At 41.3% G+C, this 57,671-nt stretch carries 47 protein-coding genes and 1 pseudogene (2 of these 48 only partly in view); 29 read left to right on the forward strand and 19 right to left on the reverse strand.

What is annotated here, in order from left to right; translation table 11 throughout:
• From ACE1CD_RS14925 to ACE1CD_RS14940, 4 genes are all read left to right on the forward strand, one after another.
• Positions 1-765: the end of a DUF4114 domain-containing protein gene (locus tag ACE1CD_RS14925; RefSeq protein ID WP_374825115.1), read on the forward strand. Its footprint begins 5,688 nt before the window's first position; 765 of the gene's 6,453 nt are visible here — the last part of the coding sequence; its start codon lies beyond the left edge, outside the window; its stop codon occupies positions 763-765.
• Positions 766-1,014: 249 nt separating this feature from the next.
• Complete coding sequence (locus tag ACE1CD_RS14930) at positions 1,015-1,245, forward strand: hypothetical protein (protein WP_374825117.1); 231 nt, start codon at positions 1,015-1,017, stop codon at positions 1,243-1,245.
• A 200-nt stretch (positions 1,246-1,445) separates the two neighbouring features.
• On the forward strand, positions 1,446-2,435 hold the full coding sequence (locus ACE1CD_RS14935) for a hypothetical protein (protein WP_374825119.1): 990 nt from the start codon (positions 1,446-1,448) through the stop codon (positions 2,433-2,435).
• A 178-nt stretch (positions 2,436-2,613) separates the two neighbouring features.
• Positions 2,614-2,802 carry a hypothetical protein gene (locus ACE1CD_RS14940; protein ID WP_374825121.1) on the forward strand — a complete coding sequence of 63 codons (189 nt, stop codon included), beginning with the start codon at positions 2,614-2,616 and terminating at the stop codon, positions 2,800-2,802.
• Positions 2,803-2,900: 98 nt separating this feature from the next.
• Here ACE1CD_RS14940 and ACE1CD_RS14945 read toward each other — a convergent pair whose 3' ends face one another.
• Both ACE1CD_RS14945 and ACE1CD_RS14950 read right to left on the reverse strand, forming a co-directional pair.
• Positions 2,901-3,170 carry a hypothetical protein gene (locus tag ACE1CD_RS14945; RefSeq protein ID WP_374825123.1) on the reverse strand — a complete coding sequence of 90 codons (270 nt, stop codon included), beginning with the start codon at positions 3,168-3,170 and terminating at the stop codon, positions 2,901-2,903.
• A 113-nt stretch (positions 3,171-3,283) separates the two neighbouring features.
• Positions 3,284-3,457, reverse strand: coding sequence for a hypothetical protein (locus ACE1CD_RS14950; protein WP_374825125.1), 174 nt, complete (start codon positions 3,455-3,457; stop codon positions 3,284-3,286).
• A gap of 31 nt (positions 3,458-3,488) precedes the next feature.
• On the opposite strand from ACE1CD_RS14950, the gene ACE1CD_RS14955 reads away from it, so the two are divergent.
• Both ACE1CD_RS14955 and ACE1CD_RS14960 read left to right on the forward strand, forming a co-directional pair.
• The gene (locus ACE1CD_RS14955; protein ID WP_374825127.1) at positions 3,489-4,331 is read left to right on the forward strand and encodes a PEP-CTERM sorting domain-containing protein; all 843 of its coding nucleotides are present in this window, start codon (positions 3,489-3,491) and stop codon (positions 4,329-4,331) included.
• Positions 4,332-4,470: 139 nt separating this feature from the next.
• Complete coding sequence (locus ACE1CD_RS14960; RefSeq protein WP_374825129.1) at positions 4,471-5,205, forward strand: calcium-binding protein; 735 nt, start codon at positions 4,471-4,473, stop codon at positions 5,203-5,205.
• Here ACE1CD_RS14960 and ACE1CD_RS14965 read toward each other — a convergent pair.
• Positions 5,176-5,373: a hypothetical protein gene (locus ACE1CD_RS14965; RefSeq protein WP_374825131.1), complete on the reverse strand. Its 198-nt coding sequence runs from the start codon at positions 5,371-5,373 to the stop codon at positions 5,176-5,178. The genes ACE1CD_RS14960 and ACE1CD_RS14965 overlap by 30 nt on opposite strands.
• Before the next feature lie 243 nt (positions 5,374-5,616).
• Between ACE1CD_RS14965 and ACE1CD_RS14970 the strand changes: the two genes are divergently transcribed.
• Positions 5,617-6,645, forward strand: coding sequence for a GNAT family N-acetyltransferase (locus ACE1CD_RS14970; RefSeq protein WP_374825133.1), 1,029 nt, complete (start codon positions 5,617-5,619; stop codon positions 6,643-6,645).
• Positions 6,646-6,779: 134 nt separating this feature from the next.
• Here the strand turns inward: ACE1CD_RS14970 and ACE1CD_RS14975 are convergent, their stop codons facing one another.
• The gene (locus ACE1CD_RS14975; RefSeq protein WP_374825135.1) at positions 6,780-7,529 is read right to left on the reverse strand and encodes a DUF4135 domain-containing protein; all 750 of its coding nucleotides are present in this window, start codon (positions 7,527-7,529) and stop codon (positions 6,780-6,782) included.
• A 389-nt stretch (positions 7,530-7,918) separates the two neighbouring features.
• Here ACE1CD_RS14975 and ACE1CD_RS14980 point away from each other — a divergent pair, with 389 nt between their 5' ends.
• Genes ACE1CD_RS14980 through ACE1CD_RS14995 form a run of 4 tightly spaced genes read left to right on the forward strand, consistent with a single transcriptional unit; the run spans position 7,919 to position 12,717 of the window.
• Positions 7,919-8,563 (forward strand): sigma-70 family RNA polymerase sigma factor, encoded by a 645-nt coding sequence (locus ACE1CD_RS14980; RefSeq protein WP_374795544.1) that lies wholly within the window; start codon positions 7,919-7,921, stop codon positions 8,561-8,563.
• 33 nt (positions 8,564-8,596) lie between these two features.
• Entirely contained in the window at positions 8,597-9,547 is a 951-nt protein-coding gene (locus ACE1CD_RS14985) for a DUF1822 family protein (protein WP_374795545.1), read from the forward strand.
• Positions 9,548-9,567: 20 nt separating this feature from the next.
• The gene (locus ACE1CD_RS14990) at positions 9,568-11,874 is read left to right on the forward strand and encodes a CHASE2 domain-containing protein (protein ID WP_374825137.1); all 2,307 of its coding nucleotides are present in this window, start codon (positions 9,568-9,570) and stop codon (positions 11,872-11,874) included.
• A gap of 21 nt (positions 11,875-11,895) precedes the next feature.
• Positions 11,896-12,717 carry a DUF928 domain-containing protein gene (locus ACE1CD_RS14995; protein ID WP_374825139.1) on the forward strand — a complete coding sequence of 274 codons (822 nt, stop codon included), beginning with the start codon at positions 11,896-11,898 and terminating at the stop codon, positions 12,715-12,717.
• Positions 12,718-12,882: 165 nt separating this feature from the next.
• On the opposite strand, the gene ACE1CD_RS15000 is transcribed toward ACE1CD_RS14995, so the two are convergent.
• The 4 genes from ACE1CD_RS15000 to ACE1CD_RS15015 all read right to left on the reverse strand — a co-directional run bounded on the left by ACE1CD_RS15000 (position 12,883) and on the right by ACE1CD_RS15015 (position 28,672).
• On the reverse strand, positions 12,883-15,633 hold the full coding sequence (locus tag ACE1CD_RS15000) for a CHAT domain-containing protein (RefSeq protein ID WP_374825141.1): 2,751 nt from the start codon (positions 15,631-15,633) through the stop codon (positions 12,883-12,885).
• 93 nt (positions 15,634-15,726) lie between these two features.
• On the reverse strand, positions 15,727-18,645 hold the full coding sequence (locus ACE1CD_RS15005) for a filamentous hemagglutinin N-terminal domain-containing protein (protein WP_374825143.1): 2,919 nt from the start codon (positions 18,643-18,645) through the stop codon (positions 15,727-15,729).
• Positions 18,646-18,687: 42 nt separating this feature from the next.
• Positions 18,688-26,799 carry a S8 family serine peptidase gene (locus tag ACE1CD_RS15010; RefSeq protein ID WP_374825145.1) on the reverse strand — a complete coding sequence of 2,704 codons (8,112 nt, stop codon included), beginning with the start codon at positions 26,797-26,799 and terminating at the stop codon, positions 18,688-18,690.
• 265 nt (positions 26,800-27,064) lie between these two features.
• The gene (locus ACE1CD_RS15015; RefSeq protein WP_374825147.1) at positions 27,065-28,672 is read right to left on the reverse strand and encodes an NB-ARC domain-containing protein; all 1,608 of its coding nucleotides are present in this window, start codon (positions 28,670-28,672) and stop codon (positions 27,065-27,067) included.
• A gap of 316 nt (positions 28,673-28,988) precedes the next feature.
• Here ACE1CD_RS15015 and ACE1CD_RS15020 point away from each other — a divergent pair, with 316 nt between their 5' ends.
• Complete coding sequence (locus ACE1CD_RS15020) at positions 28,989-29,219, forward strand: hypothetical protein (RefSeq protein WP_374795552.1); 231 nt, start codon at positions 28,989-28,991, stop codon at positions 29,217-29,219.
• Positions 29,220-29,239: 20 nt separating this feature from the next.
• Entirely contained in the window at positions 29,240-29,479 is a 240-nt protein-coding gene (locus ACE1CD_RS15025) for a hypothetical protein (RefSeq protein ID WP_374795553.1), read from the forward strand.
• Here the strand turns inward: ACE1CD_RS15025 and ACE1CD_RS15030 are convergent.
• The gene (locus tag ACE1CD_RS15030) at positions 29,462-29,599 is read right to left on the reverse strand and encodes a hypothetical protein (RefSeq protein ID WP_374795554.1); all 138 of its coding nucleotides are present in this window, start codon (positions 29,597-29,599) and stop codon (positions 29,462-29,464) included. The two genes, ACE1CD_RS15025 and ACE1CD_RS15030, sit on opposite strands and share 18 nt — an antisense overlap.
• On the opposite strand from ACE1CD_RS15030, the gene ACE1CD_RS15035 reads away from it, so the two are divergent.
• On the forward strand, positions 29,555-29,755 hold the full coding sequence (locus ACE1CD_RS15035) for an EF-hand domain-containing protein (RefSeq protein ID WP_374825195.1): 201 nt from the start codon (positions 29,555-29,557) through the stop codon (positions 29,753-29,755). The genes ACE1CD_RS15030 and ACE1CD_RS15035 overlap by 45 nt on opposite strands.
• 102 nt (positions 29,756-29,857) lie before the next feature.
• On the opposite strand, the pseudogene ACE1CD_RS15040 reads toward ACE1CD_RS15035, so the two are convergent.
• Positions 29,858-30,082: pseudogene (locus ACE1CD_RS15040) on the reverse strand (Mu transposase C-terminal domain-containing protein); the annotation flags it as partial.
• A gap of 192 nt (positions 30,083-30,274) precedes the next feature.
• Between ACE1CD_RS15040 and psb34 the strand changes: the two are divergent.
• Positions 30,275-30,442 carry a photosystem II assembly protein Psb34 gene (gene psb34, locus ACE1CD_RS15045; RefSeq protein WP_374795555.1) on the forward strand — a complete coding sequence of 56 codons (168 nt, stop codon included), beginning with the start codon at positions 30,275-30,277 and terminating at the stop codon, positions 30,440-30,442.
• Between the two features lie 207 nt (positions 30,443-30,649).
• Here psb34 and ACE1CD_RS15050 read toward each other — a convergent pair whose 3' ends face one another.
• A complete protein-coding gene (locus tag ACE1CD_RS15050) occupies positions 30,650-31,051 on the reverse strand; it encodes a transposase family protein (protein WP_374795556.1) in 402 nt (133 codons plus the stop codon).
• 124 nt (positions 31,052-31,175) lie between these two features.
• Between ACE1CD_RS15050 and ACE1CD_RS15055 the strand changes: the two genes are divergently transcribed.
• The 3 genes from ACE1CD_RS15055 (at position 31,176) to ACE1CD_RS15065 (ending at position 32,924) form a co-directional block, all read left to right on the forward strand.
• Positions 31,176-31,307 carry an ATP-binding domain-containing protein gene (locus tag ACE1CD_RS15055; protein WP_374795591.1) on the forward strand — a complete coding sequence of 44 codons (132 nt, stop codon included), beginning with the start codon at positions 31,176-31,178 and terminating at the stop codon, positions 31,305-31,307.
• A gap of 134 nt (positions 31,308-31,441) precedes the next feature.
• Positions 31,442-32,719: an FAD-dependent oxidoreductase gene (locus ACE1CD_RS15060; protein ID WP_374825149.1), complete on the forward strand. Its 1,278-nt coding sequence runs from the start codon at positions 31,442-31,444 to the stop codon at positions 32,717-32,719.
• Between the two features lie 55 nt (positions 32,720-32,774).
• Positions 32,775-32,924, forward strand: coding sequence for a DUF5996 family protein (locus tag ACE1CD_RS15065; protein ID WP_374795558.1), 150 nt, complete (start codon positions 32,775-32,777; stop codon positions 32,922-32,924).
• Between the two features lie 176 nt (positions 32,925-33,100).
• On the opposite strand, the gene ACE1CD_RS15070 is transcribed toward ACE1CD_RS15065, so the two are convergent.
• Both ACE1CD_RS15070 and ACE1CD_RS15075 read right to left on the reverse strand, forming a co-directional pair.
• Positions 33,101-34,069, reverse strand: a complete 969-nt coding sequence (locus ACE1CD_RS15070) for an SDR family NAD(P)-dependent oxidoreductase (RefSeq protein ID WP_374825151.1) — start codon at positions 34,067-34,069, stop codon at positions 33,101-33,103.
• A 176-nt stretch (positions 34,070-34,245) separates the two neighbouring features.
• A complete protein-coding gene (locus ACE1CD_RS15075; protein WP_374825153.1) occupies positions 34,246-35,007 on the reverse strand; it encodes an LmeA family phospholipid-binding protein in 762 nt (253 codons plus the stop codon).
• 147 nt (positions 35,008-35,154) lie between these two features.
• Between ACE1CD_RS15075 and ACE1CD_RS15080 the strand changes: the two genes are divergently transcribed.
• The 3 genes from ACE1CD_RS15080 to ACE1CD_RS15090 all read left to right on the forward strand — a co-directional run bounded on the left by ACE1CD_RS15080 (position 35,155) and on the right by ACE1CD_RS15090 (position 38,941).
• Positions 35,155-35,280 (forward strand): hypothetical protein, encoded by a 126-nt coding sequence (locus ACE1CD_RS15080; RefSeq protein ID WP_374795561.1) that lies wholly within the window; start codon positions 35,155-35,157, stop codon positions 35,278-35,280.
• Positions 35,281-35,410: 130 nt separating this feature from the next.
• On the forward strand, positions 35,411-37,510 hold the full coding sequence (locus ACE1CD_RS15085; protein ID WP_374795562.1) for a RecQ family ATP-dependent DNA helicase: 2,100 nt from the start codon (positions 35,411-35,413) through the stop codon (positions 37,508-37,510).
• A gap of 6 nt (positions 37,511-37,516) precedes the next feature.
• The gene (locus ACE1CD_RS15090; protein WP_374825155.1) at positions 37,517-38,941 is read left to right on the forward strand and encodes a DNA-processing protein DprA; all 1,425 of its coding nucleotides are present in this window, start codon (positions 37,517-37,519) and stop codon (positions 38,939-38,941) included.
• A 322-nt stretch (positions 38,942-39,263) separates the two neighbouring features.
• On the opposite strand, the gene ACE1CD_RS15095 is transcribed toward ACE1CD_RS15090, so the two are convergent.
• Both ACE1CD_RS15095 and ACE1CD_RS15100 read right to left on the reverse strand, forming a co-directional pair.
• Positions 39,264-40,553 carry a DEAD/DEAH box helicase gene (locus ACE1CD_RS15095; RefSeq protein ID WP_374825157.1) on the reverse strand — a complete coding sequence of 430 codons (1,290 nt, stop codon included), beginning with the start codon at positions 40,551-40,553 and terminating at the stop codon, positions 39,264-39,266.
• 194 nt (positions 40,554-40,747) lie between these two features.
• On the reverse strand, positions 40,748-40,999 hold the full coding sequence (locus ACE1CD_RS15100; protein ID WP_374795565.1) for an aldo/keto reductase: 252 nt from the start codon (positions 40,997-40,999) through the stop codon (positions 40,748-40,750).
• Between the two features lie 69 nt (positions 41,000-41,068).
• Between ACE1CD_RS15100 and ACE1CD_RS15105 the strand changes: the two genes are divergently transcribed.
• Both ACE1CD_RS15105 and ACE1CD_RS15110 read left to right on the forward strand, forming a co-directional pair.
• Complete coding sequence (locus ACE1CD_RS15105) at positions 41,069-41,551, forward strand: hypothetical protein (RefSeq protein WP_374825159.1); 483 nt, start codon at positions 41,069-41,071, stop codon at positions 41,549-41,551.
• Between the two features lie 133 nt (positions 41,552-41,684).
• Positions 41,685-41,885, forward strand: a complete 201-nt coding sequence (locus tag ACE1CD_RS15110; protein ID WP_374795567.1) for a hypothetical protein — start codon at positions 41,685-41,687, stop codon at positions 41,883-41,885.
• A gap of 512 nt (positions 41,886-42,397) precedes the next feature.
• On the opposite strand, the gene ACE1CD_RS15115 is transcribed toward ACE1CD_RS15110, so the two are convergent.
• Entirely contained in the window at positions 42,398-42,736 is a 339-nt protein-coding gene (locus ACE1CD_RS15115; RefSeq protein WP_374825161.1) for a hypothetical protein, read from the reverse strand.
• Positions 42,737-42,952: 216 nt separating this feature from the next.
• On the opposite strand from ACE1CD_RS15115, the gene ACE1CD_RS15120 reads away from it, so the two are divergent.
• From ACE1CD_RS15120 to blaOXA, 6 genes are all read left to right on the forward strand, one after another.
• Positions 42,953-44,257: a GUN4 domain-containing protein gene (locus tag ACE1CD_RS15120; protein ID WP_374825163.1), complete on the forward strand. Its 1,305-nt coding sequence runs from the start codon at positions 42,953-42,955 to the stop codon at positions 44,255-44,257.
• A gap of 136 nt (positions 44,258-44,393) precedes the next feature.
• Positions 44,394-46,289, forward strand: a complete 1,896-nt coding sequence (locus ACE1CD_RS15125) for an AMP-binding protein (RefSeq protein WP_374825165.1) — start codon at positions 44,394-44,396, stop codon at positions 46,287-46,289.
• Between the two features lie 20 nt (positions 46,290-46,309).
• The gene (locus tag ACE1CD_RS15130) at positions 46,310-52,210 is read left to right on the forward strand and encodes an amino acid adenylation domain-containing protein (protein WP_374825167.1); all 5,901 of its coding nucleotides are present in this window, start codon (positions 46,310-46,312) and stop codon (positions 52,208-52,210) included.
• 157 nt (positions 52,211-52,367) lie between these two features.
• Entirely contained in the window at positions 52,368-53,447 is a 1,080-nt protein-coding gene (locus ACE1CD_RS15135) for a hypothetical protein (RefSeq protein WP_374825169.1), read from the forward strand.
• A 102-nt stretch (positions 53,448-53,549) separates the two neighbouring features.
• On the forward strand, positions 53,550-54,662 hold the full coding sequence (locus ACE1CD_RS15140) for a DegT/DnrJ/EryC1/StrS family aminotransferase (protein ID WP_374825171.1): 1,113 nt from the start codon (positions 53,550-53,552) through the stop codon (positions 54,660-54,662).
• 53 nt (positions 54,663-54,715) lie between these two features.
• On the forward strand, positions 54,716-55,585 hold the full coding sequence (blaOXA, locus tag ACE1CD_RS15145; RefSeq protein ID WP_374825173.1) for a class D beta-lactamase: 870 nt from the start codon (positions 54,716-54,718) through the stop codon (positions 55,583-55,585).
• 3 nt (positions 55,586-55,588) lie between these two features.
• Here blaOXA and ACE1CD_RS15150 read toward each other — a convergent pair whose 3' ends face one another.
• The 3 genes from ACE1CD_RS15150 to ACE1CD_RS15160 all read right to left on the reverse strand — a co-directional run.
• The gene (locus ACE1CD_RS15150) at positions 55,589-55,795 is read right to left on the reverse strand and encodes an anthrone oxygenase family protein (protein ID WP_374795576.1); all 207 of its coding nucleotides are present in this window, start codon (positions 55,793-55,795) and stop codon (positions 55,589-55,591) included.
• A gap of 263 nt (positions 55,796-56,058) precedes the next feature.
• Entirely contained in the window at positions 56,059-56,889 is an 831-nt protein-coding gene (locus ACE1CD_RS15155; protein ID WP_374825175.1) for an ABC transporter permease, read from the reverse strand.
• A gap of 3 nt (positions 56,890-56,892) precedes the next feature.
• Positions 56,893-57,671: the 3' portion of an ABC transporter permease gene (locus ACE1CD_RS15160; RefSeq protein ID WP_374825177.1), read on the reverse strand. Its footprint extends 133 nt past the window's final position; the window shows 779 of its 912 coding nt (coding positions 134-912); its start codon lies beyond the right edge, outside the window — the gene reads right to left on this strand; the stop codon is at positions 56,893-56,895.

Here is a 57,671-nt window from a genome sequence, read left to right on the forward strand (position 1 = left end):
AATGTTGTCCAGAAAGTTGTCAGCTTTGTTCAAAAAGCGATTCCTATCATCAAAAAGATTGGTAGCTTTATCAGCACGATAGCCAGTAAATTCGTTTGCCTGCCGATTTTGGGCAAAATTGGTGTAGTTTTAGGCGGCATTGCACTGGTGGGTGCTGCTATAGGTGGAGCGATTTTGTGGTTCAAGAACCGGAAACAACAACAGCAGCAACAAACGGTTGTGCAAACTGTTGTGGTACAACAAGACCCCCAAAATATTTTAGATTTGGAATCGGCGTGGAAACTGCTGACTCCCGCACAGCAAAACGATATCGGACCAGCCCTGAAGAACGGTATCGATCCGAAGTATCAACCCCTGTTTGATGGGACAGACCCCGATGGCATAATTCCTTTGCTAGAGACGGTTAATGGTTTAACTACAGAACAGCAAACCCAGCTTGGGACTTTTGTCCTCAACGGAACTTTCCCTCTATATAAAACTTTCTTCGATGGCACTGACCCAGGAAATCCGTTTGTTCCTCCGGCAGTTAAAAATGCTTGGAACAGCCTAACCCCCGCCCAGCTAAATGTACTGAAGCCAGTGATGCTTAATGGCATTACCAGTCCTTATGGTCGTCCCATATTTGATGGCGACCCAAATGGCATCGGTAAAATCCTGGGAGTTTTGGGTAGCCCAACGCTGAACAACACCCAGCGCAGTCTGATGACCGGTTTCTTGTTCACTCCTGGTGGCATTCCCACTCAATACGAGAATCGGTTCATATGACTGACGACGCTGGCCCATCAAATTGCTGCTAAAGAATCAGAGATACAGCAGCTTCAATGGACGATCCAGAGCTACCAAGCACAAATCAATCAAATCAATACCCTAACGAGTCACTATGAAGGACTCAGGCAACAGTACCAAAATGAAGCCAACTACTGGAATAGCCAAATCCACACTTGGGGACTTGTTGCCTGGGAAGATCGCGGCTGGTGGAGTTGGGGATGGATTTGGTGGTGGGGATGGCGCTTGGTGTATTGGTGGACTCGAAATTGGCAACCTGTTTACGGGTGGATATACAACCCACAAGCGGAAGCCAACCGAAATGCAGCACAACAAGCGGCTGATGTAGCGGCACAAATGCGCGATGCCATAAACCAACAGGGACAACCCCAGATAGGGGCAACCCAAGGGCAAATCGCCGTAATTCAAGAGCGAATTGCCACTCTCCAGCAAGAGTTGCAGATATTAAAGCAGCAGTAAAAAGCTTGGCAAAGTCCTTAAAAATAAAATGCGATCGCTTATTGATAGCCACTTTTTTGGAAAAAACTATTCACTAGCGATCGCACTTTTCAAAAACTGGTTTTTTCTCCGAAAATCAAAGGTTACACGCCAAAAATCGGTTTTATTTCCTAGCTTTATAACACAGCATCAAAGTTCTTTCTTGTCGAAGTTAACATTCTATGAATTTTAACCAATTTGGGATTTTAAACTCTCAAAAATTTGGCAATTATTTAATTGCCCTCACCAGCAGTATAGCTGTCGTCTTTAGTAGTCTGATTAATTCAGCACAAGCCGCTGAGTCTGCCGACTTTCTATTTATAGTAGATGAATCGGGTTCCATGTCTGGTGAACACACTTGGTTAGGAGGCATGATTGGCAGTCTTGATACAGCGCTAGAAGTTAAAGGGTTGCACTCTAACCGCTATGGTTTGATCGGCTTTGGTGGAGGCTTTTATCCGGGTGCGCCTTTTGCAAGAGGACTTGATATGGATTTACTGACACCGGGAATTCAGCAATTTGGAACTGCGAGTATGTTCGCAAATTCAACCAATCAACTCAAATCATCTGGAGGTTATGAAGATGGTTATCAAGCGATTGATTACGCTCTAAAAAATTACTTATTGCGAGAGGATGCAGCCCTTAACGTAGTTTTGATTACAGATGAAGATCGAGACTACACAAGACTAGGTTCTAAAGATTTTGATTTCAACAGTATCTTGAGTGCGTTACAATCTAAAAATGCTTTGCTAAATGCTGTTGTTAATTTCGGCTTCCGAGATGGAAATGGCAAGAATGCAATCGGTGTTAATTCTCATGGAAATGCCTTTTTAGCCGATGGATTGGGTGGGTTTACAAAGAGTACCGGAGGTGCAGCAACAACGGGATTTAGAACTACAAAAACCGACTATATCGACTTAGCATGGGCAACAGGAAATTCAACCATTGGCGGCGCTGCCTGGAACTTAAATTTGCTCCGAGCCGGCGGTAATTCGGCCATATCTTTTACGAATGCGTTTGTAGCTGTTAAGGCAGAAGAAGCATCGCAGCAGAACACTACCAAGGTTCCTGAGCCTTCTACTGGTTTTGGTTTATTAGCATTTGGTACTTTTAGTAAGATGCTATTAAAACGCAAAAATCAAAAACGTTTGAATTCGGTTAGAACTAATTGAAAAAATCTCGCTCGCACTTCCTCCAGCCCTTCACCTTATTCCTCACCCTGCTCATTGGTATGCAGGTCAATTATCCGGCAAATATTTCCTCGTCGAAATTGGCAAATTAGGAATTTACTTTGATACCGTTTTCCCAGGAGATTATTCCCAATCGGAAGAACTTGAGCGAGAAGATGGTTTGGATGTAAGGAGATTTCAACTCAAAGCATTTCACCAAACAGAACCCGTCTGTATTTTTCAGTTGGACTACATCCACACGCACGAAAAGTTTTACTTCATCTATCGGCCACAATTAACCATTTTTGAAATGCAGGCGATCGATGAAATTAACTCCCATTTCACTTCCTCGAAAAACTTTTTGAATTAACTTAGAAACACGCTTTTTTGGAGAAACTGGGTTTCTGAAGGGGAAGTGCGATCGCCCTTTAAAAATTAGAACTGCATAGTATCTATCAACTCTTCAAATCACTTCACAAATGCAACTTTTTTCACATCTATGAAACAAGCCATTTCTAGGTCGATCGTAACAGCGATCACCATAACCACCCCTATCGCAATAAATTCTGCTGCTGAAGCTGCATCTATAACTCTTTCTGGCATAACCTTCACCGAAGCTACCAGCAACATTACTTTAACTGATGGTGAAATACCGAATGCAAAAAAGCGACATCTATTTATTATTTTTGAAGAAGTAATTGACAATAATGTATCTTTCAAAATAGAAGGTCTTGCCAAAAACAATCCTTATATAGGAATGACTTAAGTTTAGCGATCGCATTCCTATAATCCTTTTTTCACTGCAATTACTTCCGAGAACGATCGACCTCTTACTACTCTTCATTTTTTTGCTATTTACCGAATAGTTTAAATGGAATCATTCCGATGACTACTCTTTTCAAACAGCTAATTAGGCGATCAACTGCTGCTGCGATCGCTGCTATAACCACAACAATTTCTTTCTCTACCACTGTCTGTGCAGCATCCCTTACCCCTGACAGTCCTACTTCAAATTTAACAACCACAACCTTACCCGAATTCCTTGTAAATAACCTCTTGCAACAAACCTCTGGCTTATCCGGTTTGCCAACTTCCTCTTTGCAAATTGTAGATGCTCAATCGCATACTTGGTTTAATGGTTGTATGGAGTTAAGGAATAGAAGTGGTTGTACCAAGAATATAATTAATGGTTGGATTGTCACAGTAGAAAATAGACAAGAAAGATGGGTTTACCACACAAATTATAATTATGGTCTACTAGCAGGACATTATTGGTGGACTGTTGATAACGAGCCAAATAAATTGACTTATCACATGGAAAATAATTCTAGGCTTTTACGTGATAATCCCTTTTGGTGGGATTTTCAAAATGTATCTAATGTTTTTCAATATGACTGGTCTAAAGTTGAAAGCTTGCGTTATGCAATAACCTCAGATGCCATTTTAACTGGGGTTAGCCTTTATAAAAAGCAAAGCGAGCCAGAAAAAGAAAGTTTTTTTAGCGTATCAGTTGGAGATTCTTTGATTGGTCAAGTTAGTTCTCACAATACAAACATAAGCTTTAATGAATTACTTGATGGTGGTGTTCAGGAATTTACGATCGCCAACATCAATCCGTTAGTTGATTTGCGAGATGCGATCGCCTTTCCCCTCAACCTGGAAGTTGATTTTGGGCTGGCAGAGCACCGTTGGTGGGAGAGTCAATACAGTTTCAGGGTAGAAGTGCTGCAAAAAACCGAATCTCCATCAACATCAATTCCAGAACCTGCTTCTACATTAAGTTTGCTAACACTTGCTACTTTCGGTATCCTTTCCAAACTTAAACGCAAACAGAAATTATTTAAGAGAGTAATCACCAAAAAGACATTTGTGTTAATTTCAGCAATTTTTACAACTTGAAGAATGGGTAGATTATGCAAGCCCAAATGGACAGGAAGTCAAGAGTACGATCGCCTCCCCAAAATCCGATCGCACTTCCTCCAACTCCCCTCAAATCAATTTTTCCAACAATCATTCTAAACATCAAGGAATAACTGACATGGATACACTTTTTGGAACTCTCGGTAACGACACCCGAATTTGGAAAGGCACTACTGACGTAATGATTTACGGTCGTGCTGGCAATGATTCGCTCTTAGGTAATACTGGTAACGACATCCTCTATGGAGAATTTGGTGCTGATACTTTAAGAGGTGGCGCTGGTAGCGATTTACTGTTTGGTGGATCGGAAAACGATCGCTTGTTTGGAGATGACGGTAACGACTCCTTATATGGAGAAAGCGGCGACGATCAATTAGATGGCGGTCTTGGTAGCGATTACCTTTCAGGAGGAATAGGTAACGATAGATTACTTGGACAAGATGGTAACGATATTTTAACAGGCAATGAAGGTACTGATTCCCTCTACGGTGGTGCAGGGAATGACAGCATAAATGGTGGAGATGGTAACGATTTAATTGATGGAGGATTGGTTGGTTCCTCAGAATTTGATAGCTTAACAGGAGGAACGGGACGCGATATTTTCGTTCTCAGTAACTTGCCTACTGGAATAGGGAATGGATTTGCTTTGATTACTGATTTCTCAGTTATTGACGATCGCATTCGCCTGCGGGGAACTAAGACTCAATACTCGTTGGAACCTGTCAGCAAAGCTGGCTCAAGCGCTGTAGATGCAGGGATTTACAGGCTGTCCAATGGCGAAAGAGATTTAATCGGCGTTCTCCAAGATGTCTCACCCGGAAGCTTAACCTCTCAAAACTTCATCTACATCTAAGCAACTAGGAAGCGATCGCGCCCCACCCACCAGCTTTCCAAGAGATGCTCGATCGCTCTCCTTTCCCTCACTTCCCGCCAGTCGATCGGATTTTACATTTTGTAACCCTAGTGAGTAGCGGTTAAATTGCCTCTTTGCCGTTACTACTAAGTTTTTGAGGCACTTCACATCTATTTCGACTTATCACTTGACTTAAGCATTTAAGTGAGATAACTTAGTTGACAAGCTCAAATCGAGCCAATAGTGACAACAAAGCTGTGCTGTGAAGTGATGAGCGATCGCCGCGATCCTGTAACTCGCCAGGAAAATCTAATTTCTCACTCACTCGATCGCCTAGCAGAAATAAATTAATCGAAAATCGAAAATCGATGGCCCAACCTTTCCCCATCATTAAAACAAGGAGCAAATTTTATGGCTAATATTCTCTCGAAATTCCAAACTATGCCATACACCCATCGCCTCGCTACTCCAACAGACGCGAAAGCGATCGCACCTTTAATGTCCGCGTTCGCACAAGAAAGAGAATCCATCGATCCATCAATGACAATTAAACCCAATTATGACTTTGAACAATACGTTACTCACCAACTAGAAAAACCCCTTTCTTTCTGCTGGGTACTCGAACACAGTAACACGATCGTCGGTTGCTTATTCATCTACTTTTACGATGAAGCACCACCCGCCAGTCTTCCTGATTATCTCGTTCAACACCACCACGTTGAAAATCCCTTCCAACCCCGTCGCGTTGGTTCGGTTTTGGCAATGTACGTGCAACCGGAACACCGCCAAAGCGAAGCAATCAAACTATTAGCAAATGCCGCCATTCAACACGCGGAAGAAATGAAAGTTACCGATATCGATTTGCTAATTGCAGAAGATCAAACGGGGATGCAAGCATTATTGCAACGCACGGGATTCAAAAAAGCTGCGGTGCAATTCACTCGCCACTATCAAATTCCTACTAATACCGAATTACCGAGTTTGCATCCGCCACACCCGGAATTACCGGAAGTTAAACCAATTACGCCAAATGCGATCGCACTGCGCGACCCCAGCACTAACGAACTCGTCCGCAATCCGCACGGCGAACCTGTTTTTCTAATTCCTTTACAAAATGAAAATGGATTGTTGCTAAATAGCGATCGCTTACCAATTTACCCCACCCCAGTGCGCGACCCGCAGAAAAACGACTGGGTGTTTAATGCAGCAGGTGAGTTAGTCGTCTGTCCCGTGTTGCGCGATGAAAACGGTGAGATTGTCGAACACGAAGGAATTCCCCAGTTTTGTCCCCCAGCTTACGAAGTTCAAGCAGGTGCAATTCGCCTCAAGCGCGACGCACAGGGAAATTGCGTTTTCTGCGAAGTGGAACGGAATAAGGACGGTAAAATAGTGCGATCGCCTGATGGTATGCCAGTATTCAAACAACCGCTATTGGTGTAAATTATAGCTATAGTAAGGACTTACGCAAAAATAATGATTTAGCGTAAGTCGTCACTATTTCTATTTTATTTAGCTGCACCTGATTTAAAAAGAGATTTTTATCAGTCTTAGTGTAAGCAGTTCATAATGGCTACTTACTTAGCTAATTTGATAAATTCTACCCAACTGTAATTACAACGCTCAATATAGCAAGGGGGTTGATTACCTTTTTGAGTTAACCAGGTTAGAAATTCCGCACTCAACAAACTGGGTTGATAAATTAGCTGCAAATCATTGCTGAATTTAGCTATCATTACAGAACTACTACCTTGATATTTAAACTCTGTAGGGGTTCGCAATTCAATTAGTAAACCTGGGTCTGCCTCTGAACTGAAACTAATACAGATATCATCCCAATCAGCGCAAAGACGCTGAAGAAATTGCAGGCTAAAATTAACCCAATTATTTATATGGATGATGAATTGATCGGCAAAAAAAGGGTTTTCTTGCAAGAGAGCGATCGCCACCTCTCGGTCAAACAATGTTTTTAAGAAATTTTGAACCTTTTCTTCAACAGTTTGGCTGGCAAATGCTTCTCGCCAACGAGCTAACTGAAGTTCGATCGTTAGGGGACAGCTTGATAATCCGCTCAGGGTTTCCAGGAATTTAGGTAATAATATAGAGTCTAATTTATTCAGGACAAAAGGAATTTGTTCGTTAGATTGAATTAGATGATATATTCCTTGATGCAGGCGATCGAACGCTCGTTTTAGTTGTGAATAAAACCTATCCAAGGTTTTATTTTCAGTAAAGCTATCCATTGCCAGAGGTTGTGTAAATTGAGAAGCCTCTGTTAATCGCAATTTGCAGCCTTGCATTTGGCGAGCCATTAAATCAATATTCATCTCGAAACCTGATATGGGCGGAGGAGATAATTTTATAGATATCATGGGTTGGCTTGAAACGAATCTCTTGGAAAAATCTGAGCAGGGAAAGTAGGATTGGTTCATATTCATTTTTACTGACCCCAATTAAAAGTTAACGAAGCTTTACTCAGGTATCAAGCAAAAATTGCAAATTTTCGCAGCTTTTTAATTGTTACATAAGTTTACAAAAAATAATTTTAAATCTGCGAAAACTTACTATATAGTGCTGATAAATAGATGTCGGGTTATACACTACCTGAAAAACCAAGCTGTATGAAGTGTTACCAGATCGCCTAGCGACGCACCCATAACCGGGTAGCGCTAGCAAAGCTTGTCGCTGCTTGTGATTCCAATCGAGAGATCACCCTATGGACGACTTAAATCAAAAGCTATCTCAGCTTGTTGCCAAAGCTTGCTCTTACCCATCTGGCAGCTTACAGCGTCGGCAAACACTCAACGAAATCGTTAGATTAGTGATGAAATCGGGCAAAATTTGGAAAGATAACGTACCTTATTACAACGATGCACTACAACAAACCTGGCTATATTTTTGTCGGAATATTTGTGAAGCGAATACTGGCGAGCGATACGATCCTAATAAAAGTAGCGTAATTACTTGGTTGGATAAATATTTGAAGCACCGATTACAAGATTATCGGATTGCCGAGAGAAATGAAAACCTCAACGCGGTTCCCCAACGGATTAATGAAGAGGGACAAACGATAGATCTAATAGAAAATATACCTGCTGCTTCAGATAATCCATTAAGAATTCTAGAAAACACGATCGAATGGGTAGAATCTGACCTAGATGGCGAATTAAGCTCATTACATATTAAAGGTCGTCCTGACGTGACTTGCCAAGTTTTAATTCGCCGTCGTCTTCCTCCAGAAACACCTTGGGAAAGATTAGGAGAAGAATTTAACTTATCAGTTTCCACTTTAGCAAATTTTTATAAGCGTCAATGTATGCCGCGCTTGCGAAAATTTGGTGAATCGCAGGGATATCTATAATAAAGATGCTATCTGTACTAACTGGAAAAAGCAATGATTTACCATCCCCAAAATTTAGCAGAAAAAGCCATACCATTGCCGATCGCTGAAACAGCTAAAAACCTAGCACGGCAGTTTGCTGCTCAACAACCTACTCCAGAAAAATCAGAACAAGTTTATCTTAATACTCTGGCCATCTGTGCGGTAAATGATTACTTAGAAATGATGGAAATTCCCACAGATTTAGCTGCTAGCAATAGTTGGAATCCGATCATGCGCCTAAGTGCAAATGTAGCAGACCTCGAAGTTACAGGATATGGTAACTTAGAATGTCGTCCCATTAAACCGGGTGAAACGAAGTGCCAGATTCCCCCGGAATTTTGGGAAGAAAGTATTGGTTATGTCGTAGTCCAAATCGATCTTCAGCAACAAGAAGCTATTTTGTTAGGCTTTTCCAAAGCAGTAGAAAATGGCGAGTTATTCATCAACAAATTACAGTCCATAGATGACTTATTGGAACACTTTGAACAGCTATCTGGTAAATCGGAGGTTAATTTAAGCCAATGGTTTGAGAATATTTTTCAGATTGATTGGCAGTCTTGGCAAGGGTTTTTAGGTTCGGAAACGTTGCAATTAGCGCCTAGTTTTAGGCAAATTTCTGGGATTAGAGATTTGTCTGAAGCTGGCGTTAAAGGCATTAAATTAATCGATTTGGGAATACAGCTAGAGGATCGAAAGGTAGCTCTTTTGGTAGCTTTGGCACGCACTGGCGATCGCATGGTGGGTATTCGCGTGCAACTACATCCAGCTAACGCGGAGAACCATTTGCCGCCGAATGTGCAATTAGCTGTGCTTTCTGACGCTGGGGAAATACTGCGAGAAGTGCGATCGCGCAGTATGGATAATTTCATTCAACTGCCACATTTCACGGGTCGAGTGGGAGAAAAATTTAGCATTCAAGTAGCGCTGGAGGGTGTCAGTATGGTAGAAAATTTTATCATCTGAACGTTTAAAAAGAAAAGAACATGAGCCAGTTAGTTACTTTGAAATTGGGGTGGGGAAACTTACAGTCTGGTTTCCCTGCTGTTACTGCTTTATTGGGTTCTGAAACTAATCCCCAACAAATGCAAATTCTGGGCAGTTTACCACCTGAACCAGATTTAGTTGAACTGTACAAACGTTGGCAATTACTCTATAAAGCTTACTATGATATGTTAAGCGGGAGTTTGCGGATAAGTTTCAATGATGATGAGGCAGAAGTGGTTAATTTTTCCGAATTAGAATTTCGGGAATTATGCGATCGCTTCTTAACTCGCTTCAATACTTGGCTTCGATCTGAATCTTTTCTCAACATTCGGGAGCAATTAAGTATTCATCTAGTTGGTTCCGAAGAGATTCGGGTTTTAATTGAAACTGAAGATATTTATTTGCGACGCTTTCCTTGGAATTTTTGGAATTTTATTAAAGCTTATCCGCAAGCCGAAATAGCTTTGAGCGCTCCTGAGTTTAAGCCAGTGAAAAATAGCTTCAATAATCAAACTGAAAAAGTCAGGATTTTAGCATTATTAGGAAGTAGTAAAGGCATTGATATTCAAAAAGACAGAGAATTATTGCAAAATTTCCAGGATGCTAAAACAGAATTTCTGGTTGAACCATCAAGAAATGATATTGATAACCAACTCTGGGAGAAAGCGTGGGATATTTTCTTTTTTGCCGGACATAGTTATGGCGAGATAGGAATAGTTAGTTTAGATGAAAATAGGAACTTGAGAATTGAGAACTTGGAAAATGCTTTGCGCCGCGCAATCGCCCAAGGTTTAAAATTAGCAATTTTCAACTCTTGCGATGGGTTAGGTATCGCTAGCAAGTTGGAAAATTGGTATATTCCGCAAATTATCGTGATGCGAGAACCAGTACCAGATTTGGTAGCCCAAGAATTTCTGAAAGTTTTTTTAAAGGTTTTTGCTAGTGGAAAATCATTATATTTATCGGTGAAAGAAGCGCGGGAAAGATTGCAGGATTTAGAGGATAAATACCCTTGTGCTAGTTGGTTACCAGTGATTTGTCAAAATCCCGCTGAAGTACCGCCAACTTGGAATAAATTGCGCGGTAAGGAGAATTTGTTTAGTTGGTATAATATTAAAAGGTTGTTGGCAATAAGCGCGATCGCTACCAGTTTAGTCATGGGAGTCAGAGCGAGCGGATATCTGGAGCGATTAGAACAATTTGCTTATGACTATCAAATTCGGCTCAGGCAAGATGAAGGGTTAGACCCACGTATTACCATCATAAAAATAACTGAAGAGGATATAAAAAAACAGTCGCAATATCCCATAACCGATCTAGTTATGTTACAGTTATTAAAAACTGTAGATCGCCATCACCCCCAAGTTATCGGCTTAGACATTTATCGTGATAAGCCTGTAGATCCAGGTCACAAGGATTTAGCAAATTACCTACGAAATAATAAACGCCTAATTACCATTTGTAAAATTGGCGATCCGACAGCTAATAATCCGGCAACTCAAATCAGTATGGCTCCCCCACCTAGCAGCCCAGAACAAAATGTAACCTTTAATGATTTCTCTGTTGATAGTGATAATGTTATTCGCCGTCATCTGTTTTATTCAATCCCAAGTTCTAGCTCTGATTGCAAAGCTAATTTTTCTTTTAATGCTGAATTAGCACTACGTTATTTAGAGCAAAGACACGGAATCAAAGAAAAACGAGTTGGAAAAAATTTAAAATTAGGTAAGATAATTTTTAAACCTTTAGAAAAAGGTACGGGCTTTTATCATAACTTAGACAGTCGAGGGCATCAGGTATTACTTAATTACCGCTCCTCCCAAAATGTTGCTAGAGAAATTACATTGACGCAGGTTTTAAATAATCAGTTTGAACCAGATTGGATAAAAGATCGTATTGTCCTCATCGGCAGTGCTGCACCAGTAAGCGCTGGTGATTATTTTGCTACTCCATACGGCAGTGGACGCGACCAAAAATTACCAGGGGTAGTTATTCACGCACAAATGGTAAGTCAATTTCTTGATGTAGCTTTGGGAAAACGACCATTACTTCATTTTTGGCCGCTTTGGGGCGATGCTATTTGGATAGGTACTTGGTCTATCGTAGGAGGAATATTAGCTTTATATTTTCAGTCATCTCTATATCGAAGGCTGGCTAAAGTAACTACGATCGCCATTTTATTTGCAAGTTGCTTTGGCTTGTTAACACAAGGCATTTGTGTGCCTTTTATACCAGCGGCTCTAGTTTTAGTTATTACAAGCTGGAGTGTAGTAATTTACAATTCATTGAAAACTCAGAAATCCTAATAAATCTCGGAAATGCAAATTATGAAATTTACAAAGTTCTTTTGGCAAATTAAACTTACTAGCGCGATCGCATTGGCAATGATTTGCTTTGCAAGTAAATTAGCAAGAGTACAACCAGCAAATTTGCTGCCAATAGTGTTCAACAACCGAGAGCCTTTAGATAACAGAGGCGCACCAGGTGACACCCAAGGCGGAGGAACTCGTGATGGCCAGAAATGTCCCAATATAAATACAAGAGAACACCTTACTGCTTTAGTACCTTTCTCACCGCAGAAGCAAGGAAAGCCTTATGTCTGGGGATGGACTGTTACAGATTCTCCATCCATCTTGCTTTATGTACCAGATTCACCCATATTAATGAAAGCAGGAGTATTTACATTGTGGGATGAAACAGATCCAAATGATAGAAATCATAAGAGCATCTACGAAGGAACTTTCACTTTAATTGGTACGCCAGGAATTATCAGCCTTAACATTCCTTCCACAATAAAGCTAGAACCAAACAAGAGATATCATTGGTATGTAAAAGTTCCTCTATCTTGCGAGCGGGGAGATATAAATGATGAGGTAAGTGGGTGGATTTTTCGCACGGAATTAACGGAACCTAAAACTTTTGTTTCAGAAACGGTACGAGAAAAAGTGAGATTTTATGCAGCCAATGGAATCTGGTTCGATGCCGTTAGGCTGTTAGCACAACCTCGTCAAAATAATGCAGATAATAATCTTGATGTTGCTTGGGCTGAATTGTTGAAAGGTGCAAACTGGGAAAGCTTTGCTAATAAACCTATTGTCCCTTGCTGTACTCTAGAAGCATCCTCAGAAGGAACTGGTAATGTTCGATGAAAATACAGCAAACGAATAGGTGCAGCTCCCCGACTTTTTACAGAAGTTGGGGATTGGTATACCTCACCGATTTGAAAAGCTTGAAATTTTTAACACAGATAAACGGAGATAAGAAAGTGATATTTTAGGGAACCGATGCAAATGAAGATGATATTAATTTTTATTTTACAACCAATTTCCTAATAAAACAAAAGGTGCCCAGTAATATGGTAAATTATAAACATCGCTATTTAAAAGTTTGATTTGAGTGCGACGGAGAACTTCTGCTTTAGTCGCTTTACGATCTGTTGTTAACTGTCGGTAGAACTCACTCATAAATACTGTAGTGGATGTATCATTTACACTCCATAATGTTGCGAGAGTACTGCCTGCACCTGCACGCACTGCTACTCCAGCTAATCCTAAAGTAGCTCGTTTGTCTCCCGTTGCTGTCTCACAAGCACTGAGAACAAGTAATTCAATGTTATTAAACTGATTTTGGTTTGTAGTTCGCAGTAAGCGATCGAAATCTTTCACCTTAAAAAGTTCATTCCAGAGAAGAATGTAGGTATTATCTGGATTAGAGCTAAAATTGCCGTGCGTTGCAATGTGGATTATAGTAAAAGGTACTGATTCTATTTCTTTTTTAAGATTGTTTTGGATGAAATCATCATTTAACAGTTTACCTCTACTAGAAACTATTGACTGAATTGCATTTAATTCATCTGGCACGTTAGTGAGTGCTTTAAACGTTATTGCATTTAATTCATCTGGTGCATTAGCGACTGCTTTAAACGTTCTCTTGTCTATCACTCGTTCTTCACTCACGCCAGCTAGTAAAACATTTAACTTTTTTCGTTCCAAAGGTTTTGGTTCTAACAATTTTAAACTAGGGCTGAGAGTTATAGCATACTTTTCTACCAAATATCTTTTACCGTCATCAAGAATTGACATCGGAATATCTCGCAAAGCACCATCTAGCACGAAGACTAAAGTATTAACGCTACTATTAGCCAAATATTTTTCTTCTCCCTCTCGAATTACCCAATCGTACACCTGTTGAGATAAAAATCGAAGTTTGGCAGAACGAGTCGAGGAAGCTAATAGACCTCGTAGTTCTGCTAAAGTAGTTTCTAATTGAATTTTTGGTATTTTAGTTGAGTAGTGGTAAATGTTGTCTTTTCCCGGTAATTTCAAAATTACTTCTAAACTGTTATTTAAAATGATTGTATAAATAACCGCAGCCTGCGGATCGACTGTATCAACTTTTACCTGTTGTACTTCTGGATTTGGAAATATACATTGGAGATAGTTTTCTAATTCTGCTACTTGCAGATCGTCAACTAACTGACGGGCTTTTTCTAAATCGGGATTTTCCGATCGCAACACTAAGTCAACTGCTTCCCGATAAATAGGTTCGACATTATCCCGAAAATAAAATTGAATATCTGAGTTGATTCCAGTCAAGTCTAACGGGATACCCACCAAACCTTTCCGTACCACATTGATAGTCTCAAGTGCTTTTTCATAAGCAGCGATCGCATCCTTTAAATTTTCCCGCGCAGCATATATTCGCCCCAACTGCCACTCCCACTGATACTTAATATTTGGTGCTTGAATTTCATTGGCTAAACTTAAAGCTTGTTCGGTAAATTTCTGAGCTTCTCCATAGTTTTTTTGTTGTTCGTATAGCCAACCATAAGTACCAAGAGAGTAGGTCTTGGCTTTGGGATCTTCTAAGTTTCTAGCGTGTGCGATCGCTTGCTGCAATAAATTTTCAATTTCTGACCACGACTGATTAAATCCTGATTTTACTTTTAACAAGCCTAAATTTTTAGCTAAGTTAATTCGAGCATATACTTCTTGACGACTAGGAGGTAAATTGTTAATTCCCTGATAAATATTTGGCCATAATTTATCGGCTTCCGCTAAAGAATTTTGCCAACTATCTTTCCATGCCTCAGTTGACAATACACTTACCAAAATATTTAAATAATTTAGTTGTGCTTGTAATCGTGTTAAATCGGAAAATGATTCCGCTTCAGCTACTTTTTTATACCATTCTCCTGCCTGTTGATAAAAACCTAAAGCCGTATCTTCTTGCGGTGGCTTTTGGCAATTTTCCGGTATCGTTAAAGGCAGTTTTTGTTTGCTATTTGGCCCTTGTAAATCTTCTACTCTCTTACCAAAAGCGCGTGCTGTATTGCCCAAACTGAGATAAATATCACCAACAAGTTGAGAATTTTCCAACCGTTCAATTACCGCCAAACTATCTTGGGAAACACACCAAGAATGTTCTAAATCGCCAACCACTTGCAGGGTATTTCCTAAACTGTATAATTTAGTAGCTTTAATTAAAGGATCTAATTGCGTATTAAAAATTTCTGGCGTTTTTAGGGTTTCTTCTACTTGGTTTAATGTCTGCAATGCTCGTCGATAACGTCCTAATGCTTGCAAGGCTTGAGCTTGATTAATTTGACTACCTATAACTCCTTGCATATCGCCAATTTCTTTATAAATAGCTTCGGCTTTTTTAAGGCTATCTAAGGCATTTTCTGCTTGTCCGTTTGCTAATTCCAAACGCGCTGAAGTGGTGAGCGATCGCGCTAATATTTGTTGTCTTTGTGCAGTGGTATCTGTATTTTGATTTGCAGCTACTAAATCAAGGCTGGTAGAAATTGCTTTCTTCGCTTCATCGAAGCGATTTAATTGCTGATAAGCTAAGGATAAGTAGTTCCAAACTAAAGCCAAGTTTAATTTATCTTTTTGATAAAAATTAGCAGCATTTAGCCAATATTCTACTGCTTTGGCATACTGACCATTCTGATAGGCTTCTCTACCTTGTTGCAGCCAATCTTCTGGGGGAATTTGGGAGTTATTTGTAATTGGAGTTTGAACAGCAGGTGGTTGAGCGATCGCCATTGGAAAAAATTGCATAGCAAGGCTTGAAATCAAGCCTAATCCCATCAAAATAAATAACTTTAAAATGCGCTTATTAAAAAGTATCATAATTTATCTACACGTTCCTTTTTAGCTTCCAGAAGTTGTCCCGCAGTTATTAGCTGTTAGCCAAGAAATATCTGGTGTTGAATTAGGCGATCGGGCTACTAAAACCACCTCACCTTTATCATTAATTAGCCATCCAGAAGCTTCCACCATTGGCATAGAAGTAGCTTTTTTCTGTTGCGGAACTTGGGCAGAAATAGAACGATTTACCGCTTGTAAAGGTCGCAAATCATCCCAAAAAGCACCCCTATTTAGGGCATCGTTAGGGCTAGGCGGTACTCCACCTAAACCAGTAACAAAAAATCCAGATCTGTTTCCCCCTCCAGTTGCTCTACAACCTTGCGGAATGCCTGGAGGAGCAGTATTTTGCGGTAAACGAGCAATTCCATTCGCGGGGTCAACATCTGGCGTGTTGATTTGTACAATACCGCTAAACTGAGGCCCCAGGCTAGAACTAGCTGTAATATCATTGAATAAGGTTGGTTCATTACGGTATTGAGTACCAAAAATTCCTTGGGTATTAATCGTTACTCGACCGCCAAAATTTTCTTCTGCATTAGCTTTAATATCGCTATTTCCGCCAGGAAAAGCAACCAAATTTTCTGTATCAATGTTGATATTACCTCCAGTAGCAGTACCTGTAGCGGAAGTAGTAATTTCGCTATTGTTACCCAAGATAATGTTTTTAGCTACTAACTCAACATTGCCAAACTGTCCTGATTTAGTTTCAGCTGTAATAATTCCATTTTCCAATTGAATATTATCAGCATTAACTGTCAGGTTGCCAGCAGCCGCAGTTGCTAAAGCTTGACTGCTGCTTACAGTAGCCGTAGCGCCATTACTAATTATCAAATTTGGAGTATTAATATCTAAGTTTCCAGCATTACCAGAACCATCTCGACTGCGAACTAATAAACCGCTGGTAAACCCTCCTTGATTTCCAATTAATTGGATAAATTCCGAAGCATTTACGGTTAAAGTTCCTCCCTGTCCATCGCTACGAGTACCAGCTGATGCTTGCGCTCCATCTCGCACTATTAATTGTTTGGTTTCAATATTTAAACTTCCTCCCGTTCCTGTTGCTGGGATTAAAACCGTACCATCTTCTCCTCGTATTGGTTCAACCTGAGTAAATAAACCGCTGGGCGTAGGAAAATCCCCAGGTAATATTCCTATTAATTGGATAGATTCCGAAGCGCGAATGGTCAGATTGCCACCATTTCCTAATAACGCCGCAGTTGATATTTGTCCTCCATCTTGCACTAGAAAATTTTTGGTTTCAATAGTTAAATTACCAGCATTTCCCGTTGCTGGCACAATTTCGTCATTATCAGTTAATGTATAGTCAGTTTGACTAAATATGCCACTAATTCCCCTTACTTCGACTAACTCAGAAGCTTTTATTTGTAAATTTCCTGCATTGGCAACTCCAGAAGTAGTAGTTGATATTATTCCTCCATCGGCTAGGATTAAGCGCCCTGTTTCAATTATTATATTACCGCTATTTTTAGTACCTTGTGCTTGGGAAAACAACCCACTTGCAAAAACTCCATCAGATGTTGTTCCCATCACTTCTACGGACTCGGAAGCTCGAACGGTAAGGTTTCCACCTTGTCCATCCCCAGCAGTAGTGGTTGATATTTGCGCTCCTTTTTCGATCGCCAACTGTCTTGTTTCAATATTTAAGTCTCCCCCCTTTCCGGTTGCACCTGGGTAGACTTGGGCAAACAAACCGCTGAAAGAATTATCCTGGCTTTCAGTACCAGTTAATTTAATCGATTCTCCAGCACGAATAGAAACGTTCCCAGCATTTCCATCACCCAAGGTAGAAGCATTTATTTCTCCTCCATTTACAATTAAATTATTGGTTTGTACCGTTAAATTGCTGCCGTTTCCGTTGGCTCCTTTATTCACTAAAGCAAATAAACCGCTGCGAAAATTACCTTGGGGTTCGATATCTGTTAATTCTATAGCATCTGTAGCAAAAACAGTTAAGTTTCCTACTTGTTCGTTTCCTTCGCTGATGGTTAAGATTGTTGAGCGATCGCGTAAAGATATTTGCCGCCCTTGCACTTGAATTGAAGCCCCATTGCCGCTCGCAGCTACAGAAGCTGCATTTAATAGTTGAATGTCAACATATTGCTGACTAATTTCTTCTTGCCTAATTGCTATTTGTCCGTTACTGTTAATTAGTGATGCCTGACCATTTACTGCTGATAAAATCTCTATTTTACCATCTGTTGCTGTCAGAATACCACCATCTATAATAATGTTACCGCCAATTAATGCTAAGGTATTCCCCGCTGTTACTTTCAAACCAGATGAGCTAATATCTCTGGTTACTAATTGGGTTTCTTCATCTATTCTTAAATTATGACCTTCACCCTTTACTACAATTTCCCCTGGAGTTGCTCCTAATTGCAAGCCCATAGGAACATTTACTGTTAATATTGGTGGAGATTGAGGATTGATGGCGCTAAATTGACTACCGTCTTGGAAAATGAAACTATTAGCTGTACTAGCTATAAATGAGCCACCAATGTTTAGGGATGCGTTACGACCAAAAATGATACCGTTGGGGTTTATTAAAAATAAGTTGGCGCTGCCGTTAGCTTGAATTATGCCATCAATGTTTGATATAGAAGTACCAGTTACACGACTGAAAATATTTTGGATTGCTTGGAGGTTATTAAAGTAAGCTGTACCGTTTTCGGGAACAGAAAATTGTTGAAAACTGTGGAATAAATTGTTTCCTGCTTGAGTGCCACCTTCGATAAGGAGAGTGTTACCTTGGGGCGTGACTATGCTGTTTACTGGTAGGGTGGAATCGGGGACGATTTGTGCTGTTGCTGTAGGAGAAAAACAAATAGTGTAAAAGAGGAAGTAAAATATTTTCCTCTTTGTTTTCCATTTGCTTTTAAATAAAGTACATAACCTCATCATTCGATTCCACCCTTTTCTCAAGCAAAGATATTTTTTGGAAGGTTAGCTAAACTTAGTGATCCAGGCATCCATAGACCCAGCTTTGCTTCCCCCCAGCGAGCCATCCGTATAGCCTACAACATAGAAATTATCTGTGCTATCAGCTACTACGTTAGTAGCCACATCCGAACCGAAAGTACCTAACTGTCGAACCCACAACTGGTTCCCACGGCTGTCGTACTTAGCTACCCAGCCATCAAGACCACCCGTACCATTTCTTTGCTCTAAAATACCATAGGTGGAGCCTACCATATAAACATTGCCAGCATTATCCACTGTTACGCTACGGGGTGAGTCAGTATTGCCAGTCCCTAATTGCTTGAGCCACTGCTGGTTACCGCTATAGTCATATTTTGCTATCCAAGTATCCGTACCTCCAGCGTTATTTCCTCCTAGAGAACCTGTTGTTTCACCGACAATATAAACATTGCCAGCACTGTCAACCGCAACATCCTTAACATACTCAGGATTGGGACTACCAAACTGCTTAGCCCATTGTTGATTACCATTATTGTCATACTTGGCTACCCAAGCCTCACTATTGCCATTTCCTTGAGGATCGTAAGTGTGACCCACTATATAGACATTGCCATTATTATCAACTTTTGTAGCTACAGCAATATCAGAAATAGAAGTGCCGAACTGTTTTATCCATTGCTGGTTGCCATTATTATCATATTTAGCAACCCAAACATCTACATATCCAGCGTTATCTCCTGCTAAAGATCCAGTGGCGTCACCCACAATGTAGACATTGCCAGCACTATCTACTGCTAGATCCTTCGCGCTATCAGCGCCTGAACTACCGATCTGTTTCATCCACTGTAAGATGCCACTACTGTCATATTTGGTAATTATGGCATCGCCACTGTTTTGTCCTTTATAAGTGAAGCCTAAAATATAGGTATTACCAGCACTATCTACTACTGTACCGCTTGAAGATTCTTCACTACTAAAAGTATCTAACTGTTTTATCTGCTGGTTGCCACTGCTGTCATACTTAATTACCCAAGGAGTATAAGACCTGTTATTATTTACATCTTGATTCATGGTTAAACCTGAGATGTAAATATTACCAGCGTTATCAACTGCTGCACCGCTTGTCCTGTCATCACTGGAAGTTCCCCACTGTTTTGTCCATAAGAGTTCTGCGGGTTTATTAATAATTGCAATTCCTTGGGAAAACTCTGAGGTATTTTGATTTGAATCAGTCGCTGTTGCTGTGATAAATTGACCAGCCGGAAGTGCTGTTGGTAAGTTGACAATAAAGTTAGCATTACCACTGGTGTCAGTAGTTACATTTTTAAAGCCAACAAACTTCTCGCCTTCACCATAACCGGAAGCATCTAAAGCAGTATTCGAGAAGAATTCTATTCTGAAAGTTTTGTTAGGCGTGCTGTTGAACGTTCCTTGGATAGTTGTGTTTTTAGTATTGGAGATAGCTGAAGTCAATACTGGGAAGTTTTGCAAGTTGTTTGCACCTGTGTCAGTATCTCCCATATCATTAGGTGTTAGGCCGCGAGAACTATTGTTATCCCACAAATCGATTCCTAAACCAGTATTAGAGAATATTGCATTGGATAAAACCGCATTTTTGAGGGTGTTCTGTACTCCCATTCCAATACCTTGTGTTTGTTGTACTCCAATACCTTGATTGAAAGCAATTGTATTGCCTGCACCGTTGACTGTTCCTCCAATTATGTTATTAGATCCGCCAAAAATAGACACGCCTGCAAAATTGTTACCTAAACCTTGGCTACCAGTAACATCAGTACCGATGTAGTTACCTTGTACTAAATTACCTGTTGCAGAGACGCCACCAATATTAACTCCTGTGTAATTACTTGAAATTAAGTTACGTGCTGCTGGTGATGTTCCCCCAATGATGTTGTTAGGTGCGTTACCGATTGACACGCCAGAAGAGGAGTTACCCAAAGCTTTAGTACCTGTGATATCAGTACCAATGTAGTTGCCTAAGACCTGGTTATTAGTAGTACCAATATTCTGCAAACTAACACCCATTCCTCTGTTACCTGAAATTATATTCCGTGCCTCAGTAGTTGTTCCCCCAATAATGTTATTACTCCCACTGCTAATTATTACACCAGTATAGAAGTTGCCCAAAGCAACAGTACCAGTAACATCAGTACCGATGTAATTTCCTAGTATCTGATTTTCCGATCCAATAATACTAACGCCAGCACCATTTGCAGCTCCATTGCTAGATATGATATTACCCGCACCAACAGTTATTCCTCCAATTATGTTTTTGGATGCGTTCTCTGCGATCTGTACTCCTGCAATAGAATTGCCCAAGGATTTTGTGCCAGTAACATCAGTACCAATGTAATTACCTAATACTTCGTTTCCTGTTGAATTCAAGCTTTGAATAATTACACCGGAATTGTCATTACCTGAGATCAAATTGCGTGCTTCGGATACCCTTCCGCCAATTATGTTGTTGGAGGCATCACTCATAATCAAGATTCCAGAAAAAGAGTTACCCAGATCTTGAGTACCTGTTACGTCAGTACCAATATAGTTACCCAAAACTTGGTTCCCTGTGCCTTTACTACCCTCTATCATTATTCCATCATAGTTTCCTGATAGAATATTGCGTGCCTCAACTGTTGTTCCTCCAATAATGTTATTAGCACTCCGAATATCTATACCAGCAAAGTTACCTAAGTCTTGAGTACCTGTTATATCAGTACCGATGTAGTTACCTTCAATTAAGTTGTTACCTTTTGTTTGTAGCGCAATTCCGTAAAGTTGGAAACGATTGATTACCATTCCCCGGACAGTACTGTTACCTGCGGTAATTGTTAAACCATTGGTATTCGAGCCTGCATTACTACCATCCAATTCAATTATCGGTTTGCCAACAAATCCACCCTGAGTAGTTCCATTAATAACGACTGCATCGGTAATGGTTGGTAGTGCTGATGTCGGTCGAATTGTGAAAGCACCCGTACTGGCATTATAACCAGGATCGGTAGCAGAAATATTGAACCGAATTGTATCTTTACCTGGGTTCTTATTAGCCCAATCGATCGCACTCCGCAAGCTGCCAGAACCGCTATCGTTAGTATTGGTGACAACTGTTGGGGTTGGGTCTAAGTCATTATCTGCGATCGCTACTGTTGCGGTATTTTCGCTCCCCACATTGTAACTATTCCCAGATGCTAAAGTGAGAATTACAGTTTCATTTCCTTCATAGATTGCATCATCTTTTCCAACTGTATTAATAGAAATTGCCGCAGAATTTGCTCCAGCCGGAATAATAACGCTACCGCTAATGCTATCGTAATCTGTGCCGTTAGTCGCAGTGCCACCAATAGTGTAATTCACCGTTAAAGGATTCTTTGTACTACCAGTGCGTGTAACCAAAAATTGACCCGGATCGCTATTTTCTGTAGCATTAGCATCCACTGCGCTAACAGTTACCTTCGGCTTAGTACCGTAAACATTCAGTTTCCAAGAATCCAAATCTCCTTGAATTTGATTGCCATTTTCATCAAAAACTTTTAACGTCCATTCACCCTTAGATGATTCGCCCCAATGACGAACGGAATTGAACATCCAGGAATTTCGATCGATATTTGGTTTAAAGATTTGTCCGACATTGGAATCATTAGAAAATTGGGGTCTAGCTAAAACGGATTCTGTGCCATCAGGAGAAGTAAGCACTACTCTCAAATCTTTCCAATTTTTATGGTCTGAGTAGAGTTCTACCTCAACTTTTTCGACAGTGATATCTTCATAGAAGCTAATTTGAGAATTTACTCCTGTATCTTGATCGCCATCGGGAATATTTTCGATAACATTCTGTAGATTGGAGCTAACTTTCACTTCTCGATCTACAGGTGTCCAAGTGGCAGCAGTATTGACAGCTTTAAAAGCATCAATTGCGCCAAAACCGTATTTATCATTAACCCAAAGTTTTGCTCCATTTTGTACCCAGCCTTTGTCTGTCGGGTTATTTTTATTAGCAGTTTTAGCGAGAATATGCTGTACGTCGCGCCAGCTTAAATTTGGATTTGCTTCTAACATTAAAGCAATTACACCAGATACTAATGGTGCAGCAGCAGAAGTGCCGCCAAAACTTTTAGTATAATCTCCAGGATCGTAACCATCTGCACCGACTAAATCGGTTGTGGTAATACCTCGTCCTTCTCCAAGGCTACTGGAGTAAGCTGAAACTAATAGTGGCGTTCCTGGTTCGCTGTAGGTAGTTTGCTCACCATCCTTATTGATTGCTGCGACTGCGATCGCATAGCGAGAATTAGCATAACCATTGTAATTTACATTACCTCCATCCTGTTGATCGTTACCACCCGCAAACACATAGATATTACCAAGTTGATTTCGACCTGTTTTGACAGCTTGCTCCATTGCCATTAAATTTAATGGTGAAGTCGTAAAGGCGTTTTCTACCTTCCAACTATTGTTGTAAATGTCGATATCTTGGTTTTTGAAAGATAAAGCATCAGCTATTTGTTTATCAGTTACTTGATCTGCAATTAATCGCAGTCCAGCTAAATTTGCTTCTGGTGCTACTCCACTTCCACCAAAATTATTATCGCCGCTAGCTAATGCTATTCCTGCTACAGCAGTTCCATGCGGATTATAGGTGTTAAACTCTAGCCACCAGCGCTTAAGTTGACCGATATTTCCCCACGAATCGTCCGCTATTCTTAATTTCCAGAAACCGGATGCCCATTGTTGATTAAAATAATCTAAGCCAGGTGCATTATTTCCAGATATCTTACTTTGCGGGATAAACTTACCTGTAAATGGTGCAACTCCATCATTAATGCGGATAGTTGCTTGGTCATCTAATATGGTATTAATGAAATTGTCACCATCACCTCCCACATCATCAAATAGTCCAATTTGGTCTTCTGAACCATTTCCCCCCCAGATTCTTCGGGGTGAAGTAGAGCCTAGACCTTCATTTGGATTGTAAATAGGCTCTGTTGGACTCAATAGCGAAGCTTCTAAATCGCTGACGTAGGGATGAGTAATATTTAAACCTACATTAATGTCCTTTACTACTCCAGTTAAAGCAACATCAAGAGAGAAATCTTGCCTTGAGGTATTGTCCTTAATGGTTCGGTTTACATCTTTACTAACAGTAGCCTTATAGCTCGGTAATGGACTGTTGTCGTTTTCGTTAAAATCATAACTCAAATTTGGCAAGAAACGCTCTTTTAAATCTGGGTGCCTCTCGTAATCAAATCCATCATCGACAATTCCAATTACAACTCCCTTTCCCCGCACTTTTTGGGATGGATTTTTAGTAAGAGAAATATCCCAAGCTTTTGTAATATTAGCATCTGCACTAGGAAGGATATCACTTCGCAAATGCCATTGACTGCCATCTTTTACCAAAGGTTCTTTTTCTGGCTCAGATAACAATGTTACTTGTTTGGGAACTAAGGGATAAGCAAATTCTACGCCTGGAATTGTACCTAATCGCGGCTGTACGATATCAGGAGTATCGTTTTCGGAGAATTTCCAAATATAAGTGTTGGGAATATATCCCGTATTCCCCAGATCTTCAGCGCCAGCAAGTGCAGCTAAATCTAATGAATATCGATCTGGTGTTACCCAAACTACCCATTCTCGCGTTTTGGCTAATTCTTCTGGATCGTATTTTTCTAAATCAGCCGATCGCGCGATCGCAATCTTCACGGAATCTGATAATCCACCATCACCCGGATCTGTAATAACAGAAAAGTTTTGGATACTTCGATCGCTTTCATTTCCTGCTTTATCGCGAGCGATCGCCCACAATTGATAGCGCCCTGGTGTTAGTTTACTCAAATTATAGTTTAAATCAAACCTTGCCCATCCTTTACTATCGGTAGTAAACCGATCTACCGCGATGGTATCAACTTTTTTGCCATCAATCGTCCCTAACCAAAAGAATACTTTATCTATATCGTTAGCACCATCGCGATCTAAAACTTTTGCACCGCTAAAGCTTAATGTTTCACCATTAGTGTATAATGGCATAGTTCTGAATTGTAACAATTCAGGTTTGTTAATTAGCGGTGGCGGTGGCGGTGGCGGTGGCAGTGGCAGTGGCGGTGGCGGTGGCGGTGGCAGTGGCAGTGGCAGTGGCGGTGGCGGTGGCGGCGGTGGCGGCGGTGGTAAAATATTTTCTACAGTAAAGTTTTGAACTACCTTGTTACTCTCAGCATTTGCTTTGTCGTAAGCGATCGCTTCCAAAGTGTAATTACCAGGTGCTAACCCATTCCAAGAATAATTGAAACTAGCCCATCCATTCCCTTGACTATCAGGTGTAAATAAATTGTAATCAAACTCATTCCAATCATTACCATCTTTCTGCAATTTAAAATGCACTTTTTTTAGATCGGCAACTCCATCTTCATCAAAAACTTTCCCACCATTTATAGCGATCGAACTATCTGATTGATAAGTTGGCAATAAACTAAACTGCAAAAATTGAGGTGCTTTGTTAGGTAATGGTTCGGCTGGTTTAGTAACGATAGCAAAGCTTTGGATTGTTTCGTTACTTGCTTGGTTCAAACTATCATAAGCAATTGCTTTCAGTTGATAATTTCCTACCTCTAAACCACTCAAATTAGTATAAATAAATGTTGCCCAACGATTATCTATACTATCAGGTATAAAAGTAACTACATCGCTAATATCTTCCCAGTTAGCACCATTTTTCTGTAGTCGAAAATCTACTGTTTTAAGGTCAATACTTCCATTTTCGTCGTAAACTTTCCCCGTCAGCGTTGGTGTATCACCAAAATAAATACTTGCTGGTATAGTAAATTCCAGATTCGTTGGTGACACATTGGCAGGCTCAACCTGGAAAGTTTTAATTACTTCATTACTCTCTTGTTTTTGTTTGTCGATCGCAACCGCTTTTAATTGGTAATTTCCCGATTGCTCAGGCGTCCAAAAATAATTAAATGTAGCCCAATCTTCATCAAAAGTAAAATTGTTAGCAGTAACCTCGATTCGGTTCCAATCACTATTATCTCTCTTCAACCAAAAATTTACTTTGTCTAAATCTCCATTTTCATCCCAAACCTTAGCATCTGTCAATTTAATTGCTTCACCCACCTTGTAATTTTCCTGAGTATTAAATTGCAAATATTTAGGAGGTATGTTGATGTAATTACGTAAATATTCTCCTACTTTTGTATTGCGCCAATCCTTAGCTGGAGCGATTACTTCATCAAGCTTGATAGCAACTCCTGTTGCGCCAGTAACCCGGAAGATTATATCGTTATAATCTTTATCGGAGTTGCTATCAACTCGTTTATCCTCCATCACAAAGGTTTTGCCATCACCAATTACATCGGCAATCTGACCGACATAAAAAGCATCTGTTGGGTTAGCAGTAGCTAAAGAAAATAACGGACGTTTTGCGCCACCAATATTCGGATTGCCAAACACTTCTTGTACGCTACCATTAGGCACAAGCATAAAGCCAAATTTATCCCCAGGTTTCATTGCAAAAGTTTTTACTCCTTTATATTCGCCACTATTGTAGTTATCTCCCCAAGGAAAAGTAGGGCTAAATTTTGCACCTTCTGTAGCGTCTGTAATTACTATATGACCTTCTACAGAATTACTAATAATCCGCCGTGCTACTTCTTTAATAAAAGCTTCGGAACCAGGGATAAATGCTTCTATACCAGTTAGGCTGAATATTCCTAACTCTCCCTGATAGCTGCCACCGTCAGTTAAGTAATCAACTCCTACTTGTCCAGCTTGTCCAACAGTGAAAAACCCTGATTCCACTTCTAGCTTCGAGATCGGATCGACTTTCAGTGTATAGTTAGTATCGTCACCAGTTTGAGACAGTTGTAAAAAATAGTTACCTGTTGGCAAATTATCGAAATTGATAGTTTCAGGATTGATTGTGTTAAACGATCCGGTGTGCAGAGTTGTGCCAAAATTATCTTTAAGTTGCCAATCAACAGGATTACTAATCCCAGTAAGCGATAATTTTAGATAACGAGTATCGGTGAGTGTGAAGCTGTAGATGTCGTCAGGTTGAGTAACGCCAACCGTATCTTGATTTGTATAAGAGTTATTAAGGGAACCGATATCAAAGGTAGACATTGATGAATCCTTGGTGAGCCGCACAGAGTTTTCATCTAGATATCTGGAAAATTGGGTTGTGAATACGCACCGAATCGAAAACTTTAATTAATCTTTAAAAAAAGGGACTAAAAATGAAATTTTGATGAAGCTGTAATTATAATATCTTTACAAATTATTTCTTTTAGGGCTTAAAAGTTGACAAATTAATCAAAATGTGATATAAATACGCCTACGGCAAGCTAAACCTTCGCGATCGAAAACAGTTGCACAAGGGACGATCGAGCTAGGTCAAGTCAAACTTTATTTTGGCAATCAAATTTTGCACGTTATCAATAGCATATCCTACTTCTAAATTCGAGTTTTCTTGTAATTTGATTGAGATTTGGTTCAACTGTTCTTGCAAACTGCTTTGGTTGCGAACTACTTGCCGTAAGTTTTCAAGAATTTTCTCGATTGTTGTTTGATTTCCGCTTTCAGGTTCCTTCTTTTTTTCTAATTCAATTCCCAAGCAATAATATTTAATAATTGCCAATTTTTCCGGTTTTTCATTGGTAATTAATTCGATAATTTCTGCCGTCATTTTTTCTACCAACTGATTTTTCAGAAACTCCATTACTACTGGTGGTAGTGTAAAACCAGACGAGGTTTTCTCGATTAGCGATCGCCTTCCTAAAGATTCCAAAGCTTCAAATAACTTCAATTCGGATATGGGTATCCAAATATTAGTTTTCAAGTCGGTTAGAAAAATAGGATACCCTACAATTGCCAGCCAATTAGCAATTTCTTTTTCCAACTCTGATAACCGCTCGAATTCTTCTTGGATTAAGTCTCGCATATCTCGCAATACCAAGCTGGGGCGCTGCTTGAGAAATTGCAGCACGCTGCCACAAAATATTTCTTGAATCGTAGTAGAGACGATTTTCAAAGCAAGGGGATTACCCCGATATAGTTTAATTAGATTTCCCCATTGTGGTTCATCTTTTAGCCGCTTCGATTTTAAAATTTCGGCAGCTTCATCATCCTTCAAACCAGCCAATTGCCACGAACGAACGGGAAGGTTTTCTCCTTCTTCCAAAGCAATTTCGCGCGGTTTTTCTGTACTGGTAAGAATCAGACAACTCTGGTGCGGTTCTTCTCCTAATCGCCGCAGCAGTTCTCCATATCCTTTGTATTTCTCTTCGTAATGTCCGGCAAAATCTCCGCGACGGAGAATGGTTTCTAAGTTATCCAAGATCACCAAACAACGAGAAGTTTTGAAGTGTTCCAGTAACAGAGAAATCCGCTCGTCTAAACTTTCTGGTAAAAATGGTTTACGTTGATGAGATAAAAATTGCAGTAAGTCGGCAATAAAATCTCTTGCTGGTGCTGTATGACGTAGCGATCGCCAAATCACGCAGTCAAAATTATCCTTTAGTTGTTGCGCCAGCTTCACCGATAAGGCAGTTTTGCCAATTCCGATCATCCCCAGTAGCGCCACTACTCGGCAATGTTCCTCGACAATCCAATGCGATAGTTGCGTTAAATCTTCGCTACGACCGTAGAAAATAGAAACATCTGGCGCTTCACTCCAATCTTGACGCGATTGTGCGATCGCAGTTTCACCGATCGCAGGTTCCGTTAATACATCAAAATTAAATTGCTTTTGCTCTTTTTGGTATAAAGATACGAGGATTTGTTGCAATTTTGCTAATTTTCCCGGCCCAGCGCCAGTAATGCGAAATTTTTTGTAAACTTCGCCTAATCTTTTCCGGACAGCTTCCGGTCTAATGTCCAGTTTAGTTGCGATCGCCAAAATCGATTCGCCCTCCAAAGCTAGGGACAACGCCTCTAGTTCCGTGTCCGATACGCCTTGGGCGCTTGCTATAGCTTTCAGAAAATCTAAGGGAATCAAGGTAGTACACTCACTCTAGCCGATGATATTTTATTATATTCTTATAAGTGAGTAATTAGCTGTTTTGGAGATACTTCTCACTTCTTTTTTTGATTTAGGGCTTCTCCCAGCTAGCAGAATCTCCTCCCTAACAAATCGGGCAGTTGGCGATCCTCCATCTTTCTTTTCATCCACCGGAACCAGACTTTACATTTCAGGCTTGACAAAAATCAGGTTTCACATTTAAATTATCACTTAAGTGAATTAAAATGAGATTTGGCAACAACCTGCACCTACTTCTCAAGGTGTAGGCCAGACACTTTCATGGAGGTAGAGGGTGGTTCGGATTCGCGAAGTTGTCCAACAAGCTTTGAAGACGGGTTATCTGACCGTGGAAGCAGAAGCGCAATTGCGGCAGTTATTAGCTTCTAAATACGACTCGGAAGATTTAAACGCCTTTATGAAGTTGCAGCAAGCAGCAATGGGGGGTTATGTGAGACAAGCTTCACGGGAATTACTTTACTCTCGCCGAGAGTGCGGGGAATTTTCCAGTGTTTCCCAAGTCTAATCCTTTTGGGGCTATCGACAATGAAAAGTTTATTTATTCCTTCTGAAGTTGAAGTTTTCCCAGAACCTGTTATTGGTACGGTAGACAAGGTAATTTCACCTCATAAACCCGGACGAGTTAGGTGTTTGGGTAGTTATTGGCCTGCTCAATTATATCAAGTGAATTGCAAAGAGTCAAGGATATTGAGTGGCGTTTTGGGGCAGCGATCGCCTTTAAGACATCCTTATCCTTACTTTGGGGTTTCACTTGAACTCCCATAAGCGAATAATACTGCGATCGCTACTTGCCAACCACTTTCCATCTGGACTAAATGATAGACTTTCTATATTTTCTTTATGACCTCTAAAACTGTCTATTTCCTCCATCGTATCTCCATTCATGAGCTTTTCTTAAGCCCTGGTTTAAGTGCAATCATCTCGGCTGAAACAGGTATCAGTAGTCCCCAAGAATTGCTAGCTATGCATGGAGATAAAGACGGTAGTATCACCTTTGAAGAGTTAAAGGAAGTAGTTAAGAAAGCAAATAATTTAACCTAGCAGTCAAAAACCCAATACCCAATCCCTAAAATCCCTCTCTACCCCGCGCTTTGAGGGATTTGCAATTTCTAACTTGTTCTCTGACTTGAAGTGGTTGCTGCTTCAAGGCTTCAATAATTTCATTCTGGACAAGATTTCGGTTTCCCATCCCATCGCATGAGCGCGGGTGAGAAACACTTCTTTGTTCTCCAGTAGTTGGTAAATATAAATGGTGGTGATGTCGCGGGAATTGTATCGGATGATGGCTGATTCTCCGGCATACGCGGCTAGATGTTCTCCTTGGTAGGTCAAGTTGGCAAACTGAATGTAGCCGCTCCGGTAGACTACTCGGCGTTCGCTATTCGTGCCGTAGGCGTATCACGCCGCATCAGACACATATCTAATTCTCTTTAAACTATAGTCAAAACTTATCATGATTGCCAGAAAGACTCATATACCACAACTCACTTTTCCCTTGATATTTACTAAATTTATCGTTAGATTTATTGATAGAAGGAAACGAAAAAGAGAGGAAAAGAAATGTATCCCACTAATAACGAAGACACTTTGAACAAGAACACTGTTGAACCTACTCTTTACTATGCTGAGTACCCTTCAATTGAGCAGCAGCAGCGTTACCTGTTCCAAGCTGCTCTTTCAGCTCTGTTTGTTACCATGTTAGTTTTAATTGCTTTTGGGGTTAGCTAACAATTAACTTTGATTTCAACCAAAGTTAATTGTGCCTCTTTCTGGAAATTTTTTGGCAAAAACCTCGGCAGAACGGCTGAGGTTTTTGCTATATTTTTACTATAAAAAATGGCGATCGCCATTGGAAAAGATGACTTCGATTGTTAAATAAACTTTGATGACCAACCAAGAAGAAAACATTTTAGAAAATGTTGAGCAAATAGAAAATCAAGACCCCAACATTAGCTTTGAAAATGCTGCCTTAATTATAGGAGTGCAAATCCTACCCCAATCTGAAAGTTCTTTAGATCGTTCCGTCATCATTAGTGCGGGTATCAAAGGAGAAGCACCTCTTCTATCTAGCTGTACGCTACTAAAAGGTTTTCGACAGTTAGTGCATTTAAATTGCCGCCGATTAATTCTTAAAAATACTTCTTTTTCACCCCAAGGTAAATCTTTAATTAAAGAGAAATGATTTTGATGTAAGCGTCTGCTAACACAATTACATAGAGGACAACGATCTGTCTTGTCACGCTTTTCTACCTCTAAAATTATAGTTTCGTCAAAAAACTTCTTCTCTTTAATAATGATTCCAGGTAAATCAAGTATTTCAGTTAGTTGGTGTTCCATTTTTGTTTATGGTTAATTTTTTGAAGTATTAACTAATAGTTTAGCATAATATGTCCTGGAGAACCGAGATGTAGTATACGATTTAGCTGATTTGAATGAAATTACTTTAGCATAGGCAACGACTATCCACAAATCACAAGGTAGCGAATATCCGGTGGTGTTGATGCCTTTGTATACTCAACATTATCTGATGTTAACTCGGAATTTAAGTCTAATTAAAAAATTTCCGATGCTAATGCCAAACTTTTCTGTTTGAAGGATAATGCTCTTCGCTTATCTTGCCTTCGTCAAATTGCGCTCGGCATATATTTTTGAAGCTCGCAAAGTTATAATTTTGGTCGTAAACTAAACTGAATTCTGTTTTGTCGCTAGCAAGCCATAGGATTTGATATGAACGTTGTCATTGTGGGTGCGGGGCCTGCGGGTCTGTTCTTAGCCCATCAGCTACTTGCTCTTAGCCCAAGCTACAGAGTACAGCTGTATGAATCTAACCCAAATCCAACCGATTTAGAGCCGCTTAACAACCGAGGATTTGGTCTGGGATTAGGAGCAAGAGTACGGCAGTGGTTGAACGGTATTGCGGGGCTAGAGGAACAGTTAGCATCTCAAGGAGTAGAATTCAATCCAGGTGGACTGATCTTGATTCCGCATCGTCAACTCTGTGCATTGCTCGTGCGAACGCTCCGGCTCGATCGGAGCGAACAAACTCCTGATGGGAATCCCAGACTATCTGTTAACTTTAACGCTTCAGTTGTAGATGTCGATCTCGTCCGTCATGAGATCGAAGTAGAAAGAGAGTTTGGTAGTGAAACCGTCACCTACGATCTTCTTGTCGGCGCAGATGGAATTCACTCGCTTGTCCGTCGTGCCATGATGGTTTCACTACCAGAGGAAATCCAATTTCAACAACAGCAACGTCCACAAGTTTGGAAAGCCCTACAACTACCAGTACAGCCAGAACTCCAGCACCCACTGCGTATCCTGCGACTGCAAACGCGCAGTCGCAGATTTGGTTTTGTGTTTGGTGGCTGCTTACCGCAAAAACAGGGTGGTTTCATCGCCTTGATTTTCTGGCAACCGACAGGGAATCAAGATCGGCTTAACCCTGGTGGAATTGCAACGATAGAGGAATTAGAGCAATTATTGCAACAGATGACTCCCAAATCCATACCTGTACTCCAGCTTGACCCAGAACAGGCAGCTGCATTCCTGGCAGCCCGACCCGGACATGAATACTGGAGTCAATGTCGCTGCTATCATCATCTGGAAGGTCGAGCCGTCTTGATCGGAGATGCAGCACATGGGATGTTTAGTCTTTTGGGACAAGGCTGCACTGCGGCGATCGCCGATGCGGTTGCTCTTAGCACGTTGCTTGGGCAGTACGACAATCAATTATCGAGCGTGTTACCGCAATTTTCGGCTCAGCAAGTTAAAGAAGGCCATGCCGCGTCCGATCTGAATCTAATAACACTTGTTTTTTACCATCGCTGGTTAGGACTTTTCTACAAAGTTTTCACGTTACTATGGATCTTTGTTCTCAAACAACCAAGCATCTTTGCTCAGCTTAATCAAGTGGATGCCAGCTATGCGCGAGTACTCCGTAACAACCAATTGTGGGTATGGCTAGCTAAACAACTTTTTAAAGATAATAAAAGCAGTATAGTTTGAATTTTGAATTCAAAAAATGGTCAATATCGGTTGGTGGCATTAGTCACGCAAAACAATGGCTTTATTCCGGTCACAGTTTATTGGTAAATCCAGCCCTGTGCATTTCTTTTGGGGCAGCTTCGATCTAGCTGTGACTCGTTTCTCCGGTCGTCCTGCGCCAAGTCAAATGCTAATTGAGTATATTTCATTTTCGTTTCTTTCATAAAGGAAATAGTCAAAATAATTTCCCCTTTATTACCACGTAAGTGGTAATTTTATCGAGGCATAGCCAAATTGAAATCCTGTATTTTACTATTGCTTCACTCAGTTGTGTCATTCGATTTTAAATTTTAGATTGATTTGGTGTTTGTCCGCTTGATAAATCTAATTACTCAAACTAAATTAAACTTTTGGCGCTCCCAAAGTAGTTAATAATAACAATGACCAAGGTATATTAATATTCGGGATTAGCCATGAGTATTTTCGCAGTGCAGGTATAGCAAAGGGAATGAGAAATCTTAGCGATCGCAATGATACAGGTCGATCGCCATTTTTGTCTACTAATCTATAATGTTGAGCTAATTCAGCGACAATTTGTACTTTCCCCGTGCGACCCATGACCGTCGGATCTGCTGCCAGTGCCGCAATTACCCGTCCTGTCAGCAAAGGAGTTTCCCAATTGTACCCCTCCCTAAACACAGAACTTTGTGGGTCTGTTGCCTCATTAGACCTCATTTGAGCGGCTAAACGAGTGATATGTTCGGTGCCTACAATTCCCGGCCAAATGGAAAGTGAGGTAATATGATGTGGCTTTAATTCGATCGCCATATCTGCGGCTAGGCGATCGCAAGCAGCTTTACCCACAGTATACGGCACGCCAAAAATGTAAGACAAACCACCCCAAGAAGAAATGGTACAAATCAATCCCTGGCGATGTTGTGTCATCATTCTAGCCGCAAAAACACTAGCTACATAATGGCTACGCAATCCCACGTTATTACAAGCATCCCAAAAATTTGGTTCTGATTCCCAAAAACCTTTGCCAGAAGCATCTGTTAATACTTGTACTCCTGAATAAACATTGTTCACCAATATATCAAGTTTCCCCTGTTCATCTTGAATGCGATCGAATAATAAACGCACTTGTTCATCGTCGCTATGATCTACTTGAACGGGTATGCAAATCCCACCTGCGGCGGTAACGGCTAATTCAGTTTCTCGGAGACTACCAGAACGATCGTCAGATTCTAGAGTGCGACCTGTAATATATACAGTAGCACCAGCTTCACCCAGCCCAACGGCAATTCCTTTGCCTAGTCCTCGCGTTGCACCAGTGACTAATGCTATTTTACCTTCTAGGGGGTTGTTCATAATTTGTTACCGCTCGCACTAATAACATTTTAAAGCCCAAGCGAGAAAACGTTCAACGTAGTATAAAGCTAGTTGATTGTTCACGCCATTAAAAAATGTATCAAAAACGAAAACGAGAATAAATAAATTTTATTAATGGCGGCTTTGCCTTGTTCGGTTAGATGCGATCGATTGGTTCAATTAGACAGAAAATATTCAACATAGGCATTAGCTTGCACGATTATTTGATTTGTTTCATTGTTAAGTTGTTGAATGTGGAAAGTAGTACCGCGATTAGCAATATCATGAAAACTTAAAATATTGCTTACTTGGGCGAATATAGCATTAACATATTCGGCTGGTATTTCACTTTTTTCAATATTCTGTCGAACTAGAATAACTGCACGGCCATTTATCTCAATTTGGGGTAAAGTAATGTAAGTTTCAAAGTAATTTACTTCGGGATTAACCGATTGGAAATGAAATGCGATCGCGCCACCTTCTCTTAACTCACACTTTACCTGCTGAAGTGGAATTTCATTTGGCTGTTTTTCGCATAAAGATGCTGATTCAGCATTAATAAAAGCCGTCAATTGTTCTTGAGTAATTGTCATTTTGACTGACCCTTTTGCCGGATACAATAGTTCAATTTGGCGATGCCTAACGCTTTGAAGATTAACAGCAGAAGCACCGATATCAAACTTAAATTCTGCTACTCGTAGATGGGGTCGCAGCAGAAAGCCAAACATCTCAATAGTGAGAGCATCTAATTTACCAGCTAACAAATCCTTGAAATTGGCTTTGACCCGAACTTGTAGGCGTTCTGCATCGACCAACCTCGACAATACCATCTCAATAAACTTGTTTACTGCTTGTTCGAGAAGCTTGCTTTTTGCTTGAGTCACGGCTTTTAGTTGTGGCAACTCATTAATAATATCTTCAAAACTAAAATATTGCATTCTTTAGGAGCGTAGAAAAAGAATTAATCCGAAAATAAATAAATAAATCACTATCTGTCAAAAAAGCTACAGCCAAGAAGCTCCCAATTCAATCAATGGATGTGGTAAAATTTGACCAATGGGAAAACTGCCAGAAAAGCCATTTGAATGAACCAAGCACAACAAAAATTACTCGCTGTCGAACAGCGCATAGAAGTCCGGGTGCAAGATATTCGTACTTCTCGTGACTGGTGGCCGTGTCGCCGGGGATGCGATCGATGTTGTCGTCAGTGATGTATTTTAATAGTTATTCAACCTCAGTGCGCGATTTCTCTGGATAGTTGCCACTGCCGGAGATACACATTCTCATCAGCTATCAGCTTTAATAGAAGAGACAGGTGGCTTTCTCAAACTCGGTCTGGATATGACAACAGAGATTAGAAATCAGGCGTTATTACTTCTCCGTCAAGCTCTTAATAACCCGACAGGAGACTTTCGAGATGGACAATGGGAAGCGATTTCTGCCTTAATCCAGAATCAAGCGCGGTTACTGGTTGTGCAACGTACTGGTTGGGGGAAAAGTTTAGTCTATTTTCTGGCAACTCGATTGCTACGAGATGCTGGTGCTGGTTCAACACTCCTCATTTCACCACTCCTGGCTCTCATGCGAAACCAAATTGCCGCAGCCGAAAGCATTGGCGTTAAAGCGGCGACGATTAACTCTAGTAATACAGAAGAATGGGAACCGATAAAAGCTCAGTTGCTAGCAGGAAGAGTCGATATCCTACTGATTTCCCCTGAGCGACTGGCAAATGAGAAATTTCGAGAAACCGTTCTGTTCCCAATATCTCAAAGAATTGGATTATTTGTCGTTGATGAAGCCCATTGTATCTCTGACTGGGGACACGATTTTCGTCCCGACTATCGGCGCATTGTTCGGGTTTTGCAAGCACTTCCTCAGAACATTCCAGTGCTTGCCACAACCGCCACAGCTAACAACAGAGTGGTTAACGATATCATTGCTCAACTGGGAGCCAATCTGCGCGTATCAAGAGGCTCCCTGACCCGAAAAAGCTTGCAATTGCAAAATATCAAGCTTCCCAGCCCAGCAGCACGAATGGCATGGTTAGCCGAATACCTTCCAAACTTACCTGGTAGCGGCATTATTTACACGCTCACTGTCAGAGACGCCGAACGAGTTGCCGATTGGTTACAGACACAAGGAATTGATGCTAAAGCTTACCACAGCGAACTAACTAATGAAGAACGTTTAGCATTAGAAGACCAACTGCTCAAAAATGAAATCAAAGCATTGGTATCAACTACTGCTTTAGGAATGGGCTTTGATAAACCCGATTTAGGATTTGTCATTCATTACCAACGTCCAGGTTCTGTTGTTCATTATTATCAACAAGTGGGACGAGCAGGTAGAGCGGTAGAGCAAGCTTATGGAATTCTTCTTAGCGGTGATGAAGACGACGAAATTACCAATTATTTCATCAGAACCGCATTTCCCCCAGAAGCTCATGTTCAGGAAGTTTTAAGAGCTTTAGAACAGGTAGATGATGGCTTTTCCGTTCCTCAACTAGAGCAGCAACTCAATCTTTCTAGAGGACAAATTGAAAAGGTTTTGAAAGTCCTGTCGCTGGAGTCTCCCGCACCTGTAACTAAGCAAGGCTCCAAGTGGTATGCTACGCCAGTTCATTATCAACCAGACAATGAGAAAATCGAACAGTTGACGCAAATCCGCCGATCTGAACAAGCTCGGATGCTGGAATATATGGAAAGTCAAGAATGCTTAATGACTTTTCTAGCAATAGAATTAGATGATCCAAACCCAACTGTTTGCGGAAAATGTACTGTGTGCTTGGGTAGACCTTTATTGCCAGAGAGCTACTCCCTAGAACGGGTCAATCAAGCAATCCAGTATCTACGTCGCAGTGACCAAATCATTGAACCCCGTAAACAATGGCCCTCACAAGCACTACCAATGTATGGCTTTTCAGGGAATATTCGAGACAATTTACGAGCAGCGGAGGGAAGGGCATTGTCTCTCTGGGGTGATGCAGGTTGGGGAGAATTAGTTAAACAGGGTAAATATCGGGATAATCATTTTGATGATGATCTGGTGCAGGGTGCTTTTGAGATGATTCAACGTTGGCAACCTCAGCCTTTTCCAACTTGGGTAACTTGCGTTCCCTCATTGAATCGTCCAGAACTCGTACCAAATTTAGCCCAACGACTTGCTGATAAATTAGGTTTACCCTTTAAGCCAGTTGTTCGGAAAGTCCGCCAAAATCAACAACAAAAAGAGATGAGTAATAGTTACCAACAAGCTCATAATTTAGATGGTGTATTTGAGGTTGACACTTGGCAAGGCATGAAAGGTTCAGTTTTCTTAATTGATGATATGGTAGATTCTCGCTGGACTTTTACTGTCATTGCTGCGCTTTTACGTCGTGCTGGAAGTGGTGAGGTTTTTCCTCTGGCATTGGCACTCAATTCTTTGGAGCAAGCGGATTAGAAAATTATGGCTTACCATCTGCTGTCACCAGATACTCAAGCAATTTTATTGTTGTGTGCCAGCTTTGGGCAAAATCGGCAAATTGAACCGCAGCCCCTGACGCTTAGTGAGTATAACGCCGTAGCGGGCTGGTTGCGGGAAAATGAGATGAGTCCAAGAGATCTGCTGAATCCAACTTTCAAAAATCGGTTATCGAAAGTTTGCGTTGGCAAGCTCGACTCTGACAGGCTGGTAGCTTTACTAGAACGAGGTGTCATGCTGGGCTTGGCAGTCGAGAAGTGGACGAATCAAGGACTATGGGTGCTGGGACGAGGTGACTCTCAGTATCCCAAGCGTCTTAAACAGAGACTAAGACATTCAGCACCAGCAATTCTCTATGGGATTGGTAATATAGAACTACTCACTGAGGGAGGGTTGGCTGTTGTCGGTTCTCGTGATGTTGATGAAGAAGGACTGGGCTATACCCAGAGAGTTGCACAAGCTTGTGCTGAACAAGGAATACAGGTAGTTTCCGGTGGGGCACGTGGGGTAGATTCTTCGGCTATGCTGGCAGTTTTAGAAGTAGGTGGAACCGCTGTAGGTGTACTCGCTGATAGCTTAAGCAAGGCAGCAGTAGCTGGCAAGTATCGTGCTGGCATTAAAGAAGGGAGACTTACCCTAATTTCTGCCGTCGATCCTGGTGCTAGCTTCAACGCTGGTAATGCGATGGGTCGAAACAAGTATATCTATGCCTTAGCTGATTATGCCCTCGTCGTCAGTTCCTCAGTTGGTAAGGGTGGTACTTGGGCGGGTGCTACCGAAGCGTTGGAAAAAATAAAGGATGTCCCGGTTTTTGTGCGAATGCAGGGAACTGTACCAGAAGGTAATCGGCAACTGCTTAAAAAGGGAGCAAAGCTTTTTCCAGAAACACCTTGGAATAATTCGTTGAGGACACTTTTAGACGCAGCTACATCACAAGAAGTTGAACCAATAAAGACGGAAGTGGAAGCAGCAAATGTTGTGGCAAATGAACCTTCAGGAGTCGCAAACTCATTTGCAGATACACTTTTCCCTGTCAATCATTCATCTATATTAGAGATTGAACCAACAAAGGCTGAAGTGGAAGCGATAGAATCTGAGGCAGTAGATGTTGTAACAAATAAACGCTTAATGGTAGCAGACTCATTTGCAGGTATGCTTTTCCCTGCCAATCAGCCATCTCCAAAAGACATCTACGAAGCAGTTTTACCATTTATCCTCAATCATTTAGAGCAGCCCCAGGATGCAAAATCTCTTGCCGAATGCCTGGATGTACGAAAAGGGCAGATAGAGGATTGGTTAAATAGAGCTGTCAAAGACGGTAAGGTGAGAAAAACAAAGAAGCCAGTGGCTTATGTAGCCAATCAGGAACCCGCTTTATTATCTTTGCTGGAAAAGAACGGCGGAACTTAGTTTCAGATGCCGTTGGCACGACCAAGCAGCGATCGCACTTTCCTGACAACCCAAGGAAAACCCTACTTCGACTTTCTTTTCGACTTGGGCGGCGTTCGGTGTGCGCCAAAGTATTTTTCACGCTCGGTAGCGCAACCATACTCGCAACTGTTGCGGAATTTGGTCTTTTTGTTCTTTGGTGAGTGTATTGTAAAGGGCTAAAGCACGATCGCCTCTAAAATACACACCAATCCTATTTGAATTGTAATTCAGCGCAATAAATCCCCGACTTCTCTTGTGAAGTCGAGGATCTCACCTTCTTTAGGCGGTAATCGCAGGAGGCTTAAGCAGTGCGGAGCCGTTTTCGATCGCGATTCCCTGCTTTTGCGGACTTTTGGGTGCGGGTGGGTGTGGATGGTGCCTGGGACTTTGCGCGGTTACTGCGACGTTGATTCGATCGCTTCGGCTTCGGTTGCTCTGCCTTAGATTGGACAATTGATGTTGGCTCGTACCCTGGAACCACAGATGAGGCAAGGGTTTTATTGAGCAACCGTTCGATGTCCTTCAGAAGCGGATATTCATCTTCACAGACCAGGGAAACGGCTCGTCCAACGTTTCCAGCGCGACCTGTGCGACCGATGCGATGCACGTAGTCTTCTGGGACGTTGGGCAGTTCAAAGTTTACCACATGGGGAAGCTGGTCGATATCTAGTCCCCGCGATGCTACGTCGGTAGCCACTAATACCCGCACTTTCCCTTGCTTAAAATCTTGCAGGGCACGGGTGCGGGCTGCCTGAGTTTTGTTGCCATGAATTGCGGTGCTTTTCAGCCCATCTTTAGCAAGCTGCTCGGCTAGACGGTTGGCTCCGTGTTTAGTGCGGGTGAACACTAGTACCTGTTTCCAATTGTGGAACCCGATCATATAAGAAAGGAGTTCTCGCTTGCGATCGCGATCGACAGGATGAACCACCTGTTCCACCTGTTCGGCGGCGGTATTGCGGGGAGCCACTTCGATCTGGATTGGAGACTTTAGCAGAGTTTTGGCAAGCTGCTGGATCTCTTTCGAGAAAGTGGCAGAAAACATCAGCGTTTGCCGCGAGGGGGGCAATTTCGCCAAAATTTTGCGGATGTCGTGGATGAAGCCCATATCTAACATCCGATCGCATTCATCCAGCACCAGTATCTCTATCTGGGATAGGTCTACGGTCTTTTGCCCAAGGTGGTCGAGCAACCGACCGGGCGTAGCGACTAGAATATCAATTCCCCGACGCAGCGAAAGAATTTGCGGCCCAATTCCGACGCCGCCATAGATCGCTGTCGATCGCAGGGACAGGTATTTGCCATAGGTTTGGACGCTATCTTTGACCTGATCTGCCAATTCGCGAGTGGGGGTGAGGATCAGGGCGCGAGGCTTGCGATGCCCGTTGTTGGGGTTGGTAGTGTCCAGGAGTTGCAGTAGAGGCAGGGTAAAGCCAGCCGTCTTGCCCGTTCCAGTTTGGGCGCTGGCGAAAACGTCTTGCCCTTTGAGGATGGCGGGAATTGCTTGCTGCTGAATGGGGGTTGGTGAGGTGTAGCCAGAGTCAGCAACAGCACGAAGCAGGTCGGTCGAAAGACCGAGGTTACGAAATGTCATGGATGCGATCGCTCCTAGTAATGCCCCTAACCCAAATCAAATACCTGGGGCCAGTCTAAGAGCAAAAAATTTATGTTTCAGTTGGATAGCTGGAATCAGCTTTTTTCCAATGCGCCAGTAACAGACCGGAATGTATTGGCAGATATTTATTATAACAGAAATTATGATTCTTTATCTAGAGTGCGAGGAAAGGGCTATTTCGACTTTCTTTTTGACTTAGGTGGTGTTCGGTGTTGCCAACGAGAAGCGATTGCTTGTGAAATCACTTCTTCTGCACCTCCTTCTCCATACATTTCTGCCGTGTCGATTAAAGACAAACCCAAATCGAGTCCATGACGCAAGGCATCAATTTCGCTTTGGCGATGTTTGACATTTTCTCCCATCTGCCAAGTACCCATACCAAGAACGGGTATTAGTTGTCCAGAGGGTAATTCAAGAGTTCGCATGGTACTTTTCATCCTTTAATCGGTTAATATGATAGGAATAAATGATAAACAATCGAGGCGAAAATTATCATGAACCTAAGAAGGATTATTTTAGTTACTGTTTGCAGTTTACCGTTTTCTTTATCTCTATCATTTGCAGTAGGAGGGATATCAAGAGCAGACCAACCGTGTCAAGCTTATTTAGATACCAGTCGAGGAATTGATGATGAGAAAAACAACTGCCCGATCACGGTGGGAAATTTTTCAATTCGAGGAACTTTTTCTAGCTCGAATTGGCAGGCTTCTTTTTGGGCGTATGAACCTGCTTATTACATTCTCCATGTGAAAAACAAGCAAAATGGTAATACGGTTAACTTAACAGGTTTCAATGTCACGGGTACGACAAGCCGACCGCAGTACCGATTTACCGATTCAGAGCGAAATGTTAACTATATTATAACTTTTCGATATTCAGATCCCAACACGCTCCGATTGGAAATCTACCAAAATAATCGAGCGATTGCCAATGAATTGCTTGTACGGGAATCAGATAAACTCATCGGCGGGCCTTGATGGAAATTTGTTCGTAATTTTTGTGGCAGTAGCGTTTAAAAATATTTGGCACTTCGTTATGCAAAACTACTCTATCTAAATTGCTTTCAGCAGAAAAAAGGTATTAGAAGACCCAGAGGTTTGGAGAAATGCCTTGGGTCGTTCCCTAACGCCTCAAGGCTTGGTGATGCCTGTAATAGCACAATATGAATCATTTCCTTGGGTGGCTGTGACAGGACGGCGGTTATTTGCACAATTAGAAACAACTTTTGACGATCGCTACTTTATGGCATCTAATGAGTTAAACCTTCTCAATACTATCCTACTTGAAGATGAAGCGGAGAAAACATTTTAGATTTTACTTCCCTCTGCTCGTTGCCAATAAACCAAAGTAAAAAGATGAAAAAACGGTCGTAAAAATTGGCTTGAATCAAGAGTTGCCCAATTTTTCTAACTGACTTTCAAATGAGCGAACCGTAAGCTTAATAACTGGAGTTTAGACATCGCACCTGCGGTGCGATAGTCTAAACTCCAGTACTAACTCTAAATCTAAATAGCGCTACTGGCTTTTAATCGGCGCTATTGGAGCTTTATTTTTGGTAAATGTGAAAAGATTCAAGCACTTAATGAAGGCAAATCCGGTTCTCCTAAGTACGGGAGAACCGGAAAAGTTCGGTTGGCGATTGGCTTTAGTTGAATCAAGGTACTACCTAGCCATTCTTCTAGGGTGTAGCTACCTATCGATCTGATGGAGCGCGATCGCTTTCCTGCCATGATGATGCCGAAAGGGTCAGCGGATTTGCCTAGTGCATCTAAAATTCTGCTGCAAGGCTATACGATGGCGAACTAGATGCTTTTAGTGAATTATTAAAGGGAATTCACGTCAAGAGATCCGTTAAGTTTCAGCACGATTATACCCACTAACACAATCAATCCGAGCGCTCGGCGGAAGTAGTTAACTCCGTCAAAGAGTTCCAACCATGCCCAAGTGAACAAAGCACCGAACGCTACTAGCTCTGAGGTTATCTGAATTTTGCCGCTTGGGAGCAGAAATTGAAGCAAGGTGGCTGCTAACCCAACTAGGAACGGTAGATTGGGTATCTGGGCAATCACAATTTTGCCTTCACTGTCTCGAAAAGTGCGATCGAACAATGTGGTCTTCTTTGCTGATGGTAACTCTTGATTCTGGGTCAATTGAGATGACATTTGCCCTGTTTGAAATACTACTGAGAATTAATGCTAAGGCTATCGCCTAGAGCAGCACCTATACCGAGCGTTAGATTAAATAGGCTCGTAGGTAGTTTTAGTAGTTGACAGATTTAGCGCGACTGCCAATTTTTCAGGTTCTTCTGGACTTAGTGCGCTAAGATATCAAGAAAATGCCACCCAAATACTTGAAAACTATTTACAGATCTGACGGTTATGAATATCCATCCTGAAAATGAGGATGCCCTCTTGGGCAATTTATTTGCTGGCGGCAATTCCCCGACCGCTAACCCTAACGGGTATAACGGGAGTCCCCTTGCCGCATTTCAGATGGATCGCCAAAGCGAAAGAATTGGGGTAATAGCATTATTTCTGTTTGCTATCGGCAATAGTACCCAGCTTTCAGGATTATCTACTCCACCAAGCGCATCTCAAGTAGCTGCTGCTAATCCAACTGGCAATGCCGCCGCGATGCGAGATGTATTTTATACCAGTAAAAGCTTTGGTTTTCGTTTTGTTCGGCCAAGCGGTTATACAATTGTACCAACCCAAAAGTTATCTGGTCAGCCTACTCCTGTAGAAGTATTAGAAATTTGGAACCAAGCAGATTATCTTAACCCTAATGATTTACCAGAATCGCCACCAATTATTAGCATCACCGTTTATAATAACTCCCAAAAGTTGCCTTTAGCGAGATGGAAAGGTCAACTAAGCCGGAATGACGATCGCCCTCTAACTGTTGCCGGACAGCAAGCGATCGCTTACACTTCAACAGGGCTCTATGAATCCGATAATGTCTTATTCAGCAGTCGAGATAATGGGTATGTATTCCGGTTGCAAGTAGGGTACATCAATAAAAACGATCGCATTCGACAAGTTTTTCAACAAGTGGTTAGCACTTTCACTTTCGATATTCTCAATCCCTCGCAACCGATTTCGCAGTGGCGCATCGATTACAGCAATTTGCAAAACTTTTTGAATCGACGTAATTGGCAAGCTGCCGATCTAGAAACTAGAGGAATTATCTTTAGATTAGCTGGGACTGAAGGCGATTTGCTATTTGATAGCAAAACCGTACTCGCTCAACTTCCTTGCGAAGATTTGCGTAATATCGATCGGCTTTGGTCAACTGCTAGCCAAAAACGCTTTGGTTACAGCGCACAACAGCGAATTTGGCAACAGATTAACCCTCGAACAAATAACTCAAAACAGCGAGTAGAAAGATTTGGTCAAGTAGTAGGATGGCGCAGAAACGCTCCTCTACCAGAAAACAATCCAGTTGGTATGGAGTTAGCAGGAACTCAGTGGCGATTAGATACCGAATTAAACTATACAGCCAATGCACCTGTAGGTCATTTTCCTTGGGTGGGAGTTTCTTCGACGCGCTTGAGTGACTACCTGAGTGAGCGTTCTTCCGGTTGTGGTAGTTGTACCATTGATGCAATGAATCTAGCATCAGATCGGTTCAATGATTATTTACCAGCTTTGTTTACCAGGCTCAAAGTCTGTCGCATTTCTTAGCGTGGCGCACTCTTAACTTTGCCGTCCCAGCGGAGTTCGTCTTAAATGTGACACGTCAGCAAACGTCTGACAAGCTGTAAAAATAAATCGAGAAGCAAAGGCTAAATATAAACCAAAATCTGAAAGTAGAGAAATAATGAATCCTGCGAAACAGCCAATTACAGTTCCCGAACTCATTCAAGCTCAGGCGCAAAATAATCCCGATCGAATCGCAATTCTGGCTCCAAAACGCGCTCCCTTAACTTATGGTGGTTTGCGCGATCGCATCCACCAAACCGCCGCCACGCTCAACACGCTGGGAATCAGCCCCAACGATCGCGTTGCTGTCGTCCTTCCCAATGGCCCAGAAATGGCGGTTGCCTTTTTAGCGATCGCCGCGACTGCTACTTGTGCGCCCCTCAATCCAGCTTATCGCGAACAGGAATTCGACTTTTATCTTTCCGATCTCAATGCCAAAGCCTTAGTCATTCAGTCTGGAGTGGGCGAACCTGCTAAAATAGTCGCTAAAGAGCGAGGAATCCCAATTATCGAACTTATCCCCCAGTTAGAAGCTCAAGCCGGTAGTTTTAGTTTAATTTCTGAAAATTTAGCCAATCCAACCGCGCAAATTCAGAATCCAGAATCTCATCATATCGCCTTAGTTTTACACACCTCTGGCACAACCTCTCGCCCCAAAATTGTGCCGTTGACGCATTCCAATCTTTGCAGTTCTGCCAGTAATATTCGCCAGACGCTGAATTTATCGCAGAGCGATCGCTGTCTCAACATCATGCCTTTATTCCATATTCATGGATTAATTGCCGCCTTGCTTTCATCCCTCAGTGCTGGTGCTAGCATCGTTTGTTCCCCTGGTTTTTATGCGCCACAATTTTTCAGTTGGGTAGCAGAATTTCAACCCACTTGGTATTCAGCTGTTCCCACTATGCACCAGTCAATTTTGGCTCAGGCTGAAGCAAATCAGGAGATTATTTCCCACAGCAAACTCCGATTTATTCGCTCCTCTTCTGCTTCCCTAGCCCCTCAAATCATGGCTCAATTAGAAACCACTTTTAATGTTCCCGTAATTGAAGCCTACGGGATGACAGAAGCCTCCCATCAAATGGCAAGCAATCCCCTCCCTCCCAAAGAACGTAAACCCGGTTCGGTTGGCTTAGCAGCAGGGCCAGAAATTGCCATTATGAACGAAGCGGGACATTTACTTTCAACAGGTGAAATCGGAGAAGTTGTTATTAAGGGAGCCAACGTCACTCAAGGTTATGAAAATAATCCGAAGGCGAATGCAGAAGCGTTTACTAATGGTTGGTTTCGGACAGGAGATTTAGGCTATTTAGATGGTGATGGATATCTCTTTTTAAAAGGTCGAATCAAAGAAATTATTAATCGAGCGGGTGAAAAAATTTCCCCTCGCGAAGTAGATGAAGTCTTACTAGAACATCCTGCTGTCGCTCAAGTCCTGACGTTTGCTGCACCCCATACCCTTTTAGGGGAAGATGTTGCTGCTGCTATCGTTTTAAAGGAAGGAATGACGACTAGCGAGTTAGAAATCAAAGAATTTGCTGCTCAAAAACTAGCAGATTTTAAAGTTCCTCGCGTTGTTTTATTTTTAGATGAAATCCCTAAAGGGCCAACGGGAAAACTGCAACGGATTGGTTTAGCTGAAAAATTAGGACTGACGGCATCGAATCCCACCGCAGATCCAGTGGAATATGCTCCACCTCAAACCCCAATCGAGATGAAATTGGCAGAAATTTGGTCGCAAGTGTTAGGATCTGAAAAAATCGGAATTTATGATAACTTTTTTCAACTAGGGGGGGATTCTATTCTGGCTGCTCAAATTGTTAATCGCGTGCGAGAAGCCTGGGGAGTGGAGTTGTCTTTTCTGATATTCTTTCAACAACCTACAATTGGGAATATGGCAATCAAAATAGCTCAAATTCAAGCTGAGTCGCTTGAAGTTGAGGAGTTAGATGATTTATTGGCTAACATTGAGAATTTATCTGAAGAAGAAAGTCAAAATTTGTTAAATAAATAAATACTATCTAGATATAAATCATGAGCGAAATCAATCAAAGAATTGCCAAATTATCTCCAGCGCAAAGAGCGCTTTTAGAGAAAAAGCTGCAAGAAAAAGCTGCCAAATCAAATCAAAAACAAAGCATTCCCCAAAGAAGCGATGGAAATCCCGCGCCCTTGTCATTTTCTCAGGAGCGAATGTGGATACTAGACCAATTTGAGCCGGGAAATCCCGCTTATAATCGTCCTAGCAATATTCATTTAGTAGGTGTACTGAATGTTCTCGCCTTGGCGCAAAGTTTGAATGAAATTGTACGTCGTCATGAAATTTTACGTACCAGCTTTCCCGTAGTAGATGGACAAGCAATTCAAGCGATCGCACCCACTCTCACCATATCATTACCCCTCGTAGACTTGAGCCATTTACCGACTTCGGAACGGGATGCAGAAGTCCAACCTTTAGCAATTCAGGCAGCGCAGCATAAATTTAACCTATCCCAATTGCCTTTAATTCAAGCTACTTTACTGCGATTAAGTGAAGAAGAACATATTTTATTGCTGACCCTACATCACATTATTTTTGATGGCTGGTCGATGGGTGTTTTGTTGAAAGAATTGGCTGCTTTTTATGATGTTTTCGTTAACGCTAAATCCTCTTCCTTACCTGTCTTACCAATTCAATATGCAGACTTTGCTAGCTGGCAAAAAGAGCGACTTCAAGGAGAAAAATTAGAGACTCAACTCGCTTATTGGAAAAAACAATTAGGAGGCGATATATCGGTTCTAAAGTTACCGACCGACCGATCGCGCTCCCATAGTCGCACGTTCCGAGGCGGTAAGGAAGTCCAAAGATTGCCCAAAAACTTGAGCGAGTCGCTGAAAGCATTGAGTCAGCAAGAAGGGGTGACGCTGTTTATGACTCTACTGGCAGCGTTTCAGACATTACTCTATGGTTATACTGGTCAAGAAGATATTACCGTAGGTACTCCGATCGCAGGACGCGATCGCACGGAAATCGAAAACTCGATCGGCTTGTTTATCAATACCCTAGTATTACGTACTTCTGTTGAGGGCAACTCGACATTTCGAGAGTTACTCAAACGAGTTCGAGAAGTTGCTTTGGCAGCAGAAACTCACCGGGAAATTCCCTTTGACAAACTTGTCGAGGAATTGAAGCCGAAGCGGAATCTCCATCAACCTCCCTTTTTTCAAGTGCTATTTCAACTCAGAAATCTACCCAAAGAATCGATTGAAGTGGCTGGGATAAAAATGGAAGATTATCCCTTAGAAACAGGGATGGTTATGGTGGATTTATCCTTAGAACTTGAAGAACAGCCTGAAGGTTTATTAGCTGTATTTAAATACGATACTGATTTATTCAAACCCGAAACTATTGCAAGTATTGGGCTGGATTTCCAGAGTTTATTAAGAGATATTGTTGCTAATCTCGATCGACCAATTGCAGAATTGACTGACCATTTATTAGCCAAGCATCAAACTCAAAATGAATCATTTAGCTGCTATTTAATCGGTCATCAATCTTTGGTGATTCCCTGCGCTCAGCATCTTTTAGAAAAAGGTCATCAAATATTCGGGATTATTTCTACTGGAGCATCGATCGACCGCTGGGCAACTGACCAAAACATTCCTCTTCTTCAGGAAAAAGATGATTTAGTTGATGTTTTAAGTCAACGACCTTTTGATTATTTATTTAGTATCTATAACTTATCAATTTTACCAGAAAAACTCTTTAAATTACCTCGGAAATATGCGCTCAACTGCCATGATTCCCTTTTACCACAATATGGCGGTATCAATGCACCATCTTGGGCAATTTTGAATCAAGAAAAAGTGCATGGTGTTACCTGGCATCAGATCGACCATCTAATAGATAGTGGCGATATCATCAAACAGGTAACAATCGAGATCGATCCAAATGAAACAGCTTTTACCCTGATCGGTAAATGTTATCAAGCCGCGTTAGAGTCTTTTGTTGAATTAATTGATGACTTACAGCACGATGCTATCACCTTAATTCCACAGAATTTAGAGAACCGCAGCTATTTCTCAATTTCTCAAAAACCCAGTCCCGGATGCTTATTGCCCTGGTATCGCCAGGGTGAAGAATTGAAAATTTGGATGCGAGCGTTAGATTTTGGAAATTATCAAAATCTTTTGGGGTTGCCGAAATTAGCGATCGCCAATACATTCATCATTATTGCTCAGTTGGAAGTGCTAGAAACTACTTCTAGTGCTGTCCCTGGAACCATTACTGCAATTGAATCGGATCGTTTAATCGTTTCTACTGGAAGTCATGATGTTGCTCTCACGCGAATGCTGACTTTAGAAGGTAAAACCCTTTCTATCCCTGAGTTGGTGACAAGATTGAGATTGCAGATAGGCGACTGCTTTGAAGAAATCGAATCAACCCAAATGCAGCATCTCAAGAAGATGGAAACTGCGATCGCTAAACATGAATCATTCTGGGTAGAAAAATTAGCCACCTTACAGCCGATCGCTTCACCCGATCGCAATTGGCTTTATGGAAATCAAGATATCTTTTCTCCGTTACCAGGAGAAGATATGGCAAGCAAAAACTGGCTCGTTTTCCCCGAAATTGACCGCTTTTTAGCAAGTCATTCAGAAGGTTGGAATTTAGAAGAATTTCTCGTCGCTGCTTTCGCCGCCTATCTCGCCCGGATCGTAGAAACAGATGATTTCGATCTGGGATGGAGATTAACAACCAGCCAGCGCCCTGATGGGGGATTAGAAAATTTCTTTGCGGTTGACGTGCCTTTTCGTCTCAAAATAAACCTCAAGCAAGGAATAGGGGAAGTCGTTAAGGCAGTGCAACAACAAATGCAATGGGTGGAACGACACCAAACTTATCCGCGTGACATCCTACTCAGATATCCCGAACTTCAAGAATTACGAAAACTGGGATTTCAGCATCAATTTCCCGTCACGATCGAACGAGTGGAAACTCTCGATTTCGCATCAGCTTTATCGACTTATGGTTTAACTTTCGTAATTCCAGAGACAGGGGAAGAATGCCGTTGGATGTATGACGCTGCCGCCTTCGATCGAGAAAGCTTTGACCGCTTTAGCAACTCGTTTACCACATTTGTTCGCCATCTGGTTATAAATAGCGATCGCTCTCTGGCTGAACTGCCTTTAATTTCAGATCGAGAATGCGATCGCCTCCTCCACCAGTGGAATTCTCCTTCATCCAATGCTTTGACAAATCTCGCCATTCATCAATTATTTGAACAACAAGTATTGCAATACCCAAATAGCATAGCCGTGCAATTTGAGAACCAGCGGCTTACCTACGCGGAGTTAAATGCACGCGCCAATCAACTCGCCCATTACTTACAACAATTGGGCATTCAACCGGAAGAACTTATCGGGATTTGTGTTGAACGATCGATCGAGATGTTAGTCGGGATATGGGGAATTCTGAAAGCAGGAGGTGCTTATGTACCTTTAGACCCTACTTATCCCACAGAACGTTTAGAATATATCATTTCTGATGCTGAAATATCTCGGTTATTAACTCAGGAAAAACTGTTAGAAAGATTCTCCGACAAGGGAGTAAATTTAGTTTGTCTGGATCGAGATTGGAATGCGATCGCCTTAGCCAGTTCAGACAATCCCAACTGCCCAGTTTCTCCCCATCATCTCGCTTATGCGATCTATACATCCGGGTCTACGGGGCAACCTAAAGGGGTAGCGATCGAACATCAATCTTTAGTGAATTTTACCCAAGCTGCGATCGCAGAATATGGCATCAGTCAAAGCGATTTCGCGCTCCAATTTGCTTCAATTAGCTTCGATGCTGCTGCTGAAGAAATTTATCCTTGTTTGCTTTCTGGCGGTACTTTAGTTTTGCGTACCGATGAGATGTTAAGTTCTATCGAAACATTTCTGAAACGATGCCAAGAATGGAAAATCACCGTGTTGGATTTGCCCACCGCTTACTGGCAGCAAATGCTGCGAGAATTGGTGGCGGCTAAATATAATCTACCCGCATCTTTGCGGCTAGTTATTATCGGTGGAGAACGAGCGCTCCCTCAATCTGTCAAGTTGTGGCAGCAGTGGGTAGGAGATTTTCCTCAATTGTTAAACACTTATGGCCCAACAGAGGCAACAGTAGTCGCTACAGTTTACCAGGTGAGTACCTCTACTCCCATTTTGCAAGAAGTTCCCATCGGACGAGCGATCGCCAACGTGCAAACCTATATTCTCGATCGCAACTTACAACCCGTTTCTATCGGAATGCCTGGAGAATTATACCTTGGCGGTGCGGGATTGGCGCGAGGCTATCTCAATCGCCCAGAATTAACCGCAGAAAAATTTATTCCCCATCCCTTCAGTCAAGAACCTAATGCCCGTTTATATAAAACAGGCGATCGCGTTCGTTACCTTAAAGATGGTAATATTGAGTTTCTCGGTCGGATTGACAATCAAGTAAAAATTCGAGGTTTTCGGATTGAATTGGGAGAGATCGAAACAATCTTGCTCCAGCATCCTGGCGTGAAAGAAGCTGTTGTTGTCGTGCAAGAGGAGCGCGATAACAAACATTTGGTTGCCTATTTTGTTGGCAATGGAAAACAACCTATCTTAACCGAACTGCGCTCTTTTCTCAAGACCAAACTTCCTGATTATATGATGCCATCAAACTTTATCAGTTTGGATGCTCTACCTTTAACGCCGAGTGGAAAAATCGATCGCCTTGCACTTCCCAAACCCGATCGAGCTCGACAAGAATCCACAGATATCATTAAAACTTCTAAAGATGAATTAGAATTGCAACTCATCCAAATTTGGAAAGAAGTCCTCAATCTAAAGTCAATCCAAACAAGCGATAACTTCTTTGACTTAGGCGGACACTCCTTACTCGCCATAAAACTTTTCAGTCAAATTAAGAATAGGTTGGGTCAAGACATTCCGGTTGCTACTCTTTTCCAAGCACAAACTATTGAAGAATTAGCTAAAATATTGCGCCAAGAAGGATGGTCAAATCGCTGGGCGACGCTTGTTCCAATTAAACCAGATGGATCGCAAGTGCCTTTCTTTTTCCACGGGGGTGCCGCCGATGCGACGACTTGGGTTAAATTCGCGCATCTTTTGCCGCGCGATCGCCCTTTTTACGGTCTGCAACATCCCATTTTAGAGGGTAAGCCATTTACTCAAAATTCTCTTGAAGAAATGGCAGCCAATTGTCTCAAAGAAATCCGCACTATCCAACCTAATGGACCTTACTTTATCGGCGGTCATTGTTTTGGAGGGGTCGTTGCTTTTGAAATAGCTCAACAGCTTCGCGCTCAAGGCGAAGAAATTGCATTATTGGCTTTAATTGATGCTTTCGCACCTAAACCATTGCCGCAAAATAATCTACTTTGGAAAACCCAAGCTGTTTTTCATAAAGTTAGTTTTCTGCTGCAAAAAACCTATTACTATCATGCCGATGATTTAAAACAGCGAAATGGGTGGGAGAAATTTAAGTATGTTACAGGTTGGTTGAAGAAAAAATTTCAACCTAAATTGCAGCAAAGGCTGAATCGAACGCAACTCCCATCAAAGAAATCTAGCTATGAAAATAATTCCCTGACTGATAATAACCTTCATTTGCAAAAATCCAACAAATCTATTAACCATGAGCTTCGCTACCAGGAAGCTGAAAAAGCAAACCGAGCGGCTAAAGCCAGATACACTCCACAAGTTTATCCGGGCGCGATTACGCTCTTCCGTGCTAAAACGCAACTCTTAGAATGGTATTTCGGCTCTAAGTTAGGATGGGAATACCTCACAGAAAAAGGAGTAGAAAGCTACGAAATACCCGGCCTTTTCGGTAACTTATTTAACCAGTCAGCATTGCCAATTTTAGTTGAAAAAGTGAAGCTTGCTTTAGAAAAAGTTCAGGAGAATCAGAAATAATAACTTACACGCAAAGTGCGGTTACATAAGGTACATTTTCATCTGCGTCTATATGCGTGCATCTGCGGTTCAATAAAAAAAACTGTACTGCACTAAGTTAAAAACCGTTGGAATTCAAAACCTGTTAAAATTAACCCTGAGAAACGGAGATTTTTGTATGAACATCATTCAAATTGTACCCAGGCTTCCTCCCCATACCGATGGAGTTGGCGATTATTCTATTCAATTAGCTAGCCAACTTTTAAAGGGTCACGGAATTGCTACACAGTTTTTTGTTTTTCAACAAGGAATCAAAATAGAACCCATTGTAGCTGGATTTCCGGCAACTGGGATACCTGCTCATACTGTAGAAGCGTTTCTATCCGTATTACCGAAAGATATTACAGGAATCATTTTACATTACAGCAATTATCCCTACTTACGTAATAAATGGGATGCTCCCTTTTGGTTGGTAAGCGCTTTAGAAAAAACCGTCAAGCAACGGAACATCAAATTGATTGTTATGTTTCATGAGTTACCATTCTTAAAATTTAAAAACCTCAATTTTTTACATCCCATTCAAAGCTTAGTTTCTCGCCGCCTTGCCAAAAGTGCCACAACGGTTATTACAGACAGCGCTCGTTTTCAAGCAATTCTTGAGCGTTGGTTACAGCATCCTGTCACCTGTATTCCTGATTTCTCAACTATTGGCGAACCCGACGATGGGGTTCCACCTTTAAGCGATCGCGCTCCTAGAATGATTGTCTTTGGTGGGAGCGATCGCGTCCGCGTTTACCAAAATCACCTAAAAGGGTTATTGTACAGTTGCCAAGCTTTAGGAATTGAAGAAATTTGCGATATTGGTAAATCTCTCAACTTACAACCCTCGGACTTTCCAAGGGTACGTTTAGTACAGATGGGTTTTCAGCCTGCTGAAGCAATTAGAGAACTCATGTTGAATTCTTTAGCAGGTTTTATAGATTATAGCCGTTTTCCAGGAGATTTGGGCAAATCAAGTGTTTTTGCGGCTTTTTGCGCTCATGGATTGGTTCCCATTTGTTCTTGCTACAATCCTTCAGAGGCTGATGGTTTAGAAATGGGCAAGCATTATTTAGTTCCCGATCGCTCTTTACAAAATTTGTCTTCAATACAGCTTCAAACTCTGGCAAATAATTCAAATATGTGGTATCTAAATCATAATATTAAACAAAATACTAAAATTTTTGCATCTTACTTAAAGTCTATTTCATGTTTATGAAGTACAGTAGATCTAAGCAAGATACCCGACTTCATAAAAAAGTCGGACATATCTGTAGCTCGGTCAAAACGTCGGATTGAATAGAACTTATTTAGTAAATTCATGAAAAAATTTATACCCTTATCAAAACCATCAATTACTTGCCTAGAAATTGAATATGTAAATCAGGCGATGAGTTCGGGTTGGGTATCTTCTCTAGGTTCTTATATCAACGAATTTGAGGCAAGTTTTGCTAAATATTGCGGGACAAAATATGCTCTAACAACTTCCAGCGGGACTACAGCCATTCATCTCGCTTTAGCAACTTATGGAATTACAGCAGGAGATGAAGTAATTGTTCCCGATTTAACCTTCATTGCCACAGCAAATGCTGTCGCTTATACAGGTGCTAAAGTTGTAACAGTTGATATAAAAGAAGATACTTTATGTATCGATACAGTTAAAATTGAAAAAGCGATAACACCAAACACCAAAGCAATAATTCCAGTGCATCTTTACGGACATCCTGCCAATACAATTGAGATAAACCGACTGGCTAAAAAATATAACTTATTAGTACTAGAGGATGCGGCTGAAGCTCATGGCGCAGAAATAGAAAGGCAAAAAACAGGCTCTTTAGGTGATTGCGGTATTTTTAGTTTTTACGGTAACAAAATTATAACTTGTGGAGAAGGAGGTATGATAACCACAAATGATGAAGCTTTCTATCATCGAGCAAAGCATTTGCGAGACCAAGCAATGAGTCCTTTAAAAAGATATTGGCATAACGAACTTGGATTTAACTATCGCATGACCAATTTACAAGCTGCTTTAGGTCTAGCTCAACTGCAAAGAATAGATGAATTAATTGAAGATAGAATTAAGATATTTGAACTATACCGAAGTTATTTAGCAGATATGCCAGGGATAAAGCTTAATTTTACTGCTGATTATGCTCGCAATGTTTATTGGCTGGTATGTTTTGAAGTCGAGGGCTATACAGAAGCAGAGCGAAACAATCTCATGAAAGCTTTAGAATTACAGGGAATAGAAACTAGACCTTATTTTTATCCAGTTTCAGAAATGCCGATGTATCAGCAAAATTCTATACCAACCCCAGTTACTCATAAAGTTTATCAACGCGGCATTAACTTACCTTCTTATTTTGGTCTTACATTTGAAGAAATTGAGTATATTTGCACCTGTTTGCGAAGCCAAGTCAACAATGGATTTTAGTACGGCTACATCTACAGTAAGAACTCAAGCGTAATCTGGTGAGGAGATGATTTATGCACTCAATCATTCGTAAATTTTGGCAACAATTCTCGAAAATTTTTTTGAGCAATTTAATAGTGATATTAACCTGCTTTGTTCTACTAATTGCCAGTGGATACAGAATCCCAGTACATTCAGCTTCATCAGATTTATACATTGCTCAAAAGATTGATTTAGGACAATCATTTCGAGATTTAGGTGTTGATGGTTCAATTGTGATTTATGACAAAAATAACGCTCGTTTTTACGAACATAATCCATCCCGGAACACAACAGCTTTTCTCCCCGCTTCTACATTTAAAATTTTCAATGCGCTGGTGTCATTAGAAACTGGTGTAATTCCAGATGACGTTGCAGTTTTAACTTGGGATGGGATTAAACGTGAAATACCAGCTTGGAATCGAGATACAAATTTGCGTCAAGCATTTAAAGATTCAACTGTTTGGTTTTACCAAGTTTTAGCTCGAAAAATTGGGTATCCGCGAATGCAACAATTTATCGATCGCGTAGGATATGGTAATCGCCAAATTGGGACAGCAGAACAGATCGATCGCTTTTGGTTAGAAGGCCCTTTGCAAATTACACCGAAACAAGAAATCGAATTTTTGCGACAACTGGAAGGTAACAATCTTCCCTTTTCGGAACGCACTCTAGAATTAGTGAAAGATATCATGATTGTAGAGCGTACACCGACATATACTCTACGCGGAAAAACAGGTTGGGCTAATAAAGTTAATCCGAATATTGGCTGGTTTGTAGGTTATTTACAGCAAAATAATAATATTTATTTCTTTGCTACAAACCTTGCCATGTCGAATGCTAATGATGCGCCTAAAAGATTAGAAATTACTCGTCGCAGTCTCAAAGTATTAGGGTTACTTTGAATTTTACAGTTTTAAAGAGCGATCGCACAAAGCAAAAGTCAGCAATACTGCTGCTACAAGTGCTGCAAGCGTCCGAACGTGATTCCAAAATGTCCAGTCAGTAAGGTATTGAGCCCATAATTTCGCAGCTTCAATACTTTCTGGTTTAACCTTTGCCAGTGCACTTAGAAACGGTTCAAGATCAGATGAAATTCTACTGGAAATTAACAATAATGCTCCCGCAATCGATGAGAAAATTCTTACAGCAATTCAAACTTTGCTGTAGTTTATCATTTTAATGCCGAGTAACTATCAGTAGATCCAAGAGCCGATTTTTGTAGTATTCTATGTCTAATTTTAGCTGGTCGGCTACATAAGCGATCGCATCAACTTTAGCTCCTATTTCTCTTCGAGCTTCAAACAGCAATTAAAAAAGCGATCGCGCCAACGTGCGATCGCTTTTCTAATCCAAACCTATTTAATGGCAGTTCTTTCTATCCTTGCTTTGGTTTACTCTGACGGTTGGAAAGATACTGAATCGCCAACAAAGCGGCTCCAATTAGCACGAAGGAAAAAATCGTGGTAATCGTACCCAAAGCATATAACGCAGGAGAAGTCACATTAGTAGTCATCCCGAAAATTTCCAAAGGAAGAGTATTTGTCTCTCCAGAAATTAGCGATGTCCGAGTAAATTCATCGTAAGAAAGGGTAAAACCAAGTAATCCAACTCCCACCACACTAGAAGCAATCAGAGGAAAAACGATCTGCCAGAAAGTAGTCATTTCACTAGCGCCTAAATCCCGTGCTGCCTCCTCGTAAGCAGGATTAAAGCGACCGAAAATACCGAGCATAATCAAAAATGCAAAAGGTAATGTCCAAGTCAAATGTCCTGCTAGTGCAGAGGAATACCACTGGTTGTCAATTCCTAACAAACCAAATAAAATTCCTATTCCCAAAGAAACTAGAATGCTAGGTACGATCAAACTAGATATAGTCAGATAAAAAATTAGATTCGACCCGGTAAAGCGACGGCGGAATGCCAATCCTGCCATAACGCTGAAGACAACTGTCAGCACCATGACAATTAATGCCAAACTGAACGATCGCCAAAACGCATCCACAAAGTTTCCTACTCGCTGTTCGCCAAAAACCGCACCAAGCCAATAAAAGCTGAATCCCCGCATTGGGAAGGTAAGCTGCCCTTCTGGGCCTTGTAAAGATAGTAGAAAAACGGCAAACATCGGCCCGTATAAAAATAATACGAACAAGCCGAAAAAGCCAGCCAAAAGATAGGAAGAAATTGGTTTCTTTTTCTGCTCAGCCATGATTTAAAGTTCCTTGCGAATATCAACTGCGCGGAGAATTGCAAATACGATCGTCAGCGTAATTATTAACAGAACTACAGCGTTAGCTGCTGCTAAGGGATACTGCAAACTATCCAACTGATTTTTAATTAAATAGCCCACAGAAGAAGATTTGCCGCCGCTCATAATTCGCATCGTGGCAAATTCACCCATTACCAAGGTGACGACAAAAATCGAACCGATCGCGATTCCCGGTGCCGCTAATGGCAGAATGATTTCTTTTTGAATTTGAAATGGCGATGCACCTGCATCTTCTGCGGCTGAAATCAGGTTGCGATCGATCCGAATCATGCTATTGAAAATTGGTGCTACCATGAATAAGGCATAAAGATGTACCATTGCCAGCACTACAGAAAAGTCAGAAAACAGGAAAATTTCAATCGGTTGTTTAGTCAGACCTAATCCCATCAACGCTTGGTTAATTAGTCCTTCCCGTCCTAAAAAAGGAATCCAAGAAATCATCCGAATCACATTGGAAGTAAGGAAGGGAACCGTACAAATTAAAAACCAAATAGTTTGCCATTTGGGATTTTTGATGTGGAACGACAAGAAATAAGCCACCGGATAGCTAATTAACAAACAAACTGCCCAGACTAAAGACGCAAACTTCAGGGTATTTAGATAAGTTGCCAAATAAACTTTGGATGTGAAAATTCCCAGATAGTTGTTGAAAGTGAATCCGGGAGACATCGCAAAGCCATTGAAATTCCAAAAGCTCACGATCGCGATCGCCGCAATGGGAA

It is taken from the genome of Aerosakkonema sp. BLCC-F183, assembly GCF_041929145.1.
Classification (GTDB): Bacteria; Cyanobacteriota; Cyanobacteriia; order Cyanobacteriales; family Aerosakkonemataceae; genus Aerosakkonema.

Coding starts and splice junctions, on each gene's coding strand:
- ACE1CD_RS14935 (WP_374825119.1), top strand. CDS start 1,446: ATGAATTTTAACCAATTTGGGATTTTAAACTCTCAAAAATTTGGCAAT.
- ACE1CD_RS14960 (WP_374825129.1), top strand. CDS start 4,471: ATGGATACACTTTTTGGAACTCTCGGTAACGACACCCGAATTTGGAAA.
- ACE1CD_RS14970 (WP_374825133.1), top strand. CDS start 5,617: ATGGCTAATATTCTCTCGAAATTCCAAACTATGCCATACACCCATCGC.
- ACE1CD_RS14975 (WP_374825135.1), bottom strand. CDS start 7,529: ATGAATATTGATTTAATGGCTCGCCAAATGCAAGGCTGCAAATTGCGA.
- ACE1CD_RS14980 (WP_374795544.1), top strand. CDS start 7,919: ATGGACGACTTAAATCAAAAGCTATCTCAGCTTGTTGCCAAAGCTTGC.
- ACE1CD_RS14985 (WP_374795545.1), top strand. CDS start 8,597: ATGATTTACCATCCCCAAAATTTAGCAGAAAAAGCCATACCATTGCCG.
- ACE1CD_RS14990 (WP_374825137.1), top strand. CDS start 9,568: ATGAGCCAGTTAGTTACTTTGAAATTGGGGTGGGGAAACTTACAGTCT.
- ACE1CD_RS14995 (WP_374825139.1), top strand. CDS start 11,896: ATGAAATTTACAAAGTTCTTTTGGCAAATTAAACTTACTAGCGCGATC.
- ACE1CD_RS15000 (WP_374825141.1), bottom strand. CDS start 15,633: ATGCAATTTTTTCCAATGGCGATCGCTCAACCACCTGCTGTTCAAACT.
- ACE1CD_RS15005 (WP_374825143.1), bottom strand. CDS start 18,645: ATGATGAGGTTATGTACTTTATTTAAAAGCAAATGGAAAACAAAGAGG.
- ACE1CD_RS15010 (WP_374825145.1), bottom strand. CDS start 26,799: ATGTCTACCTTTGATATCGGTTCCCTTAATAACTCTTATACAAATCAA.
- ACE1CD_RS15025 (WP_374795553.1), top strand. CDS start 29,240: ATGAAAAGTTTATTTATTCCTTCTGAAGTTGAAGTTTTCCCAGAACCT.
- ACE1CD_RS15035 (WP_374825195.1), top strand. CDS start 29,555: ATGACCTCTAAAACTGTCTATTTCCTCCATCGTATCTCCATTCATGAG.
- ACE1CD_RS15030 (WP_374795554.1), bottom strand. CDS start 29,599: ATGAATGGAGATACGATGGAGGAAATAGACAGTTTTAGAGGTCATAAA.
- psb34 (WP_374795555.1), top strand. CDS start 30,275: ATGTATCCCACTAATAACGAAGACACTTTGAACAAGAACACTGTTGAA.
- ACE1CD_RS15050 (WP_374795556.1), bottom strand. CDS start 31,051: ATGGAACACCAACTAACTGAAATACTTGATTTACCTGGAATCATTATT.
- ACE1CD_RS15060 (WP_374825149.1), top strand. CDS start 31,442: ATGAACGTTGTCATTGTGGGTGCGGGGCCTGCGGGTCTGTTCTTAGCC.
- ACE1CD_RS15065 (WP_374795558.1), top strand. CDS start 32,775: ATGGCTTTATTCCGGTCACAGTTTATTGGTAAATCCAGCCCTGTGCAT.
- ACE1CD_RS15070 (WP_374825151.1), bottom strand. CDS start 34,069: ATGAACAACCCCCTAGAAGGTAAAATAGCATTAGTCACTGGTGCAACG.
- ACE1CD_RS15075 (WP_374825153.1), bottom strand. CDS start 35,007: ATGCAATATTTTAGTTTTGAAGATATTATTAATGAGTTGCCACAACTA.
- ACE1CD_RS15080 (WP_374795561.1), top strand. CDS start 35,155: ATGAACCAAGCACAACAAAAATTACTCGCTGTCGAACAGCGCATAGAA.
- ACE1CD_RS15085 (WP_374795562.1), top strand. CDS start 35,411: ATGACAACAGAGATTAGAAATCAGGCGTTATTACTTCTCCGTCAAGCT.
- ACE1CD_RS15090 (WP_374825155.1), top strand. CDS start 37,517: ATGGCTTACCATCTGCTGTCACCAGATACTCAAGCAATTTTATTGTTG.
- ACE1CD_RS15095 (WP_374825157.1), bottom strand. CDS start 40,553: ATGACATTTCGTAACCTCGGTCTTTCGACCGACCTGCTTCGTGCTGTT.
- ACE1CD_RS15100 (WP_374795565.1), bottom strand. CDS start 40,999: ATGCGAACTCTTGAATTACCCTCTGGACAACTAATACCCGTTCTTGGT.
- ACE1CD_RS15105 (WP_374825159.1), top strand. CDS start 41,069: ATGAACCTAAGAAGGATTATTTTAGTTACTGTTTGCAGTTTACCGTTT.
- ACE1CD_RS15115 (WP_374825161.1), bottom strand. CDS start 42,736: ATGTCATCTCAATTGACCCAGAATCAAGAGTTACCATCAGCAAAGAAG.
- ACE1CD_RS15120 (WP_374825163.1), top strand. CDS start 42,953: ATGAATATCCATCCTGAAAATGAGGATGCCCTCTTGGGCAATTTATTT.
- ACE1CD_RS15125 (WP_374825165.1), top strand. CDS start 44,394: ATGAATCCTGCGAAACAGCCAATTACAGTTCCCGAACTCATTCAAGCT.
- ACE1CD_RS15130 (WP_374825167.1), top strand. CDS start 46,310: ATGAGCGAAATCAATCAAAGAATTGCCAAATTATCTCCAGCGCAAAGA.
- ACE1CD_RS15135 (WP_374825169.1), top strand. CDS start 52,368: ATGAACATCATTCAAATTGTACCCAGGCTTCCTCCCCATACCGATGGA.
- ACE1CD_RS15140 (WP_374825171.1), top strand. CDS start 53,550: ATGAAAAAATTTATACCCTTATCAAAACCATCAATTACTTGCCTAGAA.
- blaOXA (WP_374825173.1), top strand. CDS start 54,716: ATGCACTCAATCATTCGTAAATTTTGGCAACAATTCTCGAAAATTTTT.
- ACE1CD_RS15155 (WP_374825175.1), bottom strand. CDS start 56,889: ATGGCTGAGCAGAAAAAGAAACCAATTTCTTCCTATCTTTTGGCTGGC.